Genomic DNA, 57,671 nt, shown 5'->3' with positions numbered 1-57,671 from the left:
GTCCTATCTCTACATGATACTCCTTGAATGCCTCACAGGACAATTTTTAAAGGATTTTATTTTCATACAGTATAACAAAAAACAAAGGGACTGACAAATGATTTTCTTCAAAATCCACATTTTTTTCATTTTTCTTCACTAACGTTCGGTTTTTGATACCAAGAGCCGGTTTGAACTCTTCCAGTTCATTGACTTAAGTGCGTAGAGAAGATAACCAGATAAGATGTAGACTATAAATATAACAACTGCATGTATAGCGACATAACCCCAACCATATTTCGTAACGTTTATAAAGTAATAGGCAAAAGGGCTATCCTTCGCATCTGGAATAGGCCATTTTAAAACTAAACCATTAAAGAGGGCAAAAAGCATATAAAAGACAGGTAAGGCTGTCCAATAAACCGGATCTACCTTGTTATACTGACGCTGACGGTCCACCAATAAGGTATCAAAAAAGAAATACAGTGGGGTGATGTAGTGACAAAGAATGTTTTCCACCCTCCAGAAATTAGTCGCTAAAGGGGCTAGCATCAAATGATAGATGACAAAGGTAATCATGATAGACATGGTAATTGCTGCCTTGATGCGCAAAAACTTTGTCGATTGTAAGTCCTTATTTTGCTGCATAGCTACTACCATATAAATAGCAAATATGCTGACTAAAAGGTTGGATTGTACTGTATAGTACATCATCATCCCAAAACCATGTTTAAATAACTGAATAGTTGTGCCGAGAACTGCCAAAATAGCTAGTAGGCAACGTGAATAAAATAAAAGATTATTTTTGTACATAGATTCCTTCCTAGAAAAAGACTGGTTTGGACCAGCCCTTAGATTTTTTTAACGAATTCTGATTTCAATTTCATAGCACCGAAGCCATCAATTTTACAATCGATATTGTGATCTCCTTCTACGATGCGAATTCCCTTGACACGAGTTCCTTGCTTTAAATCTTTGGGTGCACCTTTGACCTTAAGATCCTTTATGAGAGTGACCGTATCTCCATCTGACAAGCGGTTGCCATTGGCATCGATAGCGACAACACCTTCTTCTTCTACAACTTCCTCTGGATTCCATTCATAGGCACACTCAGGACAGATGAGTAGCACTCCATCTTCATAAACATATTCTGAGCTGCATTTTGGGCAATTTGGTAAAGTTTTCATTTCTAATCTCCATTTATTTTTGATGATTTCAGTATAGCAAATGTTGCTTTATTCTACAAGTTACTGACTAATAGTCCGTTCTATTGCTGTTTACTCCTCAATTTCTGCAAGGTTTCTAAAAAGATAGTTGGTGGTTGGGCGGTAAAACGAACTAGCTCCCCTGTTTTAGGATGGGTAAACCCAAGGGTTTGCGCGTGGAGAAACTGACCATGACCTTTGAGTGTTTTTTTAGGGCCATATACAGGGTCACCTGCCACTGGATGTCCGATATAGGCCATGTGTACACGGATTTGGTGAGTTCGACCAGTCTCTAATGTCAATTCAATTAAGCTATAATCTCCAAAGCGTTCTAAGACCTGAAAACGTGTGACTGCTTCCTTTCCCTTACCTGTTACTGCTTGCTTTTTGCGATCTTTCTCCGAACGACCAATTGGAGCTTCAATAACCCCACGATCATTTGGTAAATGACCATGCACAATGGCAAGATACTTACGAAGAGATTTTTTTGATTTGAGCTCGCCAGCCAAAGTAGCATGCGCCTGGTCATTTTTCGCAATCATGAGGAGTCCTGAGGTATCCTTATCAATGCGATGAACAATACCCGGTCGTAACACTCCGTTGATACCGGATAAATCCTTGATATGATAGAGCAGTGCATTGACCAAGGTACCAGAGGTATGGCCAGCAGAAGGATGAACAACCATCCCTTGTGGCTTATTAACAACGGCTACATCAGCATCTTCATAGACAATATCTAAAGGAATATCTTCAGCTACATAGTGGATTTCTTCCACTTCAGGTATCTGATAAGAGATGATATCACCTGTTTGAACTGTGTACTTAGCTTTCCTGACTTGGCCATTGACCAAAACCTGACCCAGTTTTATTTGTTCACTGGCGACCGTTCGGGACAATTCTGTCAAATCAGCCAAGGCCTTATCTAGACGAAGACCGCCTGTTTCAATTTTTAACTCCATGATCCTCTTCTTTCATGATCCAAATAAACAAAATCAGAACACCCACCGTCAGATAGGAATCCGCTACATTAAAAACAGGAAAATTTATAAAATCTAAGTGAAACATATCCACCACATAGCCTAATCGAACTCGGTCTATAAAGTTTCCCAATCCTCCTGCAATAATCAGGCAAAGACCATTTACTAGTAACAAGCTAGCTTGAAGGTTCTTGATCAAATACCAAATAGCTACAGACAAAACAACTAGTGTCACAATCGTAAACAAGGTTTGCTGATGTTGTAGGAGAGACCAAGCAGCACCGTAATTACGCAAGTAAGCCAAACTCATCACATGAGGAATAAAATCCCGATTTGTATCCAGAGGGATATTCTCCACTGTCCACCACTTGACCAATTGATCAAGGCCAACCATGAGGAAAATGGCAACTGGAACACTATATTTTCTCATTTTTTATTTCACCTTTTTCTTATCAAAATAATCCTGCATCATATCGATAAAGTCATGGGCACACTGGCTCAATTCAGCGTCTTCACGCTTAACATAAACCATCCGATTGCCAGCTTCTTCCTTGAGAGGGATTACTGTGATTCCATGGACACTCTTACTGTCTAAGAATCCAGATCCCGTTGCATAAGCATCTGTCCGCTCCAAAATTCCATTTAAGGTAGCGCGATCTGTTACATCAAAAGTCACAGATGAGTCAGAAGTATCAAAAAAGTTTTCAGAATAGTACAGGTATTCTTCCTTCTCCTGAGTGAATCGAACTGTCGGCAGGCCAACTAAGTCTTCCAACTCAATCTCATCCTTTTTAGCTAGAGGATGGCCTTTTCGGATGTAGAGATGGGTTTGAAACTGAATCATCTCTACAACCTCTAAATGTAGTTTATTCAATTTCTGCATGATTCCCTTAGTATTGCGGTTGTTAAGATATATAATGCCCAACTCGCTGTAGCCTTGTGCCACTTCATCTAATATCTGTACGGTTGTAGACTCAAAAATCCGAAAATTGGCATGCTCTGGATGAGTAGCTGAAAATTCTGTAATCAGAGGTGGTAAAAAATCATAGTGCTGACTCGAAATTGAAAACTCAACACTTTCCTCTTGTGGCTGCAGGTAAAGATTTTCAAAACTATCAAAACCCTTAACCAGATTTTGCGCTTTTTCATAAAATTCCATCCCACGACGAGTCAAAAAAGCACCTGAACTAGTCCGATTAAAAATCTTAAAACCTAGTTCCTTCTCCAAATCTCGTACTGAGATAGAAAGGCTAGGCTGAGAAACGAACATCTTTTCTGCTGCTTCTCGAAAAGTTCCACTATTAGCAATAGCCACTATATAGCGCAATTGTTGAATATTCATAAACTACTTCCTTTTTTTGCTCCCTATATTATACCATAAAAGTAGAAATAGGAAGGGGTAAAGCCCTGCCAGTCTGGCGATTCCACCTCACCTCGACATCTGTCCAATCAGGAGACGAATTGGACAGATAATAGTCTCGATAGAGAAAGGAGAAAACCACTCACTTCATCAATATTCTAATTGCTTACAAAGACAGATATGTCCTTTATTCAGCAACTAAGATTGGGTAAAGGTCAGCTAGTCTTCTCAAAAAATATACTGACATTGAAAAAACAATTAGAGCAGATGGAGTTCTTGGATAACTTAGTTTTTCCAAAAAAATAAAAGGCATTCTGATTTTGCAGAATACCTTATTTCGGCTATTTCTAGCTTTATTTAGCGATTGGGTAAACAGATACCTGTTTTTTATCGCGACCTTTGCGCTCGAAGCGTACAACGCCTTCTACTTTAGCATAAAGTGTATCATCTCCACCACGACCTACATTAGCTCCTGGGTAGATTTTTGTACCACGTTGGCGATAAAGAATAGAGCCACCTGATACAGTTTGGCCGTCAGCAGCTTTTGCGCCAAGGCGTTTTGCTTGTGAATCACGACCGTTTGATGTTGAACCTCCACCTTTTTTGTGGGCAAAGAGGTTTAATTGAGCAAGATTCAAATTTAACATAATGTTATTCCTCCAAAATTTAAGTGATGACAGTTGCTAAGCTGAACACGAATTAAGCGTTAATAGCTGAGATAACAACTTTTGTATATGGTTGACGGTGACCTTGTTTACGGTGAGAACCTTTTTTAGGTTTGTATTTGTAGGTTACAACTTTCTTTTGTTTGCCTTGTTTTTCAACAGTACCAACAACAGTAGCTCCCTCAACAAGTGGAGTTCCGACAACAGTTTTATCGCCACCAACAAGAACAACTTCGTTAAAAGTAACTTCTTGACCTGCTTCTGCGTTCAATTTTTCAACGTAGATAGCTTGACCAGCTTCAACTTTTACTTGTTTACCGCCAGTTTTAATGATTGCATATGTGCTCATTATGCACCTCCTATGATAATTTGGGTATCCCCATTTTGTGTGAAGACTCGCCTAACATCGTGAGCACAAAGCTACTTAAGAACGATGGTCGTGCGGTTGCACAGGTGTGCATAGTCAACATTACTATACTATCATCCTTGGAGTTTTTTTTCAAGTAAAAATAATTATTTTTCTTATTTTTTTATCTGCTCTACTCGAATCTTCATACCAGATAGCTCAATTCGCTTAGCTAAATGCTCAAAATCCTTTATATCAGCAGAAATCCGATTGTTTAAAACCTGATATACTTCCTCATTCTCATAGTAAATGTAGTCTGTCAAATGGTAGCCGTTTTTCTCATAAAAGGCAAGACGTTTTAAACGAAGTGGATAATTATCAGCTGCCTCATCCAGAGGCTCAATCACGAGGAAAATCGGTCTTTTCCCTGCTCGCCTAGCCATTTCTTTTAAAATTTGATGACCATATCCCTTTGAATGATGCTCACTAGGGACAGCCAAAAAGAGGAGATAATACATATTGTGTGATTTTAAGCTATAAGAAAATCCAGCAAAGACCCCCTCATCAAAATAAGCTAAAAAATCTGCCTGTCCAAACAAACTCATCAATACCAACCAAGGCCAAGAAATACGTTCCTGCACCGGAAAGCTAGATTCATAGAGACGTTTCACTTTTTTATAGTATCTAGAAAAGGGAAAAATTGATTTTATATTCATCAGTCACCCCTTTCTAATAAGCTTTTTTCCAACTCCAAACGCTGAACTTTCATAGTAGCAGTCCTTGGTAACGCATCATAAGCCAGAACAATTGGAGTATTCAGATAAGGTAGATCTGAAACAGCCTGCCACCAGGCATCCATGTCCATCTGACAATTCTTTTGCGGAGCAACAAAAGGTTGAGGACGCCCCTCCGGATCTCGTACCAAGACCACTTCTGCTAAGAAAGACAATTTATCTAGCAAATAATCTTCTATAGCTAAATTGCTATGAATGTGCGCAATCAGATCCACCTGTCTATCTTTCAAATACAAGTGACCTTTTTCATCCATACAACCATAGTCACCACTATCCCACCAATCACCATAAACATTGGCTTGAAACCGTTCATCCTCTTGATAGTATGTAAGCGCACGACCTTTGGAATAAAGGTGGATATGTCCATCTTGTCCAACTGGTATAGGATTACCATTTTCATCTGCGATCCTAGCCTTAGTCAAATTTCCTAAACCAACTCCCATATCACGTGCATTTGAGGACTGCAAACTCTCACGTGTATGAGCCTTCAAAATCATGGGGCCACATTCACTTTGTCCATAGATTTGTAGAAAAATGGCTTTCTCATTATCAGAAGCTTCTAAAAATGCCAACATCGTCGCATTATTGATAGCATCAAAGGTTGAATGATAATAATTCGTTTGAGCAAAGACAGCAGGGTTGCGCCTAGCCAACTCCGCCCACTGGATAAAATGATTGGGATGGGTTTCTACAGCTTGAGGAGGATGAGCTAGAAACATTCTTTCCACTGTAAAGGTATCTGCAGTTGATAAAGGCATCAAAGGAAACCCCATCAGCATAAGAGAGGACATTCCGATATTAAAACGGGAATGGACAGGAGAAATATGAAACCCAACAATCCGTCTATCAGGGATATGGTTTAGAATTTCCTTTTGGAATTTTGTTCGCCAGCCCATCGTATTGGCTGAATGGCAGATTAACTTTGGAATGCCTGTTGTTCCAGATGTATGCGTTATATAAGCAATCTCATCATCTTCTAGAGGAGAAAAGTTAGTTTCTTTTGGTTCCACTTGCAACAACTCCTCAATGCGAATCTTGTGGTTTGCATCGACATTTTCAACTGCTTCAACGACTTCATCTGTGACAACATCATACAAAATAAAGGGTTTTCCCAACCTCTTTGCAAAAATCGAAATAACCTGAGTCGGGAAATGGTAGGAGACCATGACAGGTACTGCTCCGAGATAAGTCACAGCGACAGCTAGCATATAGGTATCAAAAGCTTGCCCCTTAAAAATAATAACTTTATCTCCTCGATGAACCCCAAGAGCTGCTAACTGTTGTGATCGCTCTATTATAGCATCATGGCTAGCTGCATAGGTTGTCTCGGTTCCCAATTCAGGAAAGGCTACCAGTTTAGCATCAAAAATAATGGGACAATCAGGGTAGACTTGACTTGCTTCTAGAAAATTTTGATACAAATTCATGGGACGATAGGGAAATTGCTCTTCCATTTTCTCCTCCTTTTTGTTTTAAAAATCACAAAAATAATATCGATTATAGCAAAAAAACGCTGAAATTGTAGTTTCAGCGATAGCATATACAGTTAAAGCTTACAATAAATCCTCAATCAGACTATCCACATCATCTTTTACTTCTTCTTTAGGAGTAATCTCCATCACCATAATCCCTGTAACAGCTCGTTCTACCAATCCTTCCAAGTCCATGAGAGCTTCATACTTCTCTACATTTTTGATTTTCGGATTGGTTTTTGGACGATCAGGTGCAAAGATGGTACAACAATCTTCAAAAGGTTGGATAGAAATAGCGAAAGTATCAATATCCTGCGCAATATCAATAATTTCCAATTTGTCCATGGTCACAACAGGTCGGATGACTGGTGTATTGGTAACAGCATTAATAGCTTGCATGGACTCCAAGGTTTGACTGGCTACCTGTCCTAAACTCTCACCATTGATAATAACCATAGCATCACGTTTCTCTCGAATACGGTCAGTAATTCTCATCATGAAGCGACGGGTCAATGTCATCAAATAGGCCTCTGGAGCCTTTTCCTTTATTTCTTCCTGAATCTCAGTAAAGGGAACTTCTATAAACGTAATATTCCCCCCAAAAACGGTCAACTTCCGAGTTAAATCATGCGCCTTCTTGAGCGCACCTGGACTGGTGTAAGGTGGACTAGCAAAGTGTACGACCTCGATCTCAACACCACGTTTCAATGCCAGATAACCTGCAACAGGCGAATCAATACCGCCAGACAGCATCAGAACACCCCTACCGGAGGTACCAACCGGTAAACCACCAGCACCTTTTATCTCCTCATGTGAAATATAGGCTGCATCTGTTCGGATTTCCACTCGTAAGGTAATATCTGGTTTCTTCATCTGCACTTGAATAGTTGGAATAGCTGTAAATACGGCATCTCCCAGTACATGATTGAGGTCACGACTATCCAACTCAAAAGAATGGTCACTCCGGCGTGCGGCAATTTTGAAAGTCATTCCCTCTTGATAGATATTCTTCATGATAGCCTGTACTGCTTCTTTTAGGGCTGGAACAGATTTTTCAATCTTATAAGATGGAGCAAAACTCTGAATTCCAAAAATCTTCTTCAAAGAGGTGGAAACAGCCTGATAATCCGTTCCATTGAGATAAACATGTCCTCGGTCACGGTCACAATAAATCTGTACATCGGGATAGATAGATAGAGCCTCCTTGATATTTTGGCTGAGTTTCTTGACAAATCGCATTTTATTTTTTCCCTTGGTTGATAACTCGCCATAACGAATCATAATTTCTGAATAGTTCATTTATCTCACTTTCTGTGTTTGGTTATAAATTTGCTTAAAAATGGTTAAAAATTGCTCTACCTGCCCCATATCATTGTCCTCATCCAAACTTATTCGAACTGCTGTTTGGGCAAGTTTTGGGTGTACTCCCATAGAAATCAAAGTACCAGCAGGTTTACCAGCTTTTGAAGAGCAGGCCGAGGTAGTGGAAATATAAATCTGATGGTTCTCAAAGGCATGGACAGTGACTTCTCCGCGGACATTTTTGATACCGAAAGTCAGGATATTAGGCAAAAAATCCTCTATTTGAGAGAAAATAGTCACATCAGGATAACTCGCTAGTTCATCATGAATGATTTGTTTCATAGCCAATAGCTGCTTTTGTCCTGCATCAAACTTATCCATAACAAGGCGTAAGGCTTTGGCTGTCGCTGCAATACCTGCTACATTTTCTGTTGTGGAGCGCTTGTCTGATTCCTGACCACCACCTGTCAAAAGCTGGCTGATTTTCTTTCCTTCCTTAGCATAGATAAAACCGACACCTCGGACAGAATGAAACTTATGACCAGAAAACGTTGCAAAATCCACGCGTTCTGTCAGATAATCAGTAATAGGCATTTTTCCAAGAGCCTGAACAGCATCTACATGGAAACTAATAGTTGGACGGTCTGCCAATAGCTGAGAAATCTCTCTAATAGGTTGAATAGAACCAATTTCATTATTGGCTGCCATAATCGAAACTAAAATAGTATCCGGACGAAGCAGACTAGCTAGTTTTTCCATGTCTACAAAGCCAGTCTTGGTTACTGGAGCTAAATCTATCTCAAACCCTTGGCTTTGAAGCCAAAGAGCTGATTCCTTGACAGCTGGATGTTCAATGGAAGACACAATGATATGTCTACCTAAGTGTGCCCGTTCAAAAGCCACCCCTTTCATCACCCAGTTATCCCCTTCTGTCCCACCGGATGTAAAAAATATTTCAGTTGTTTTTTTTCCCAGTAAATCCGCAATCTGCTTACGAGATGCTTCCAAAATACGGCTAGCTTGACTTCCCAAGTTATGTAAACTGGATGGGTTGCCCCAAACCTTGGTTGCTACCTCAGTATAAGTCCTCAAAACTTCTGGATAGACCTGAGTCGTCGCTGCATTATCAAAATAAATCATACTTATCTCTTCCTCACTCACAACAATAGTCCTATTCTACCATGTTTTGAAATTGAATACCAATACTTTGAAATACTTTTCTCCCTCAAATAAAAAGCAGGGTTATCCTGCTTCATCTATAATATATCTCTTAGAGCTAGCAAATCATCCCTGCTAGTTGACCAAGAAGTGGCTAGACGAATCACTGTGTGGTTCGTATCATATTTTTCCCAAAAACTATAGACTAAACCAGCTTGTGACAGTATCTCCAATTGGCTATTTTCAAGAATGATAAATTGTTGATTAGTGGGAGACTCCAAGTAAAAACGATAGTTTTTTTCTCTTAAAATAGCCTTCAATTCTTTTGCTAACTCTATTGCATGCTTACCCAAATCGAAATAAAGATTATCCGTAAACAATCGATCAAACTGAACTCCAATCAAACGTCCTTTGGCCAAGAGAGCACCATGTTGTTTAACGATTGATGAAAAATGCTTGGGCTGATTATTTTTTGTAAAAACTACTGCTTCTCCAATCAGAGCCCCCATCTTGGTTCCACCGATATAAAAAACATCTGTCAATTCAGCAATAGTGGGCAAATCAAGATCTGTATCGGCTGCTAAACCATAACCTAGGCGTGCCCCATCCAAGAAAAGAGGAATGCGGTAGTTATGGCAAATCTGTGAAAGACGCTCTAACTCCTCCCTAGTATACAAAGTTCCGTACTCAGTTGGATGGGAAATATAAACCATACCTGGAAAGACCATGTGCTCATGATTATTATCTGCATAAAAATCTTCTATAAATTGCTGGACATCAACAGGGTTTAGTTTGCCCTCTACATGAGGCAATGTCAAAACCTTATGGCCAGAAAATTCGATTGCACCAGCTTCATGACTGGAAATATGACCTGTTTCTGCTGCTAGCACTCCCTCATAGGATTTCAAGAGAGTATCGATGACCAACTGATTAGTCTGAGTGCCCCCTGCTAAAAAAGTGACTTGAGCATGCAGACATTGACTAACCTGACGAATTTTATCAATCGCACTCAGAGTGTATTTATCCGTTCCATAACCAGATAGGGATTCCAGATTGGTTTGGGATAAGGCTTCTAAAAGTGCTGGATGAGCGCCCTTATTATAATCATTTTCAAAATGCAACATGTATAACTCCCTAAAAAATTGGTTCACAAAATAATAAAAAGCAGAAAAGGTCTAGCCCCTCCTGCCTGTCTACTTGATAAATCCACCCTGAGGGAATCGAACCCCCATCTCAAGAACCGGAATCTTGCGTGATATCCATTACACTAAGGGTGGAAAAGGCAAAAGAAAACAAAGTTCTTCCACCAATCAATGGGAAAGGCTGGGAAATCAATCCAGCCCACCATTTTTTACAATTCGATATCGCCGAATAAATCAGCCATTGAGAAACCAGTTTGAGTTTCTGGCAACTCAAAATCACGTTTTTCTTCACGTTTTGGACGACGTGGACGAGGAGCACGTTTCTCAGATTTTTCTTCACCTTCAGCTGGAGCTGGACGCTCTTCCAAAGCTTTGATAGAAAGAGACACACGTTCATCAGCAGCGTTCACTTCAAGAACTTTAACTGTCACTTCTTGACCAACAGTCAAAGCATCCTTTGGATTTTCAACACGTTTGTGTGAAATTTGTGAAATGTGAACCAAACCATCAATACCTGGCAATACTTCTACGAAAGCACCAAAGTCAGTCAAGCGTTTCACTTTACCCTCAATGACATCACCTTGAGCCAATTTTTGCTCAACGCCATCCCATGGACCAGGCTGTGTTGCTTTAAGGGAAAGAGATACACGACCTTCTTCCTCATCAATAGCCAACACTTTCACTTCAACTTCTTCACCAACTGTTACTACTGATTTCGGTGAAACGTTGCGCTCATGTGATAATTCAGTCAAGTGTACCAAACCATCTACACCACCAAGGTCGATGAAAGCACCAAAGCTAGTGATACGTGCAACTTTACCTGTTACAACTTCACCAACAGCCAACTTGCTAAATACTTCTGCACGTGCTGCAGCTGCTGTTTCTTCAACAACATCACGACGTGACAAGATAAAGCGGTTTTCAGCTGGATCAACTTCCTTGATTTTTGCATCAAATTCTTGACCAACAAAACGCTCAGTATTACGAGTAAAGCGGCTATCAATCATTGAAGCTGGGATAAATCCACGAAGACCTTCAAATTCAACTGAGAGACCACCTTTAACAGCTCGTGTCACTTTGACATTGACAACTTCACCTTCACGGCCAACTAGTTTGTCCCAAGCCTTGCGTGCTTCTAAACGTTTTTTCGATACAAGATAGGTAACAGTGTCAGTATCTTTACCAACAACTTGACGAAGAACAAGTAATTCAAGTGTTTCGCCAACTTTAACAAGCTCGTTGATATCTGCATTGCGGTCGTTTGTCAACTCACGAAGAGTAAGGACACCCTCAACACCAGTTCCTGCAATCGCTACATTCGCTTGACCAGCATCAACGGTCAATACTTCAGCAGTTACTACATCACCAGGTGTAACCTCATTTACACTGTTCAACAAATCTTCAAATTCGTTCATTAAAAAAAACCTCCGACAATCAAGTCTTTCGACTTAACATAAAATATATTTTATTTAAGGCACACGCAAGGACAACAATATTTAGCTTCTTTGACGAATTAGAGGGGACTCTAATACCTTTACTGGGGTAGCTGGATTCGAACCAACGCATGAGGGAGTCAAAGTCCCTTGCCTTACCGCTTGGCTATACCCCAAAACATTTTTCTAAGACAGTATTCTGAAATGAACTCGGGCTAAACGCTGTGTAAAAAAGATAAGTTGCCTAGCAAATCAGGATTTGCTGTCAACTTCCTATTTTTACTGTACGTTTGACACCCTTAGTATCTTAGACATGGAGAGAGAGGGATTCGAACCCCCGAACCCGAAGGAGCGGATTTACAGTCCGCCGCGTTTAGCCTCTTCGCTATCTCTCCATAACACTAACAGTCATTATTTTATCACAAAATACTGACTAAAACAAGTGTTTAATGACTTAAATTGTAATTTTCAATAATATTTCCGACAGCTTTTTCTAAATTTTTATAAAAACTTTCGGCATTTGCATTTTTAAGGACGGCAAAATTATTTTCTGATAGCTCTGCTACTTCGCCGATGACTTTCTTACCAATCGTGAGACGATAACCATTATACTTTTGACCATTAGCCTCAACTATCGCATCCTCAATCTGGATTTCAATTTTTTTATCTTTTCTACTCATAATATACCTCACTTTTTCCATTTTACCGAAAAAGAAAAAAGCTTGCAAGTACAAGCCTCTTCAAGTTAATCAACTATTACAATCCAGCCCTCTGGTGCTTCGATATCACCAAACTGGATACCGGTCAGTTCATCATAGAGTTGTTGGGTGACTGGCCCTACTTCCGTTTCGCTATAGAAAACGTGGAAAGTATCTCCGTTTTGAACACCTCCAATAGGCGAAATAACTGCAGCAGTTCCACAGGCTCCTGCTTCGGTAAATTTTGCTAGATCATCTACAAAAATATCGCTTTCGATAGCCTTTAGACCGAGCCGCTTTTCTGCTAAATAAAGTAGAGAATATTTAGTAATGGATGGCAAGATAGATGGGCTAATTGGGGTGATAAATTCGTTGTTAGCTGTAATACCAAAGAAATTGGCAGATCCGACTTCTTCAATCTTGGTATGGGTTGCTGGATCCAAATAAATAACATCTGAGAAGCCAGCCTTCTTGGCCTGATCGCCAGGGAGCAGACTAGCTGCGTAATTTCCACCTACTTTTGCTGCCCCTGTACCATGAGGTGCAGCGCGATCGTACTCATCTTGAATGAGGAAGTTGGTTGGAACCAGACCGCCCTTGAAATAATTTCCGACAGGCATGGCAAAAACAGTAAAAATATACTCATCTGCTGGTTTGACACCGATGATGTCACCCACACCAATCAAGAGTGGGCGGAGATAAAGGGTACCTCCAGTGCCATAAGGTGGTACATAATCCTCATTAGCCTTGGTCACTTGCTTACAAGCCTTAATAAACATATCTGTTGGAACCTGAGGCATGAGGAGACGGTCAGCTGTGCGCTGGAGGCGCTTAGCATTTTCATCTGGACGAAACAGTTGAATCACACCTGACTTAGTCCGATAGGCCTTTAGACCTTCAAAGGCTTGCTGCCCATAATGAAGAGCTGGTGAACTTTCAGAGATATGAAGAGTCGCATCATCCGTCAATCTTCCCTCTTCCCACTGACCATTTTTATAATAAGCAATGTAACGATAAGGTAATTTCATATAAGAAAATCCGAGGTTTTCCCAATCAAGTTCTACTGGCATAAGCTCACTCCTTTTGATTTGTGACTATTGTACTCCTTTTTGATAAAAAAATCAATTAAATGTTCAGAATATTCAATAAAAATTATTTTTCTTATAAACCAATCTTGATAATCCGATCAATGGAGGTCACTGTGGGATTGATACGATATTTGAAGGAAGAGGACTCAAAGAGTAAGTAGATAGACTGGCCATCCACCACAATTTGTTGCATATAGGGAGGGGCAATTAGCTCAGCCTGTAAATTATCCTTTTCTTCAAAATCTGGCAACTTTTCTAGACCAGGATTTTCAAAAAACAAGAGTTTTGAATCCTTGTTACCATAGGACTGTGAGAAGAGAATCTGATTGCCCGCTATCGCTACCCCCTGAACTTGCTCTGGAGTATCGACTACTTGTTGAGGCTGATAAGTGTCTTTTTCATTATCTTGTCTCACAGGCAGACCATCAGCATCCAACTCAAAAATACCTAAGTGTCCCTGTTCTTCCTTATCAAAATAACCAACCAAGAGACGTCCCTCATGGTAAGCCATATAAGATGATTTTTCAATCTGGGCTAGATTGTATTGGTGTTCAAAAGTTATTTCTTTTTCCGACTTACTGAAATCTTCTTTTTGAAGAGTATCAAGACTCAAGGCTGAAATTTGTGAGGCGCTCTTATCATCTGTCGTTGTAACCCACAAGCGTTTCTGCTGATTATCATAGGCCAAGCCTCCAACATGGCTTGTGGTAGGTAGTACGATAGTTTTCACATAGTCTCCTGTTTGTCGATCCAAAATCCAAAGTACAGAATTGTGCGAATAGCTCATACTATAAGCAGAAATAACCACATAATCTTCTACAAAACTAAGCCCTTGTGGAGTCATATCTTCTGTCTGATCAGCCTCTCCTTCATCTTTTCCTTCAGCTTTTATACTACTTGTCTGAACCAAGCCTGGAATCGTAAAAGTTTCTTTATCAGCAGGGATTTTCTGATAGAGTTTTGGATAATATTCCTCTAATTCTGAAAAGAACTCATCCATCTTTTTACTAGCTGCATTAGTATTTGTTCCAGCTTCTTCCTTATAGCTTGTTCCATTAAACAGCTTCCACCCATAAAAAGATAGAAGGGCTATCCCCACTAAAACTACCCCATATATCCACTTCTTTTTCATCTCCATACCTATCAACATTCCCAAATTAGTTATCAATATAAGAATGTTTCCTTTCCAATAAAACAGTATACAAAAAAGACTGCCTCATGGCAATCTTATTGTCTAGATGAATTGGTACGATTGTCCTTGATTCTAACAACCACCCTAAATTGGCGTTCGGGATGATTATCTGGCCTTACCATTTGAATGCGGGCTTCAAAAATGTCTCCATGTCCAAAATAGAGTAATTTAAAAAGTATAGAGTTATGAACCGATGGGACATAACCAATCTTTACATTATCGAAAAAAACAGCAACTGCTTTTGGATCGTAGCTATTCTCCGGTTCTGCCTTTAGCACTACTGGAGCTCCTAACTTTAAATCATCAATAACATCCAGCCCATCATAATAGGCAAATGCTGCTAAATGAAAATCCAGAAAATGACGACTCGGTTCAAATCCATTGACAACATGTTCCATATCAATCCACCTCACTGTATTCTATTTCTAATTATAAAATTATTATACCATATTTTCTCTTAAAAAATAAAAAAAGACTGCTTTTGCAATCTTTTTCTACTTCACCCTCGCTGCAAAGACACCTTGGTCGGAAATACTATCAGAAATGAAGCTACCATTACTAGTTCTTTCAGATAGACTAAGATGAGTCAAGTTGACTTCTTCGATTTGACCAGTTAGACTTTGAACCTGAAGAATTTGCTGTTTTTCTTCCACTTCGGTTGCAAATAGATCAAGCTCGGCACCACCATTTTCTGCAAAGACTGGTCCTGCTAGGAAAACACGGTGCGGTTTCGCTTTCAATTCACGAAGAACTTGAAGGCCTCGACCGGCCCGCTTAGCCTGAGGTAAGTCAGTGATGGACATGCGCTTAAGACTACCACGCTGGGTCAAGATATACATAGATTTGGTATTGGCTATAAATGCACTCACAAGCACATCATCTCCTTTGAGGTTGATGGCTTTCACACCCGCAGCCTTAGCTCCGATAACAGGCACTTCTTCGATATTAAAGCGAAGAGCATAGCCATTGTGAGTGACGAGTACAACATCGTCTAGAAGAATTGGCGCAACTGCTACAAATATATCCGTATCATCCTTAAGCTTTCCATACTTGAGAGATTTCGATTTGTATGTCCGCCATGGAGCAAATTCCTTACGTTCAAAACGTTTGATTTGTCCCAGTTTAGTCACTGCAAAGTAGGTCTGTCCTGCAAAATCATCCACAACTTCAGCATACAGAATCTGTTCTTCATTGCCATATGTGGTAATCGTTTGTGATAAATGCTCTCCAATATCCTTCCAACGGATGTCAGTTAACTCATGAATAGGACGGTAAATGACGTTACCCAAATTTGTAAAGATGAGCAAATGCTGAGTGGTTTTAGCTTTTTCAAGGAAAATCAACTCATCTTCATCCCGTTTGCCCAATTCATCCAGAGCAGAAGAATTGAAGGAACGAGGACTAGTGCGTTTAATATAGCCGCCTTTGGTCAGGCTAACAAAAGTTTCTTCCTCAACAATCAAGCTAGCAGTATCAATTTCAATAACTACGGCTTCATCCTGCAATTCACTGAGTCGGTCTGATGCAAATTTCTTTTTGACGTCACGCAGTTCACGCTTCATGACATTGTACATAGTTCGCTCATCTCCGATAATGGCTGCAAGGGTCGCAATCAAATCCCTTAGGTTGGCTTCTTCATTTTCCAAGGTAACAATGTCCGTATTGGTTAGACGATACAATTGCAGGGTTACGATAGCTTCAGCCTGTTCTTCTGAAAATTCATAGCTGACTTTCAAGTTTTCCTTTGCATCAGCCTTATTTTCCGATGCTCGAATGAGGGCAATAACATCATCAAGGATGGATATCACTCGAATCAAGCCCTCCACGATATGAAGACGCTTTTCTGCCTTCTCCTTGTCAAACCTAGAACGAGCAAGAATAATGTCCTTACGGTGGGCAATGTAGCTCGACAGCATAGGAATAATCCCTACCTGACGTGGTGTATAGTTGTCAATAGCCACCATGTTAAAGTTGTAATTGATTTGCAAATCAGTGTATTTGAAGAGGTAATTGAGAATGGTCTGCTCATCTGCCTCTTTTTTCAACTCGATGGCAATACGTAGACCATCTCGGTCTGATTCATCACGCACTTCCGCAATACCAGGAACTTTGTTGTTAACACGGACATCGTCAATTTTTTTCACCAGAACAGCCTTATTGACCTCATAAGGAATCTCCGTCACAACAATCTGTTTCTTGCCACCCTTAAGGTTTTCAATTTCAGTTCGGGAACGAACGACTACGCGCCCTTTACCTGTTTCATAGGCCTTACGAATCTCTTCACGCCCCTGAATGATTGCCCCAGTCGGGAAATCTGGTCCAGGTAAAAATTCCATGAGTTTATCCAACTTAGCCGAAGGATGGTCTATCATATAGACAACTGCATCGATGACCTCAGCTAGATTGTGAGGTGGAATATCTGTTGCATAACCAGCTGAAATCCCTGTCGCCCCATTGACGAGAAGATTTGGAAAGGCTGCTGGCAAAACGGTTGGTTCTTTTTCCGTATCATCAAAGTTCCAAGCAAAAGGTACCGTGTTTTTTTCGATGTCTTGTAGGAGAAAACCTGCAACTTCAGAAAGACGAGCCTCCGTGTACCGCATCGCTGCTGCCGGATCTCCATCCATCGAACCATTGTTTCCATGCATCTCAATCAAGGTTTCCCGGTTCTTCCAATCCTGAGACATGCGAACCATGGCATCATAAATCGAAGTATCTCCGTGTGGGTGGAAATTCCCCATCACATTACCGACAGACTTGGCTGATTTACGGAACCCTTTTTCAAAAGTATTGCCATCCTTGTTCATAGAATAAAGGATGCGGCGCTGAACGGGCTTCAGACCGTCACGAATATCTGGCAACGCTCGCTCTTGAATAATGTATTTGGAGTAGCGTCCAAAACGCTCTCCCATGATGTCCTCAAGGGACATATTTTGAATATTACTCATAATATCCTTCTTTATTTTTTCTTTTTTGAAAACTTCTCTCAGTCACATCTTCTAAACTAAGTGCTAGTTGAGTGTTTGTTCTTTCATCTGTTTTTTCCACTGGCGATAGTCTTCAATATCTTTGTTGACCCAATTCCAGCAAGTTGCGATTACTAAGGCATCGTCCACCTGGCCTAAAAAAGGAATCCAGTCTGGAATAACATCGATCGGTGACAGAAAATAAATCAAGGCACTAATGATTGCCAAAATTGTTTTTTTCGGAACCTTTGTGTAGTCTTTTTTCCAATAGCTTCGCACCATACTGATAAGAATAGGGATAGACTTAAATTCTTGCCCAAGAAAAGGAATCCACTTTATTTTCTTTTCTATCTTTTCTAAAAAAGGCTCCATTTTAGAATCATCTTTTAAGAGATTTTCAGCCTTTTTATATCTTTTCTGAATTTCTTCAACCGCTTGCTTTTTACTAAACTTCTGTTTGATTTTTTTCATACAATTTTCTCAAAACTTTCTAAACATAATGAACATTTTTTGCCTTAAAAAATAGTTTGTTCTTCCAAAGTAAACTTTACATTATCCTCAATCCACTTCCGACGAGGTTCGACCTTGTCACCCATAAGGACGTTGACTCTGCGTTCAGCACGGGCTAAGTCTTCAATAGTCACACGGATGAGTGTTCTGGTTTCAGGATTCATAGTGGTTTCCCAAAGTTGATCGGCATTCATTTCACCAAGACCCTTGTAGCGTTGAAGAATAGCTCCCTTACCAAATTCTTTACGCAGGTCTTCCAATTCACCATCTGACCAAGCATAGGCAATCTTTTCAGATTTCCCTTTACCCTTAGACATCTTATAAAGAGGAGGAAGAGCGATATAAACACGTCCTGTCTCAACAAGTGGTCTCATATAGCGGTAAAAGAAGGTCAAAATGAGTGTTTGGATATGAGCTCCATCTGTATCCGCATCAGTCATAATAATAATCTTATCATAATTGGATTCTTCAACATTGAAATCAGCTCCTACTCCTGCTCCGATGGTGTAAATCATGGTGTTGATTTCTTCATTTTTCATGATATCGGCCATTTTGGCCTTTGCAGTATTGAGAACCTTACCTCGTAAGGGGAGGATGGCTTGGAACTTACGGTCACGGCCCTGTTTAGCAGAACCACCGGCAGAGTCACCCTCGACCAAATAAAGCTCATTTCTCTGCGGATTTTTAGACTGGGCTGGAGTTAGCTTCCCTGATAGAAGACCTTTATCCTTCTTATTTTTCTTACCGTTACGGGATTCGTCACGCGCTTTACGGGCAGCCTCACGAGCATCACGGGCCTTGATTGCCTTGCGAATCAGATTAGAGGCAACTTCACCATTTTCCAAGAGAAAATAAGTCAACTTCTCAGAAACAATACTATCGACGATTGGTCGAGCCAAAGGGGAACCCAACTTATCCTTGGTTTGCCCTTCAAATTGCAAGTGTGCTTCGGGGACTAGGAGAGAAATGATGGCGGATAGGCCTTCGCGGTAATCTGATCCATCCAAGTTTTTATCCTTCTCCTTTAGCAAACCCGTTTTTCTAGCGTAGTCATTCATGGCCTTGGTGATTGCTGATTTGAGACCCGTTTCATGAGTACCGCCATCCTTTGTACGGACATTGTTTACAAAGGAGAGAATGTTATCCGAAAAACCATCATTGTACTGAAGAGCTACTTCTACCTGAAAACCTTGATCTTCACCAGTGAAAAAGATAACAGGAGTCAGAGTTTCCTTATCTTCGTTCAAATATTCAACAAAATCCTGAACACCATTTTCATAATGAAATTCTTCTTGCTGAACGTCTTCTGAGCGCTTGTCTGTCAAGGACATAGTAACATTCTTCAGCAAGAAAGCTGATTCTTTGAGTCGTTCAGCAATAGTGTTAAATTTAAAATCAATGGTAGAAAAAATTGTCTCATCTGGCATGAAGGTCACTGTTGTACCAGATTTTGATTTTGGTGCTGTACTGACTTTTTCTAGTCCTGTCACTGGCTTACCACCATTTTCAAAGCGCTGCTTGTAAACCGTGCCATCCCGTGTAATTTCTACCTCAAGCCAGCTGGACAGAGCGTTTACTACTGAGGAACCTACCCCGTGTAGACCTCCAGAGGTCTTGTAGCCTCCCTGACCAAACTTACCACCAGCATGAAGGATGGTAAAAATGACCTCAACCGTTGGAATCCCCATCGCATGCTGGCCGACTGGCATTCCACGACCGTGGTCTGACACAGTCAAGCTACCATCTTTATTAATGATTACATCAATGCGATCGCCAAATCCAGATAGGGCCTCATCAACCGCATTATCAACGATTTCCCAAACTAGGTGGTGAAGTCCTGTACCATCAGTTGAACCAATATACATTCCCGGTCTTTTACGGACAGCATCTAGACCTTCCAACACCTGAATGGCATCATCATTATAATTATTTACGTTAATATCTTTTTTGGACATTCGATCCTCCAAATTTTTCATCCTTACTATCTTACCAAAAAAACACAATAAACGCTATAAATAAAGGCTTTGTCTACTTAATTTTGATAATTGAAATCAACGGCTATCAAGCTATTTCTATCGGATGTATCAATCTACAATAACTATTTTCCTGCAACGTATGTTGCATTTCCCTTCTATGTGGTATAATAGAAAAATGGTCATGAATTTTTTATTTTTAATCATTGCTTATTTACTGGGTTCTATCCCATCTGGCCTCTGGATTGGCCAGGTCTTTTTCAAGAAAAACTTACGAGATTATGGCTCCGGAAATACAGGAACAACTAACACCTTTCGGATTTTAGGTCCTAGCGCTGGCATCCTTGTCTTTGCTATTGATTTCCTCAAAGGAACCTTGGCTGTTTGGCTACCCATTGTTTTTCACGCTAATGGATGGTCGCCTATTGTCTTTGGTTTGGTAGCCGTTCTTGGCCATACCTTTCCACTCTTTGCAGGCTTCAAAGGTGGCAAGGCAGTAGCTACTTCAGCTGGTATGCTCATGGGCTTTTCACCAGTCTACTGTCTCTTTTTATTAGCTATTTTCTCTATCACTCTCTACTTAAGTTCTATGGTTTCTCTATCTAGTGTCGTCTCAGCTGGTTTTGCTATCATCACCGTTATCGTCTTCCCAGCCTTCCACTTTATTTTGCCAGAATATGATTTTCTCTTCACAGTTATCATTGTTTTCCTAGGGGCATTTGTAATATTACGTCATCGGGAAAATATTATTCGTATTCAGCAAAAAACAGAAAACCTAGTACCTTTCGGACTGAACCTAACAAAACAATCACCCATAAAAAAATAAGGAACTCTCAAGAGTTCCTTATTTTTTTGTTTCATTGACTTGATAAACTACCCTGCCTTGGCAAATAGTGTATTTAACCTGGCCTTTGAGCTGGTCCCCGATGAAAGGTGAATTGCTTGCCTTAGAAGCAAAGTTAGCCGATACCGTACGGTCTGCATCTGGATCAAAAATAACCAAATCAGCAGGTCCTTTTTCAACCAGATAACCAGCATTCAGGCCATAAAGCTTGGCTGGATTGATGGTCATTTTTTCCAAAAGTTGCGAAAGTGTCAGGTGACCAGGTTCAACTAAATAGGTCAGTCCCAGTGAGAGCGAGGTTTCCAATCCCGTCATTCCGGATGGTGCTTTGGTCACATCAGCCACATTTTTTTCATCTACATGATGCGGCGCATGATCAGTAGCAATAACTGAGATAACACCAGATTTGAGACCTTCGATGACAACTAAGCGGTCTGATTCCAGACGCAGAGGTGGGTTCATTTTTGCATTGGCACCTTTGGTTAAGAGCAAGTCTTCTGTCCTCGAAAAATGCTGAGGAGCTGCCTCTGCTGTCACCCTAGCACCTAAATTTTGGGCAAATTCTACTACCTTCACAGACTCAGCCTTGGAAAGATGTTGGATGTGGACTTTGGCTCCTGTTTCATAGGCAATCATCACATCACGCGCCACCATGCTGTATTCGGCTACTCCAGTTGCCCCACAAATATGAAAATGTTTTTTCGCTACTTGCTCATTCAATCCCAGAACACCATTCAGATTTGGATCTTCCTCATGGAGACTGAGCAGTACATCGTGTTTCTTAGCCAATTGCATAGCATCCCGTAGGACACCCGCATTGGTCAAAGGAATACCATCATCCGAAAAAGCAACAGCTCCATTTGCTAATAGTCCTTCAAAATCAGTGAGATTTTCCCCATCAAATTCGTTGGTGATAGTCGCCACAGTATGAACATGGATATCTTCCTTAGCAGCTGAAGTCAGAACTTCCTTGAGGGTTTCAACTGTCGAAATAGTCGGTGTGGTGTTAGCCATCATAACCACTGAAGTTACTCCACCTGCTGCAGCTGCCAGAGAACCCGTATGGATATCTTCCTTGTGGGTCTGACCAGGCTCACGAAAATGAACATGAACATCAACCAGACCAGGTGCTACAACCAAGCCAGTTGCATCAATAACCTGAGCATCGGGAACTTCGATACCTTGCCCGATTTGCAGAATCTGATCATCTTTTAGTAACACATCTGCCACTTGATCGAATTGTGATTGTGGGTCGATAACACGACCGTTTTTGATGATGAGCATGTATTTCTCCTTTACACTTTTTCCGATTATACTGGTTATTGAAGCTTATTTTGAATAAAATCAGCTAAGTTCATCGTATGATTGTACTTGATAGAAGCGCGCTTGTCTTTTTCGAGAATAGTCTCCGTTAGATTTAAACCGTTGATAGCTGCTAAAGCCACTGCATAATGGATGATATCTGCAATTTCCGTTGCTAGCTCTTGATCTAAATCATCCTTATCTTGAGCTTTTCGGCCGGAACGCTGATTCAGTACTTCAGCCACTTCACCGACCTCTTCTACTAATTTCATAAAGAGACTCGTTTCTACACCATTGGAGTGAATCGCATAGTGCTGTGCTAAATATTCCTGCAAATCTGTGATGTTAACCTGCATATTAGTCTCCTATTCATAAAATCTGACACTGGACTCAACCAGTCTATCTTTCTGATAACTAAACTTAGCTGAAAAGAATGGTTTGTCTTCCAGTAGCCATTTCATAAAAGTATAATCCCCCTCCCAGGTCGGTTTGTTGGGAATCTCTTCGTAAGGTACCCACTCCAAGGTTCCTTCTTTACAATCAATGAGGTCTCCCTCGAAGTCTGTAATCTTGAAAACATAGGTGTACCAGTCATTATCAGGAGTAAATTCTGGAAAGGTGATGATGCCTTTTAATTTCAACTCCTTAACTGTCAAACCTGTTTCTTCTTTGATTTCTCGGATAGCACAGTCCTCTGGTGTTTCTCCCGCTTCTAGCTTACCACCGACTCCAATCCATTTTCCTGCATGGACATCATTCGGTTTTTTATTGCGGTGGAGCATCAGCCATTCCTTACCATTATCCACATAACAAATCGTTGCTAATTTTACCATGGACACCTCATTTCAACCAATCAATAGGAGCTTCTTGATGTTTCAGCAAAAAATCATTTGTTCTTGAAAATGGTTTGCTTCCGAAAAAGCCACGATAGGAGGACAAAGGACTAGGATGGGGAGACTCAATTATCAAGTGGTGTTTGTTTGTAATCAAAACTTTTTTTCTGCGTGCATAGCCACCCCAGAGAATAAAAACAACTGGCCTATCAAGGTCATTCACCAAGCGGATAATCGCATCTGTAAAAGGCTCCCAAATCATACCTGCGTGACCATTTGCTTGGCCTGCAGGGACCGTCAAACAGGCATTGAGCAGAAGAACACCTTGCTCAGCCCAAGAGGTTAAATCGTGGTGATTGCGTGGTCCGACATCATCTGCCAACTCTTTGAGAATATTTTGCAGTGAAGGCGGAGCTGGTAGGTCATTTGGAACTGAAAAAGACAGCCCTTGAGCCTGTTTGGGACCATGATAGGGATCTTGCCCCAAAATAACTACACGTACATTCTCTAAATTGGTTTTCTGTAAGGCGGCAAAAACCTTATCCTGTGGTGGATAAACTGTCCCTTGCTGGTAAACCTGACCCAAAAAAGCCTTGATGTTTCCATAATAGTTCTCAGGTAAATAGGTCTTGATAGCATCATGCCAGGCTGAGTGTTGCATGAAATCTCCTTCTCATCATCTGTATTAAAATACTTTTTCTCTGGTCATTCTAGACCAATTACTACTATTACTATATCAAAAAACACAACCAATATCTACTGTCCCGTTAAGTAGTAAAGGCGCAGTAACACTGGCTACGAATGACAAGTGGTCGATTATAAGCACTGGTAATATAGCGGAGAAAAAAAGCTAGAACCTCTTAAGACAATTCGTCAGTTCTACACTGTAGTGACAGACAGAACTTACTCTTATTGATATGAAATAAGAAGGGAGAACCCTTCTCTTCTTTAATCTTGCCAAGTTTCCTGGTTTTCCTTAAATTTTTTTAGGAGTTGTAGACCATCTGCATTGATATAGCCCTGCACCTTGGCAACCTTGATGAGTTCGCTATAGTTGGACAGAGTTACCAATTTTACTCCTGCATCACTAAAATTTTTAGTAGCCTTTGGGAGTTCGTATGTGAAAATAGCCACTACACCCAGTACTTCCGCTCCTTCACGTTCGGCTGCAGCAACTGCATCCAGAACTGAACCACCAGTAGAGATTAAATCCTCGATAACCACCATTTTCTGGCCCTTAACAATACGTCCCTCTACTTGATTGCCTGCACCATGGTCTTTTGGTTTACTACGAATATAGGCAAAAGGCAGATTCATACGGTCTGCAATAATAGCGCCATGTGGGATGCCCGCTGTCGCTGTACCCGCAACCACCTCCACATCTGGAAATTCTTCCTTGATTTTTGTCACAAAACCATCTTCAATCAAAGTTCTAGTATCTGGATAAGAAAGGGTTATCCGATTGTCTGTATAAATTGGTGATTGAATACCAGATGCCCAAGTAAATGGATTTTCAGGTTGCAAATAAACAGCCTTGATGTCTAAAAGGTGTGATGCGATTTGTGTAGCTAATGTCATCTTATCTTCCTACTTTCATTCTAAAAATTAAATCCGTGCACTTTCTCTATGGCCATCATAACGAACGACCTTATAGCCCCCAAAAAGGGCAGGTTCCATCCGCGAACCCTTGTTTCCTTTGTAACCTTTAAATAGAACATTTTTTGTAAAATGTTCTGTCTTTCCATCATCAATAACGATAGGTAAAACCATCTAAGAATATGTCTTTTGAAATAACCTTTCCCATAAATACCTCCTATATCTCCACTCTGTGAACCAAAAACTTCATCTAACGATTCCATTCATCTTTAATATCTCGATAGGCTTGAACAGGGTCATGAGCTTGTGTAATGGGTCTCCCCACTACGATATAATCACTACCAATCGCACGGGCTGCTGATGGAGTCATGACACGCTTTTGATCTCCAACCTCTGCTCCACTCGGACGGATGCCTGGTGTCAAACAGACAAAATCTGCAGGTGTGGCTTTTTTTATCAATTCTACTTCCTGAGCGGAACAGACAACTCCATCTAAACCTGCCTCGGCAGTCTTTTGAGCATAATGAACAACAGATTCTACCAGACTGGTTTGGATATTTTGAAATTCCTTCATTTGTTCCTCAGATGTGGAAGTCAACTGGGTGACCGCAATGAGTTTGGTTTCAGCTCCCAAACCATCTCTAGCAGCCTTCATCATCTCGACTCCACCAGCCGCATGAACATTTGTCATATCTACTCCCATTCTGGCTAAAGCTGCCATAGCTGACCGGACCGTATTGGGAATATCGTGGAGCTTCAAGTCCAGAAAAACCGAATGCCCTAGAGATTTGACATAACGAACAATCTCAGGACCTACTGCATAATAGAGCTCCATACCAATCTTGACATAGAGTTTTTCATCCGATGGGAAACGAGCCAGAAAAGACTTAACCTGATCAAAGGATGGAAAATCAAGGGCAATAATAGGACGAGTTTCTCTCATATTTTTCCTTTCAGACTTTCAATTTACATTACGACAACTAACGAACATGCTTCTCCACGTTCAAACTGCATCAATTTCTCTAAACAGCTACTCTGCTTTGGAATGTCAATCCTCAAGACACACAGAAAAGCCCCACCAAAAAGGCAAGGCTACACAAAATTTGGGTACACTGCACCCTTTTTCCTGTAGACCTTTGATGCCTCTCTGGACATGATTAAAGGTTATTTGATTACCACCATTGTAACAAGATGTCCCTCCAATGTCAAGGTAAAACAAAGGGTTAGAGTAATTGCAACAAGTCTTTCTTATGACCCAGACTCGTAAAATACCGAATAGATTTCCCCCATCCTAACAAGCTACAATCCTAATCGTATGATCTAAATAATCCATCATTTTTTCAAAATCAGAATAAGCGATGTTGAGAGTGGTGGAATTGATAAAGGGATGAAAACCAACTGTCAAAGAGCGATCTACATCCTCATCCACAACCACCTGAATCCTTTTATCCTTATCAAACATCAATCCAAAAGGTGTCACGGTACCTGCAGGAACATGGAGAAGCTCCTCTAATTGCTCATCACTGGCGAAAGACAAACGCTTCTCTCCTAAGCGCTCTGCTAAATCAGCTATATTGGCCTGTTTTTCATCGTGGAGAATAACCATGTAAAAGTGTCTGCTTTTCTTTGTTTTTAAAACCAGATTTTTAACCTGCTGGCCAGGAAGCGTAAAATCCAAATCTTGAACTGAAGTGATGGCCCGATGATCCAATCGCTCGTACGAAATATCTAGCTTTTTAAGCAAATCATAGGCTTGCTCTTCTTTTGCAAATACCATAGATTCCTACTTTCTAAGAGAATCCCTGACCTTACGACGCAAGGTCTCCAAATCTACAATGCCATACCTGTCCATGACAGATGGTAAATGTTCAATAATGGTTGGACAAGCATACGGATCTGTAAAATTAGCTGTACCCACACCGATCGCTGAAGCTCCAGCAATCATCATCTCAATAGCTGCTTCCGCCGAATCAACTCCACCCATCCCGATAATGGGCAAATCAGAAGCCAACGCCACCTGACGGATAAGCTTGAGGGCAACCGGAAAGATGGCTGGCCCAGACATACCACCTTGACCATTTGCAATAATCGGCTTTCGAGTCGCCAAATCATAGCGAGTACCAACCAAGGTATTAATCATCGTAAAGCCCTTGGCACCTGCTTCTTCCACAGCCTTAGCAACTGTAGTGATATCAGCCACACTGGGAGTCAATTTGACATAGACCGGAACAGCTGAGTTTTCTACACTAGCTTTTACCGCTGCATAGGCTAACTCCGGCACTTGGCCAATCAAGAGTCCTGCATTTCCATGATCTACATTGGGGCAAGAGATGTTTAGTTCAATAGCCTTGACATTTGGTGCCTGAGAAATCTTCTCAGACACATAAGCATACTCATCATTCGAAAAACCAGCTACATTGGCAATAATGGGCAATTCTGGATAATGCTTCTGAAGCCAAGTCAATTTGTCTGCCAGAACTGCATCAACACCAGGATTCTGTAAACCAATGGCATTGAGCATACCTGAAGGCGTCTCAGCTACCCGTGGTGTCGGATTACCAAAGCGAGCATGTTGCGTGGTAGCCTTAATCATGATAGAGCCCAACTTGTTTAAGTCATAGTACTTGGCATATTCTTGCCCAAAACCAAAGCACCCAGAGGCTGGAATAATAGGATTTTTCAGTTCCAAACCTGGTAATTTGATGGCTAAGCGATTTTTTATCATCATCCACCTCCTTATAAGATGATGCTACCTGTTGCAAATACAGGACCGTCCTCGCAGACTCGCTGATTGGCAGCTTGACCCTGATTGCGTAAAGGTACGACACAAGCATAACATGCTCCCATACCGCAGGCCATACGCGACTCCATGGAAAGGTAAGCATGAGGATGATCTTCAAATTTAAGATCTATATACTTTAGCATACCAGGAGCTCCACATGCATAGATGGCATCTGGATACCAGTTCAATCCCTCAATAACCGTTGAAACATAGCCTTTTTGCCCATAGGAGCCATCATCTGTGGTCACATAGACATCACCATAGGAGCGCAACTTTTCCTCCAAAATAACCGCATCCTTGGTCGCAAAACCGATAACAGAGGTAACGCTCAGCCCCTTCGCATGAAGCTGCTTAGCGGTCTCAACTAGAGGAGGAACTCCAATACCACCACCAATCAAGAGAACCCGCTGCCCCGACTCCAGAAAAGACAGATCAAACCCATTTCCTTGAGGCCCCATGGTATCCACCCTATCCCCTGCAACAAGTGTGGACAAAATGGCCGTTCCAGCCCTTTCTACACGGTATACAATCGTCACCTGCTCCTGTTCTTTATTTATTTCCGAAATAGAAATAGGCCGACGTAAAAGCTTGCTTGGGTCTGGCACACGCAGATGAAGAAATTGCCCTACTTCCATATCCCTCACCATCTCGCCTGCCAAAACCATCTCAAAAATCTTAGGTGCAATTTCCCGCTGACTGATAATTAGCAAATCTTCTTTTAGTAACTGCGGCTTTTCGTGACACTTTGCTTGCATAATCTTTCCTTCCATAAAAAAGAACCTCACCCCAAGGGCAAGGCTCATGAAAAGGGTAGAGTTCAAATAAATCCCAACCTTCAAGAAGACAAGGTCTTCCTGCACACTTCTCACTTTAATCCAGTCCACAGACCATCCACCTTGCCAGCCTCACAGGACTTCGTTAAAGGTACTACTTACCTGAATTATAGCCTAAAAAAGAGGAGAGGTCAAGGGAGGGATGGTTAAGCGAAAAACTTCTTTGACCACCTCCAAACATACAAGAGCGTAGAGGAAGCCGTTTCTGCGTATTTATCTACATCTGCTTATTTTTGTTTAGTTTGATATATTTCATAGGATAGAATACAAAATCAATATACGGTATCCTCTTGAAAATGCAGATTGCGAGTACGCTACCAAACCAACCTAGAGCTACCCCCACTATAATGTGTAACAAGGTACTATATACATTTAGTTTTAAAAGAATAATCCTCGATATAGATACGATAGGACCGTGTAATAAATAAACGATGATACTGTCTTTACCAATTGTTGTAAAATAGTTCCCTAAAAGCTTACAGGCACTTAATCTTGGGTAAATTGCAAAAGCCAGAAATACCGAAACTATAAATATCACACCCCAAAAATCTGGTCTAGTATATGAGATGTAATGTACAGGATTCGAATCGTTCCAAAAAATTAGAAAGACTATAATGAAAAATAATGTTGCAAAACTATATTGTAACCAATAGGTTTTGAGGTGTTTATCTAACTGACTTTGCTTCAAATAATAGCCAAGGATAAAGAACAGGGACCAAAGTGATAATTTTTGTAAAATATAACTATCAAAAGGCATGAATAATGCTAGAAGGAAACCAACAAATGAAATGACCAGTAATGTATGTTGACTTTTGACCTTAATACTAATAAATCCAAATACGATGTAAATCCACCAGAGAGTATATAGGTACCATGATACTCCAAATGGTTTTTGGTAAATATTGAGTAGGTCACTCAGTTTAGCCGCATCACGTACAGCTGATCCACCCAAGGTTTGAAGCGAAAATTGTATGATGGAGTAAAATAAATACGGAATGCCTAAAGTGATTATTTTTTGGAAGAGATAATCCTTGTATTGAACTATATTTTCTACTGGTTTGAAAAAATAACCAGAAAGGGCAAAAAACACTGGTATATGAAACAAATAGAAAATTTGTGTAAAGAACAAGAGTTGATGACTGTCTTGAGGAAATTGATTAGATTCAAATAACCCTAATATTACATGGCCGATTACTACCAATAACACTGTCAATCCCTTACCAAAATCAATCCACTCTATTCGTTCTTTCTTTCTTCCTACCATTATAACCAATCTCCTAAATATACAAAGCCTACAGCTATCTTCCGTAGACTTTTATTTTTAAAATACTTTTATTAGACCACTTGCATACTGTCAGATCGCAGTTTTGCGCCTTTCAATTAGGCATTTCCTATTTAGTTGGAAGTGCAAGAGTACAAAAATCGCCTATTGACCCAGGTCGATAATATCAAATTGATGATAAACAATCTTATCCTTCGGTGGCATTTCCATATACTTTTCGCCATAAAAGGAAACAAGAAACTCATGATACTTTTCAGGTGCATTGACTTGAATTCCTTCAAATTCCAATACGACCCCAGTTCCAAATACATCTGACCGAACCAATTCACCCAGCTTGTAAATACCTGGTAAGGTTCCTGCGTATTCTTCTGTCATATCATACTTCTTAAGAGTCTTGATATAGCGAGCCTGCGCACGCTCGTAGTTAATCATTGACTCGATATTAATCCGATTGGCCAAGCCAATAATAACCCTCTCAATCAACGGTCGATTTTTCTTATTCTGGTTCACAATCTTCTTAAACTGAGAAAGTTGTACCAGCATCCGATTCACCAAGTATCGTTTCTCATGAATAAAGCGTTTGAGACCTTTACCAGGCATCCCATCAATTGGAAAAATATCTAACCAAACGCTGGTCTCTGTTTTTTCATGCCCATAAGTAAATACAATCTTTGTTGTCTTATCTTGGACATTCATAAAAGCCTTCGTATGACTCGGTGTATTTTCATGAGTTACCAATTTGTAGGGAAATTCAAACTCATCTTGGAACAAGGATGCTAGGCGATCATAATCAGATCTAGGCATTCCAATATCAATATCATCATCCCAAGGAATGAAACCACCATGACGAACAGCTCCCAAAAGAGTGCCGGATATGATGAAATAGGTTAAATCATGTTCTTGACAGACCCTAATAAATTCCTTTAGAATCCCAATTCCTTTTTTTTGAATAATCCTTAAATTTTCTTGATTTTGATGTGTCATAGTTATTATTTCCTAGTTAAAATCTCTCTTAATTGACTACTGCTTGTTCCTTTGGTATATGGGAAATAGACTATCTCTACTCCTTTTTCACCTAGGACTTTTTCATAGTGATTAAACCGTTCAGTACCTTTATAATCACTTCCAACAAATAATTTATCAAAATGGAATTTCTCCCAAGACTCACTATCTTCTTTAGTAGACTGAGTTGCATGATCAACATACTTACAAGCCCGTACAATTTCCAACCTCTCTTCAAAGGAAATAAATGTTTCTTTTCCTTTATGAGAGGCATCCGCATGAACTCCGACAATGAGATAGTCACATTGTTGTTTTGCTCGCTTTAGGAGCTTCAAATGCCCAATATGAAAGAGATCAAATGTTCCTGAGAGGTAACCAACAACGATCTTTTTCTTCTCATCTAGCACCCGCCCAGAGCTTTGCAGATAGCGGTAGCTTTCTCGTCCAAACTGTGCTGGATCTGCATGATAGCGTTCAAGAACAGATTGATAAACTTCTTCAAACTCAGGAATAAAGAGGGTCTCATTTTGTTCAAGGTGCTTTAAGATTTCTTGGGCCAGTTTATAAACTAAATGTATATCGGTATGGGACGCTCCATAGTATCGTATTCTCGGGATTTTACCTGAAGATACTTCATCTGGAGATACTTCAAGAATGCGATTGGTTGAGCCGACCATCTCCAATTCAACATTGACACTCTCGATTAGATAATGGAGAGCTGCCTTTGAAGCACCATAGACTGAAAACAGTGGAGAGGAGATATGGCCAGCAATTGAAACCATAACGGCAGTTTTAAAGGACTCTTCTGCCACCATACGATCATAAAAATAATGGAGAATCTGAATGGTTGCCAGACTATTGACCTGAAGAAGGGACTCAATTTCCTTGGAACTGAGAGAGGCAAAATGCGCAACTCGATCAAATCCGGCAGCAATAGCAAGAATATCCACAGAGGGATTTTGTTTTAAATGGGAAAGCTCTGATAATCTGAGCTCCATCAAATCAATATATTGGTGACGATACTTGGTTTTATCCACCAGGTATTCCTCATCAGGAACTTGCATATCTAAAATATGGACGTAATAACCTTTTTCAATCAAAGAATTTGTAATTCCTAGACCAATTCCATTACTGCCGCCTATAACTACTGCTTCTTTCATACTTTTATACTTTCTTTTTCTTACAGCTCTACCAAGCTTCTTTAATGTCGGAAAACCTTCAAATTAAAAAGTTGGAATTCCGTTCGGGTAAATCAATTTAATGATTGGGTAGATAAAATAATTTGTTTTTCGACACATGTTAATAAAGAACCCAACCTTTTTAACTGTAGGATGTTTGACAAAAAGATGGTAGAGATCCGGTGACAGCTCCTTTATTGAATCATCAAATTCTTTCAAGGCAGTCGCATTTTTTCTATTTATCGGTAAGAGCATAAAGGTCTTAATAGTGCCGTTGTAAATAGTCAGGGCTCGCATATTCAAATAGGCAATGTTATTATTGTTTTTTTGGTTTGATACAAATTGAATGATATCCTTACAAATCGAAACCATCATAGCCATATTTTTAATCCGAGATTCTTTGCTGACACTCTGGCCATCACGACCAATGCGGTACTGGTAAAGTGGCAGGTCTAAGAATTGAATCGTATCAACTTCTGAGAAGGGCATGGTGGAATAATAAATATCCGTATAAAATATTTTCTCAGGCAAGACTAGTTTAGACTTCTTCAAAACCTCAGTTCTATAAGCCATAGCCCACATACCAATTGGACGATTTAAATACAGCTCATTTAACTGATGCTCACCTGGTTGAAACATATCTCCATATGAGATTGTTTTAACACCTGCTCCCTCAACACATCTGTTGTAAGGGGTAATGAGAACATCACTTGAAATGGTTTCAATTTTTTCAAGGAAAGTATCCAGTGCTTGAGTATCGAACCAATCATCCCCATCCAGCAATTTAAAATATTTCCCAGTGGCATGCTCCATACTGTAGTTGACAGTGCTACCATATCCTCCATTCTCCTTATGTACAGGAATAACACTTTGAGGAAATCTTTCTTGATATTCTTTTGCGATTTCTAAGGTCCTATCCTGACCGCCATCATCGATTACAAAAATCTCCAATTTATCTATATTCTTTGCAGAAACTAAACTTTCTAATGTTTTCCCAATATACTTTTCCACATTGTATGCAGCAATTGATATTGTCAGGATTTTTTCGTCCAATTTTTATTTCTCCTATAAATATAATTGTGAATTACTCCCATTAAATTTTAAGAATCTGGGAACTTAATTTCCAAAATAATATGGGACTCCCTATCTTCAACATTTGGTATTTGCATGTAATCACCGTACATAATTTCCAAATATTTTTCAACATTGACAGGAACATTCCAATTGTAACCTTCAAACTCTGCTTTTCTTGTAAAAGTTAAATCTTTTCTATGAAATAGTTCCCCAAAATAATGTTTTCTACCTGATGGAACTGTTACAAATTTTGTATCATTGTTTTTACAAAGAGAATAGACTGCTTCTGTAATCTCTGTTGACTTTTTTAATGACAAAAAACTAATAAGAAAACCAAGAAATATTTTTATACGGAATGTCGTTCGCACTTCTCTATGTTCCCTCATTATTTCACGCATCAAAATCCTATTTTTATAGAAATTTCTACATGAGAGCATGAGACCCACACCCATGCACATTGTACCATGAATAAATCTCAATATCTTAGAATCAGGAGCGTTTTCAATCCAAAAAATATCAATAAAAAAACCTGATTCTTCAGTATCCATATCTTCTCTACCTCGAAGAATAGTTCCTTTTTTACGAATACGACCAATCGCCATACCGTATCCATGGGTATGAGCAGAATGTATCCAGTATCTATCCCCAAACTTTTTTTCGAAGCTTTGCAAGAATAATTCTCTTTGTCTCCCAAGAATAAAAATATCCATATCATCATCCCAAGGAATAAACCCTTTATGTCGAATTGCTCCAAGAGCACTCCCACCAGATAATGAATAGTAGATGTTTTCTTCTTCACAAACAGAAACAATATCCTCCATAATTGTTAGAAGCGATTGCTGATATCTTCTCAGTAAATCACCTTCTAAACGTATATACTTTTCATCACTAAATTTGATTTTTTTAAAAAGTGATACAGTTGATAATCCCATTGTCTCTCCTTAAACTATACTTAACAAAAACTACTATTACAAAACTTTTATACGAACTCGGCTAAATGTAACTGATTTTTCAAAAATTAGCGATGAAAATAGGAAAATAGTTGCAAAGATCAATACATTTGAAAAATTAAGTACACTTTCATAAAATCTATTTGAAAAGAACAACATTATCAAATCATTAAACAAGAAAGCAAATATCAATAGTCTGTAGTCTACAGCTGACTCCGAAATCGTCTCTCTTACTTTAGTATAGGTCCCAGTATAATACCAAGCAATGATTGAAATCAAAGGTACAATGCCCGAGTACCCAAAATCATACAAAAATTGGTAGAAGGTTGTATACACATTACCTAATCCATATTCCAGGCTATACCTTACAAAAGGTAAATCCAAGAAGTACCTTGGTAATCCAATCCTTGGTAAAATGAAATTATATGCACCAAAGAATGTTTGTTGTCCAAAATAGAGTTGATTAATTGGTAACTTATGTGTTTGAATAAAGACATCCAAATTATATAGTGGAGCACCTGTATAGATAAACAAATAATGAAACAGATTAGTAGTTGTTGATCTACCAAATATTTCTAAGGTTGCAATAAATAAAATCAAAACGATAAATCCCCAAAAGATTAACTTTCCTTGAATTCTCCTATTGATTTTAAAATTATTTCCCTTTCTTAATGTTAAAACATAATACAATACAGCTATAAAAGTAATCAACCTAAAGATAGTCGACCTACTTCCGCCTAAATACATATTCAACATTAAAAGAAAAATGGTGATAATTTGAGAAAAACTTATCTTTTTGCACACAATAAAATTATTAACAACTATATAAGTCGTTAAATAGCCATAAGCTACCGCTAAAATATTTAGCAAGTTGTGGTAACCTGGTAAAAACAGCCCTATTGCTTGATACCTTACTTGATTAAATTTTACTAGATTATCGTACAATGAAATTCTATCAGAAAGAGGTATTCCTGCTTGTCCTACGGCAGCAGAAAGCTGTGTTAGATAGCGATATTTTAAAACTAGAATAAAAAGAAATATAATAATAAAACCAATAGTTAATATCTGAGGTAGTTTGATATATCTGAGTTTTCTAGAACACTTTTTTATATTCTTAGATTCATTTAAAATATTTCTTTGTCTTTTGGCATAATACCAAAATGTAAAAGCAGTAAAAATAAAACAAGATGAAAGTAAAATAATAAAAGTTTCAAGATGAAATGTTAAATCAAGGTAATTCCCTACTAAAATACACATGATGCTCTGTGCTAGAAAGATTAAAGGAAAGACGACTGATGGATTTATTAAATCATTACCAGAAATTTTATAGTTTAATAATGTAAAAATCAGGCATGATGCCATTATTAAGTAAATCATAATTACCCCAATAATACTCCAGAGAGTGAAGCAGAGTATTAAAAACTGCTTCCATATTTTTTGCCAAGAAATTTTGCTTCAAGGAATGATTTCCCTTTTTTAAAAAAATTGACCTTTTCCATATACATGAATGGTACTTCTATTGTTTTTAGTTGTTGATGTGACAACCAAACATTAAACAGACATTCACTTACTCGGCCAAAAAGTCGAGCATCAAATGATGAATATCCATCAACATCTATTCTATTAAACAATTCATCAATGATAGGGAATAGCCACTCACAATATGTATCAGACAGAGGTTTGCTCATAATAAACATATTAAACATGTAGCCACTACGCTGACGCATAACTGCATCATAACTATCTAGATAATCAGGTTGTTGCTCTGCTAGAATCGTCCTAGTTATCTCCAAATGCCGTTTATCATGAGTATGTGCATAGTGAGAATATAAAGTTTCAATATAGTATTTTCTTTTTTTAGGAACAATAACCTCTGCTTGTTCTAATAAGTGTTCTATATCATTTTGATCCAGAATAACATCGTCAATGTCTAAGCCTTCAGTGAATCTTTGTGTTTTTTTTGAAAAATAGCGACGATAGTGTACTAGGCCAAGGTAATCGCAATCTAGGTTTTTCCAAGCCCAATAAAGACCCGTTAGTTCACTATAATAAGGGTTTCGCAACGAAATGTTTTCTCCTGTATTATCTGTTTGATACCCCAGTTCGGCCTTTCCTTCACTACCTACTTGAATAGGAAGATATAGTTTCTTATTTCGGGGCATCTGAAACTTCTTATGTGTTGCTATAATTAGCTTAATATTTTTCAATGAACTCCCCTCTATTTCACTTCATTTCTTACACACTGCAACGCTGCTGCAATGACTTGGTGCATATCATAATAGCGATAATGACCAAGTCGCCCACCGAAGATAACATTCCCTTGTTCTTCTGCCAATTGCTTATATTTCTTGTATAGATGATTGTTGCGCTCATTATTAATTGGGTAATAAGGCTCATCACCTTTAGACCATGTTTTTGAATATTCCTTAGTAATTATTGTTTTGGGTTGAGTCCCAAATTCAAAATGTTTATGCTCAATAATACGCGTATAAGGTGTGTCAGCATCTGTATAGTTCACAACCGCATTTCCTTGGTAGTTTTCTATGTCCAAGGTCTCTGTCTCAAAACGAAGGCTACGGTATTCTAGTTCACCAAGCTGATAGTCAAAAAACTGATCAATCATCCCAGTAAAGACAATTTTAGGATAGTTAGCAAGATATTCTTCCTTATGAGAAAAAAATCAGTTCCTGTCTCTACATCTATATTTTCATGATCTAACATTTTTTCAACAATTTGGGTATATCCTCCGATTGGTATTCCTTGATAAGTATCGTTAAAGTAATTGTTATCGTATGTTAGACGTACTGGGAGTCGGCGGATGATAAAGGCCGGTAACTCAGTTGTCTTCTTGCCCCATTGTTTTTCCGTATAATCCTTAATCAATTTTTGATAAATATCTGTCCCAACTAATGAAATAGCCTGTTCTTCCAAATTTTCAGGTACCTTACCATTCAAAACTGCGCGCTGTGCTTCAATTTTTTCTTGTGCTTCAGCTGGAGTCACCACGCCCCATAACTTATTAAACGTGTTCATATTGAAAGGCAGATTGTAAATCTCACCCTTATAGTTAGCAACTGGAGAATTTGTGTAGCGATTGAACTCTGCAAATTGATTAATATATTCCCAAATTTCTTTGTCAGAAGTATGAAAAATATGTGCACCGTATTCATGCACCTGAATTCCTTCAACTTCTTTTGTATATACATTACCTGCAATATGTTCGCGCTTCTCAATGACCTTAATCATTTTCCCTTTTTTGGCAGCCTCATGCGCAAAAATAGCACCAAAGAGTCCCGCACCAACTACCAAATAATCATACTTTGACATGTTTATCTCCTATTTTTAACAAAATGAATTAAATACATTGAAAAATCTTCTTTTAGGGCTATGCTCGTTGTTAAATACACAATCCCAAAGATACTTGTAGAAACAACTAGGGTAAAGAACAAAGATAATGTTCTAGTGAAAAATACTGTTACCACAACAGATGAAGCAGAGGCGACAATGGTCGCAAGCACATTTTTCTGAACTTTAACCTGTCCAACAATTTCTTTTAAAAAATTTCTAAGTACATATACTTGATAAATTGTCACAAACAACTCTGCAATTAAAGTTCCTAGGGCTGCACCCGTCGCTCCGAAACTTGGAATGGTGATGATATTAATCATTAAATTGACAACTGCACCAAGCAAAACTGAATTTAGAACATCTTTCTCTCTATCCATTGGAACTAAAATTTGAATACCTAGCAAGTTCGATATTCCAATGAAGAATAATGTGGGCATTATAATTTGCATGGGAACAATGGAGCCAGCATATGCTTCACCTGATAAAAAATAGACTCCTTCCTTAGCATACAAAGTAAAAAAGACCCACAAAGGAACGGATAAAAAGCAGACAAATTGAAGCGACCTGATTGTTAACTGCTTAAACTCTTTCTCTCGCCCTTCCTTAATGTAGAAAGACAGTCTAGGCAATAACACAGCTCCCATGGAAGTGACAAGACTGACCAATATAGTTTTTATTTTTACAGCAGCATTATAATATCCTACCGCTTCATCGCCCTTCAAAAATCCTAACATGACGGAGTCCAAGTTCGTGTAAACTGTGGTTGCAATGGTCATGATGAAGAAGCTAAAGATTGGCTTGATATGCTGTCTTAAATTCATGTTGGGGAACCAAGTCATATTGAGGTACTTTCTCAAGTTTATAAAATTAAACAGATTGGATCCAACGCCTGCAAGAATGGTAATGCCACCATAAATGACATAATCACTTTTCTGATGAACCATCAGAAACATGAGAATTAGTGAAACTAGTTTTAGTATAATGGAACGAATTGTAATATAAGTGTATTGTTCCATTGCTTTATAAAGCCACTCACATCCAATAAGATTAAATACCAAGGTAGCAATATTTATCACAAATAATGTCTTATCTTCAGCCATTCGAGGGACTAGAAAGATGGCTAATACATAGAGCAACAAAGATATTGACATCGCAATGGAATTGATAATCATTATTTCCTGAACAGTCTTAGAGAGTTCATCGCGATTATCTCGAACCTTTGCACATGCTCGAATACCGTATGTTGGTATCCCTAACATCCCAATCATAGAAAAATAAGACACAATTGAAGTAGCAAAAGCAACCTTTCCTGTTCCAATGGGTAAAAGCACACGTGAAACATAGGGAAATGTAATCAATGGGAAAATAAAATTAGACATCGTCAGGATAAAATTCATGATGATATTTAATTTTACTGATTTTTGTCTGACTGTCTTAATTCTTTTTCCCACCTTATCTACTTCCTTCTCTTTTTAAAACAACCGCAAAAGTTTTTAAAATTATCTTTATATCTTGACCAATTGACCAATTTTGGATGTATTGATTATCTAATGAAACAACCTCTTCAAAATTTTTTATATTACTGCGTCCACTTACTTGCCATAATCCGGTAATTCCAGGTTTTGTTGCTAATCGTTTAAAATGATGAAGTTCATATTGTTGATATTCTTCAAGAGTCGGCGGCCTAGTCCCAACCACGGACATATCCCCCTTAAGAACATTCAAAAATTGTGGTAATTCATCAATCGACCAGTCTCTCAGCTTTTGTCCAAACGGAAAAATCCGAGGATCATTTTCCATTTTAAACATCAACTCTGTTTCTAATTCATTTTGTACTAGTAGTTCTTTTTTTCGTTCTTCAGCATCCATATACATGCTTCGAAACTTGTACATCTCAAAAATTTTACCATTTTTACCAACACGTTTCTGTTTAAATAATAGTGGACCAGGCGACTGTCTCTTGACAACTGATCTAATCAGTATAGCTACTATCCCAGTTAAAACAAGTCCAATCAATGCAATAGAAATATCCATTATCCTTTTTAGAACGACTTGTCTAAATTTTACAATGGTAATTGCAGATGTCACAAAAGTGAAATCTGATATTCTTTTTATGACACTTTTTCCGAGATAGTAATCAGAATAGCTATTAATATTTATGGTAATTGGAATTCCAAGTATTCTTAAATAGCGCATGGTTTCAACAAAATCTGATTTTATATCCGTGTCTACAAAAATTTCATCAACTTGATTTTTTGCAATAAAATCCCTAATCTCATCTATATCGGAAATGACAGGTATGTGCAAATTGAAATACTTAGAATTACTACAATATGCAACAATGTCAAAATGTTCATTTACTAGTAATTTTTCGAGTTTCCTATCATCTGCAAAATTAGTTACTAATAATACTTTCTTTTTACTAGGTTTTTGATTTTTAAGTAGTTGTTTTACAAGAAGTCGACCACAGTAGACAAGTATAATGGATAGTAAATAGATTTGTATAATAAAAACGTAAGAAATTGTCGCGATATCCGATAAAAAACGAAATTTTCCAACAAGCAAGACGAAAGCAAACAAAACAATTGCTTTCATTCCATAAATGATAGCTCCTTTAGCTTCCTTAAGGTACCCTCTATCTGTGATATCAGAATATTCATCAGACATAATTCCAACCGTAGTCATCAGTAAAATGAATACTAAAGAAAAAAATTTGCTATTGAAAAAATCATAATCATAAAACATAGCTAGAGTCCAGTACGTAATGGTCATAGCAATTATATCAGATAGTAAATAAAATAATTTCTTTTTCGAATCCTCGCTATACATCGTCTCCCTCTATAACTATCTTTTATTTTCTATTTTGTTTGTTTTCCATAGTTTCCATAGGCTCCATACGATCCATAAGAACCATATTTATCCTTTGTGGTATCTACTTTATTTAAAATAACTCCCAAAAATTGGGCTCCACTTTGCTCCATCTGATCAACAGCTTTTTTAACGAACCGACGGCTAATAGCTCCGGATTCTGTTACCAAGATACTGCCATCCGTTTTTTGAGCAACGATAGCTGCATCTACTACTAAACCGATTGGTGGAGTGTCGACAATAACATAGTCATAGTTTTGTCGAACTACTTCAATCATCGACTCAAAACGTGGATTCTGCAACAGCGTTGTTGGATTGGGTGGGACCTGTCCAGCAGGGATAATATGCAGATTTTCCTCACTAGTGCTATGGATGATATCTCTTAAATGAACATGACCTGATAGATAACTTGTTAATCCATGATAGGCCTCGTCAGCCTTGAATGTTCCAGTCATCACCGAATTACGGATATCCGCATCAATTAAAAGGGTTCGATAACCTGCATTGGCAAATGAAATAGCTAAATTAGTCGAAGTTGTTGATTTCCCCTCACTAGGGTGAACGGAAGTCACTGTAATCACTTTGAGATCACTTCCGCTAAATTGAATATTGACCTGAATAGCGTTGTAATATTCCTCCATGGCTTTCACCATTTGAGCTTTAGCTCTTCCAAGTACAAATTGTGACATATCTCTCTCCTTATATCTTTTCTGTATCTGGTACAACCCCAATCAGAACTAGTCCAAGAACTTCTTCAATATCTTCCGGACGACGAACACGATCATCCACTAATTCCAGAAGTAAGATCATAACGACTGTAAGAAATCCACCGACTAATGCTCCCAATAAAACATTCCGACTGATGTTTGGTGAGGATGGTGTTTCAGGTATCTTAGCCTCTTCAATGGTAGTCACATCTTCAACTTTAGTCACCTCTTTGATTTTTTCTGAAGCGATCATTCGAAGTGTATTTGCCAATTGCTGAGCTTCTTCTGGCGATTGACTATTCACTGAAATTGTAATAATACGTGTATTAACTGGTATCACAACCTCAATATCAGAAATCAAGTCTTTGGGAGTAGTGGTCAACCCCTCACGCGCAATGACATCCAACAAGACCGAATCAGAAGTGATGATTTCTTTATAGTCATTTACCAAATAAGAACCAGCTTGTAAATCTTGGGCTGTTAAATTATTTGCTTCTGTTGCTTGATTTGCAACATAAATTCGAGTTGAGGAAGTATAGGTGGGTTTTAAGATAAAAATGCTAATCAACAATGCAATCAAGCCAAACAAAACTGTGCTAAAAACAATTAGCACCTTTTTCTGCCATAGCTTTCTCAACAAATAAAGCACATCTATTTCAATACTATTTTGTTCCGATGTATTCATAATATCTCCTATAAATAATCATTATCTAATAATGTTGCGGGATTTAGGTAAAACAGCTCATTTGCCCGTTTCGCTCCAAAATCCTTATGGATAATTTGGTAGGCTTCTTGCATAAATGGCTTCCTACTATCTAAGTTGTGCATATCACTAGCAACACAGTGAACCAAGTCTTCTTCTAAAAAGAAGCGTGCACGCTTTTTAAAGATTTTGTATTTGTCTCCAAACAGTTTAGCTTTGAGGACGTGGGAGCTGTTGATTTGAGTGTAACACCCCATATCAATCAGCTCTCGTACCCTTCTTGCATCAAACTCCAAGGCATTGTATCGTTCAATATGAGCAATGATGGGGGTGACCCCGATAGCCAAGAGATTTTTGAGAGCTACATGTATCTCTCTCCAAGGAGTGGTCATACTAAACTCAACCAAATAGAAGCGTGTATTGGCCATGCTAGGGACCATCTTATTTTCGATTTTTCCAAGCAAGGAATTGGTAAAATATAATTCCCCACCAAAATGAAGTTCTAAATCTGGATAGAGTTTTGTAACTTCTTCTTTCACAATCTGAAAATTTGCAAAGATTTTTTCTTCTGGTTCTTCAAACATCCCTTTTCGTCTGTGAGATGTTGAAACAATAGTACGTACACCTTGAGCGTAACTCTCTCCAATCAAATCCAAACTCTCCTGAAGAGTTCTTGGGCCATCATCAACGTCAAATACGATATGTGAATGAATATCAATCATGGTGCTGACTAATTTCCTTCCATGGTATTTTTTATAGCTTGCTTAGCTGTTTCTACACTTGTTTCATCCAAACTGAGCATATAAAGTGCTGCACTTGGCATAGCGTACGATGGCAGTTGACCAGTAGAACCCGAACCAGTAACATCCTGCGATGAAACAACAAATGAGCCACCCGATGATAACTGTTTATTAGCCAAATGCATCATCGTTTCATATGGCATATTTGTTTGAATCGATTGTTGTAGACTATTGATTATATTTGCGAAGTTGGCAATAGAATTAACAGAAGCTAGTTTATTGATAATGGCAGAGATAACCTTTTGTTGGTTACGTCCACGATCAGCATCTCCTGCCTGCAATGAGTAACGCTCACGGACAAAGGCCAAAGCATGTTCCGAATTTAACATCACATTTCCGGCTGGAAATGTATAGCCACCAACATGACTGACAAATTCTTGATCGTTGTATACTTCAATTCCACCGATTACATCAATCAACTGTAGGAAGCTAGTAAAGTTAATTCGGGCATAGTAGTCAATGTTGATATCATAGAGTCTTTCTAAGGTCTTCATGGATGTTTCAACACCGTAAATCCCTGCATGGGTTAGCTTATCATATTGATCACCACCACCGTCTGGAATCTGAACATAAGCATCCCTAGGTGTTGTGGTCAAGAGAATCTTATGAGTATTCATATTGATGGTCATGATAATGTTCACATCAGAGCGAGATACTGTCGATATACTTCCGTAGGTATCAATGCCACTAATATAAATATTAACAACGTTGGAATCTTGTTCTGCTTGATTTTCGGCTGGACTTACGTTTATCTCTTTGGTGATTTTAAAGGTGTAGAGTGTCCGGATTTTTGATGCATAGTCTGGATCACTCAATTCTAAGAGACTGACATAAGCACTGTTTAAGATCATACCTTGAGTCGTACCTGATAACAGATTATCGTAAGCTTGTTGGTAAGAATCAACTACTTCTGGCGCCAAATCAAGATTTTTATTCACCTTTAAGTCATTGATTAGCGCCTGAATATTTTCTGAGTCATTATGGACAGGTGCCTGTACTTGTCCCAATTCAGCAATATCTTGAATGGAACTTCCAGTCGGAACAACCACACTCATTTCAATCTCAGAATAAGAGGCAGTATGGTTTAATTTTTCAGCAACTTCGACGGTTGATTGTACAAGATAGAGTCCCGCAGTTGCAACTAGTGCAAAAAGCAATAAAAAAATGGTTGTTCCAATCTTAGCACGTCTACGTAGAAGGAAAATCAATGAGAACACAAAAACAGCAATCAGAACAACCGTTAAAATAATGTTAACGTATCTGAATGCAAGAAACTGATGTGAATACATTTTGAAGATAAAGAAGCCTGCAAGAATGGTATAAAGTGCTAAAAAGCCAGAATTAATAACCAACCATGTCTTACTTACTGATTTACTTGTTTTTTCATTCCGTAAATGTCTAGACATAAAATCTCCTAATCTTAGTCAAGTTTGAGCCTGTATTTGTTTATAATAGCACAATCCAGCTATTTTTTCAAGTGCCATTCATGTTTATTCTTACAAATAATTGACCCTCATCTAGTAGCATTAGTTTATGTTTTCTTTTACTATCAACAACTTTTTCTAACGATATTATCGTTTGTGTTTTGCATAAAATAACAATTGTAAATTTCCAACAATCTCCGTTAAAATATGGTAAACTAAACCTATGAGAATCCAACAATTATACTACATCATCAAAATTGCTGAAACTGGTTCCATGAACGAGGCAGCCAAACAACTGTTCATCACTCAGCCTAGCCTATCGAATGCTGTCAAAGACTTGGAAAAGGAGATGGGCATTGAAATCTTCCATCGCAATCCAAAAGGGATTACATTGACCAAGGACGGCATCGAGTTTCTTTCCTATGCCAGACAGATAGTGGAACAAACAGAACTTTTGGAAGAACGCTACAAAAAACCAGATGGAAACAGAGAGCTCTTTAGCGTCTCCTCACAGCACTATGCTTTTGTTGTCAATGCTTTTGTCAGTCTCCTTAAAAAGACAGATATGGAGCGTTATCAGCTCTTCCTACGAGAAACAAGGACATGGGAAATCATTGATGATGTGAAAAATTTTCGTTCTGAAATTGGTGTTCTTTTCCTGAACGATTTCAACAGAGATGTTCTTGTGAAGCTTTTAGATGATAATCGTCTAACCTACACACCTCTCTTTACCGCAAAGCCCCATGTCTTTGTCAGCAAATCGAATCCTTTGGCTCAAAAAGAGAGTGTACGTTTGGAAGATTTGGTAGATTTTCCTTATCTGAGTTATGAACAAGGGATTCACAACTCCTTCTATTTCTCTGAGGAAATTCTTTCTCAGGAACATCACAAAAAGTCCATCATCGTATCCGATCGAGCGACTCTTTTCAACCTCTTAATCGGTTTGGATGGTTACACGATTGCTACAGGAATATTAAACAGTAACCTAAATGGTGACAACATCGTAGCTATTCCCCTAGATTACGATGACAGCATTGAATTGGTTTTTATCCAGCATGAAAAGACGATTCTATCCAAAATGGGTGAAAAATTTATTCAATATCTTTTAGAAGAAGTTCCTCGATAATATAAATAACATTATATATAAGAAAGTATCTATTTATCTAGATATTTTTTCTAAGAAGCAAAAAATAATGAAAAAAGTTGAAAACTTCCCTGTTAAAAATTGAAATTATTTCTTATTTCAACAGGGAAACGCTTTCACTTTTTTTCTTTTTATAGTATAATTGAATTGTATTAAAAAAAAGGAGTGATTATTTTGGCACATAATAAATTATTGGCGATGATTCTTGCCGGTGGACGTGGTACACGTCTCGAGGGCTTAACTAAAAAAGTCGCAAAACCAGCTGTCGCTTTCGGTGGTAAGTACCGTATCATCGATTTCCCTTTGAGTAATTGTGCAAACTCTGGCATTGACGTGGTCGGCGTCTTAACCCAATATGAGTCTGTTCAGCTCAATTCCTATGTTGCCCAATCTCAACGTTGGGGGCTTGATGTTCAAGGCTCCGGGATTTTCGTCCTTCCTCCACGAGAAAAAATTGAAGGTTTCGGCCTCTACAAAGGGACCGCCGATGCTATCACACAAAATATCGACTTCATCGATTTGCATGAACCTGAATATGTCCTTATTCTATCAGGTGACCATATTTACAAGATGAACTATGATAAACTGTTAGATTCTCATATTCAAAACAATGCTGATGCTACAATCGCAGTTATTGAAGTGCCTATTAAAGAAGCTTCTCGCTTTGGTATCATGAATACTGATGAAAACTATCGCATTGAAGAATTTGAAGAAAAACCAGCAAATCCAAAGAGTAATCTGGCTTCAATGGGAATCTATATTTTTACTTGGAAATCACTCAAAAAATATTTGCAAGAAGATGATAAATCTGAGGATTCTACTCACGACTTCGGTCATGATATCATTCCAAAATATCTTGCAGATAACAAACGACTTTTCGCACATCCTTTCCGTGGCTATTGGAAAGATGTTGGTACTGTGAATAGTCTGTGGGAGTCCAATATGGACTTGATTGACCATTCAGCAGATTTGGATCTCTCTGATTCATCTTGGAAAATTTACTCAGAAGACTCTGGCTCTCCTGCTCAGATGATTGGTAGCTCAGCTAAAGTACAAAATGCCTATATTGACAAAGGGACTATCATTGATGGAACTGTTGAACATTCTGTAGTTTCTACAGATGCACAAATTGGAAGCGGCGCACTTGTCAAAAACTCCGTTATCCTTCCTGGTGCATCCGTAGGAGAAAATGCTTCATTGGAATATGTCATTGTGGCAGAAAATATCAAAATTGGAGAGGGTGTGTCCTTATCTGGCACAGCTGACAATATCTTGTTAATTGACAAGAATACAACCAAGTAGGAGAGGATTGCTATGTTAAGAAATACATTAGGAATAGTCAACATTGAAGGCACCAATGTTCAATTTGGCGACATCATGGATCACCGTGGTGTACAAGCCTACGGTTTCCTTGGACGTTACCGTATTATTGACTTCGTACTGTCAAATATGTCAAATTCTGGGATTACAGAATTTCAAGTATACATGCCAGCAAAAATGCGTTCTACCATTCAGCACGTAGGTACTGGAAAACATTATAATATTAACAGCAAGCGTGGAAAACTGCGCCTGCTAAATAGCACAACCAACCCAAACTCAATTTATCAGCATGACATTAAGGCATTTTCCGATAATTTCCACTACATCGAAAATTCACAAAAGGAATATGTCCTTATCGCACCTTCCTACTTTATCTACAGTCAGGATTATACAAAACTGCAAGAAGAGCATGTTCAGTCTGGTGCTGATATTACTGTGTTGTACAAAAATGTAACAAATGCCAAAGAAAACTTCATCGGTTGCCAAACTTTGAAATTTGGGGAAGACAAACGAATTGTAGAATTCGATGACAATCACGGAAAGTATAAGAACCGCCCTATTTCTCTTGAGGCCTACTTCATGAAGCGTACTGTTTTTCTTGAATTGATCAAACGCGCCAAGAGTGTTTCTGCCCTCTATTGGCTAAAAGATATCCTACGCGATGTCGTTGACCAATACAAGATTATGGGATATGCACACCGTGACTATGTAGCCTGCATTAATAATGTAAACGCCTACTACCACACTCAGTTAGAGTTGCTTGACCGTGATATCCGTAAACTCCTCTTCAAGAATAACTGGCCAATCTATACGCAAACCAGCGATAGTTCGCCATGTCTCTATGGACCATTAGCTGATATTAAGGGTAGCCTGATTTCAAATGGTACCAACATCAATGGTCAGGTTGAAAATTCTGTCATCGATCGTGATGTGGTCATTGAGGAAGGGGTTGTTGTGAAAAACTCTATCATCATGAACGGAGTTGTAATCAAGAACGGAGCTAATATTGAGAATGCCATTATCGATAAGGCAACCAAGATTGTTCACCCAGTAGATATAAAAGGAAGCGAAGACGCCCCTGCTTATATTAAGTCCTACCACATCATCTAGGAGATAATATGACTAAAAAATCTGTCCTATTCGTGGCCTCTGAAGGCCTTCCCTTTATCAAAACCGGTGGTTTGGCGGATGTCATTGGCTCACTTCCAAAGGAGCTAGCTCGTCAAGGGCTGGATGTCCGTGTGGTTATGCCACTTTACCTTAAAATGGCTATAAACAATCACAACGATTTCGACTATGTTTCTAGCTATGATGTCCGTGCTGGAGATATCCAGTCGATGGCTAATGTCTACAGCCAAGTAGTAGATGGAGTGACTTTCTACTTTATTGAGCACCGTGACTTCTTTGAGCGTGATGAGCTCTATGGCTATGATGACGATGCAATGCGTTTTGGTTTTTTCCAACATGCTACCTGTCGTTTGTTAGAAGCCCTTAACTTTTTCCCGGATGTTATTCATACCCATGATTGGCATACTGCTGCTATTCCATTTCTTTGCCGAACCTTCTACAGCTATCGTGAAGAGTTTCGTGCTATCAAACAGGTCTTTACTATCCACAACTTAGCTTTCCAAGGTATCTTTCATGAGCATTATCTCTGGGCTGCTTTAGGGATGGATCATGGTTATTACCGTGATGGAGTGGCACGTTTCCATGACGATTGCATCAGCTTTATGAAGTTAGGCGTTCTCTATGCAGATAAGGTTACAACCGTTTCTGAAACCTATGCCAAGGAAATCTTGACAGAAGAGTTTGGTGAAAATATGCAACATGTCCTGGAGCTCCGACGCCATGACTTAGTTGGTATTGTCAACGGTATTGATTATGATACTTGGAACAGCAAAACTGATCAATACTTGGTGAAAAACTATGATTTATCTACTATTGCTGATAAAAAAGCAAACAAGTTGGCTCTTCAAGCCCAGTTTGGGCTTCCACAAGATGAACATGTCATCTTGGTTGGTATCGTATCACGCCTGACTTGGCAAAAAGGCTTCTATCTAATGACAGAAGTCCTAAGCCACCTTTTACAAGCTCATGTTCAGTTTGTTATTCTAGGGAATGGTGAATCAGACATCGAAAATGCCTTTCATCATTTCAAGTCAGCCTACCCTGAAAAGTTTGCCTTCTATCGTGGCTATAATGAACCTTTGGCGCATCAAATTTATGCAGCTAGCGATCTTTTCCTCATGCCTTCTATGTTTGAGCCATGCGGTATTAGCCAGTTGATTTCGATGCACTACGGAACCCTACCACTGGTTCGCGAAACAGGTGGTTTGGTCGATACGGTAACTCCATATGATATTGAGAATAAATCTGGAACTGGCTTTAGCTTTGGTGGTCGTGATGCATACAGCATGAAGCAAGTCTATGACTTAGCCCTACAAACCTACTACGACCGTCCTGAAGATTGGCAAGCTATGATTCAACAAGCTATGGAACGCGATTTCAGCTGGACTGCTTCTGCGGAGAAATATATTTGGCTCTACCGCGAGATTTCTGGTTAGAATTGTTTGTTGGTGTCTTACAGATAAGCAAAAACAAACAAGTGATGAGGGAGTGTGACCATGGTCCACTTCCTTTCAAAAAGGGAGAACTCAATGACAACATTTACTGAACTTGATTTATACTATATGAATACCGGTGAGCATACCTCACTCTATGAAAAAATGGGAGCTCACCTGATAAAAGAGAGAAATAAAATTCTTGGCACTCATTTTCGTGTCTATGCCCCAAATGCCAGCCAAGTTTTTCTGGTGGGGGATTTCAATGACTGGTCCAAAAACCACCCAATGACCCAGGAGCAAGAGGGGGTTTTTGGCCTTTATGTAGACGGACTAAAGTCTTTGGAGAATTATAAATATCTGATAGTGACACATGATGGACGAGAAATTTACAAGGCTGATCCCTATGCCTATTTCAGCCAAATGCGTCCCGATACTGCTTCCACAACCTACAACCCGCGCTACAAGTTTAAGGATGACTTATGGATGTACCACAGAGTCAATTATGATTTTAAATCCCAGCCTTTCTCTGTCTATGAAGTCCATTTAGGTTCCTGGAAGCAAAAACATATCAACAAAAGTGAATCAGGCGCTCCAGTTAACTCTTTTTACTCTTACAAAGAAATCGCTCCTTTGCTTATCGAGCATGTCAAGGAAAACAATTATACACATATCGAACTCATGCCCTTGGCAGAACATCCGCTAGATGCCTCTTGGGGTTATCAGGTAACAGGTTATTATAGTCCAACCAGTCGGTATGGTAAGCCTGATGAACTAAAATATCTTGTAGATCAATGCCACCAAGCAGGTATCGGGGTTATTTTGGATTGGGTACCGCTTCATTTCTGTAAAGATGCCCATGGACTCTACCAGTTTGATGGCAGCTGGCTCTATGAGTATCCTCATGAACATGACCGTGAGAACCGCCAATGGGGTACAGCTAATTTTGACCTTGGCAAAGGCGTAACTCGCTCTTTCTTGCTTTCTAATCTCAAATATTGGCTAGAAGAGTTTCATTTTGACGGTATCCGAGTGGATGCTCTATCCTACCTGATCTACTGGCGAGGTGAGACCGAGGAAGATAAGCTTAATCATGCTGCAATTGACTTTATCAAGCGGGTCAATGCCATGGTTCATCAGGAATACAAAGGGGTTGTCATGATTGCTGAGGACTCCTCTAGCTATCCAAAAGTCACACATCCACTGGAATATGGTGGCCTTGGCTTTGACATGAAGTGGGATCTCGGCTGGATGAACGATACTCTCAAATATATGAGTCGCCCATCCATCTATCGCCCTTATCATGGCAACGAAATTACCTTTGGCATGTTTTACAATCCAAATGAGCACTTCCTTTTACCACTTTCTCATGATGAGGTCGTTCATGGCAAACTCTCTATTGTCAATAAAATGAATGGCGATTACGAAGATAAATTCCACTTAGCACGTGCCTACTATAGTTTCTTCTTTGCTCATCCCGGAAAAAAACTTCTTTTCATGGGTAATGAATGGGGTCATATCCGAGAATGGCATGAACATACCGAAATGGATTGGGATCTCCAACTCTATCCTATCCATGAAGCGTTCTATCAAATGATGAAAACTCTATCTACGTTCTACAAAGAAAATGATGCCTTTTGGAAATATGACTACCAGGCTCATGAGAAAGGGTTTAAATGGGTCAGAATTGATGAACAAGCCAATTTGTATGCTTTCACTCGTCACAGTGATGACCAAGAAATCTTGGTAGTCAACAACTTTAACGACCAAGATCACTATGATGTTCATCTGGATTTGCCAGCTGGTACAGAATACAAACTGGTCTTTTCATCCAACACGCTGCCAATAGAGCCCTTCAGTCTCTATGTTCAGGAAGATGGTGTGAAATTAACCATTCCACGTTTAACAACTTATTATTTGCAACGAGTTGAAAAGCAAGAGAAGAAAAAATAAGAAAAACCTTCCAATAGGAAGGTTTTTCTTATTCAACTACGGTATATTTGGCTGCTTCTTCTAGATACTGGTTGTAGGTACCATTTTTTACCACTTCATCGATGATTTTATCAATTTCCTTTTTCAAATCACCACTGTCCTTCGTCATGGCAATAGCTTTGGCATTTTCTTCCTCTGCCTCAAAGGATAGTTTTGCAATGGCCAAATCAGGGTTTTGGCTGATATAGCCTTCTGCAACTGCAGAATCAAGAAGAATGGCTTTAACTTGTCCATTCTTTAATTCATTGACAGCTTCTCCCATCTGGACTAAGGATACAATATTGGCATTTGACAAACTTTCCTTAGCATAGGTTTCTTGGGTAGTTCCCTTTTGCACTGCCAAATCTGCCTTATCTAAATCTGCTACAGTAGCATATTTTTCCACATCTGACTTTTGAACCAGAAGGACATTTCCAACCTGATAGTAGGGTTTGGAGAAATCAAACACTTTCAAACGCTCAGGTGACACGCTCAGGCCAGCAATCGCAAGGTCTGCTTTTCCATTTTGTACGCTATTTAATACGTTATCAAAGTTCATACTAGAAACTTCCAACGTAACGCCTAGCTCATCTGCAATCTGTTGTGCAAGTAAGATATCCGAACCTACAACCTTATTCTTCCCATCTACTAGAGTTTGAAACTCAAATGGAGCATAGTCCGGACTTGTCGCAACAACTAAGGTGCCTTTTTCCTTGATTTTTTCAAGTGGGGTTTGATTTGTTGACTTGCTAGAGGAGCAGGCTGACAAACTCAAAACAACAAGTAAAGCAACTGCTACTAATAGTGTATTTTTTAATTTCATGATGCACCTCGATTTATTTTTATTCTATCTCGGATGAAGATAAGCCTATATTATCTTATTTTTATGCACTTGTCAAGGATAATATCTTTTAATTATTCATCTTTGTTGAATAATATCAATATTTTTTAAATCCTTCTCCCCTTCTATTTGTGATATAATTGTAAAAAGGAGAATCGTATGTTATACCAAACAAAAGTGACGAATCAAGAAGGCATTCGAGGTCAGCTTACCTTTTCCGATAACGAGGCTTTGCTTACCAAACATCCCTTGAAAGATGGTTCTGGCTACAACCCAGAGCAACTCATTGCGAGTGCTTGGGCAACCTGCCTCAATGCTACTATCCAATCTATCTTGGAAAGCAAGAGGATCCAGACAGCCTCCAGAGTAGACATTCTGGTCACATTGTGCAAAGAAGAAAAGGGAACAGGCGGCTACTATTTCCAAATAGATGCGGAGGCTGCCATTGAGAATTTTTCCAGCACCCATGCCCAGCAAATCATCGAGCAAGCACACCTACGCTGTCCTGTTTCAAAGCTACTGTCTGGCGCGAAGACACTTACGCTCAAAACAGTTGATTATTAAAAGAAAGCTTTAGAGTTCCTAACTCCAAAGCTTTTTCTTTTACCAAAATTCACGGATAAAATCTTCTCCTAGGCGTTGAGCATAGAAAAGCTCAGAAAGTTCCTCTTCCTCAAAAACTCTCAAAAGATTGAGCATATCATAAGCTAAATCTAGCTTTACCAAGTCCTTTCGTGGCACCCACTTGATTTCACCTTCTTCTGTCGATTGGATTTCTCCTGTGAAATCCTTAGTACGATAGAGAAAGACGAGATAGCGAATCCCCTCTTTAGTATGCCAATGCTTCATACCTACTAGACGCGGATTGGAAATGGTTAGACCTGTTTCTTCGTAAACTTCACGGACAACTGCTTCATGGAGGGACTCTCCTGCCTCGATGTGCCCGCCAGGCATTGCAATTCCAGGCCAGTCTTGTTTGAGCCGGTCCATAACGACAACCTTATCGCCCTTACGAATCAGGCAGAGGTGGGTAAAGATGGCTTGTTCGGGCATATTCAGCTCCTTTAAGACCACAAAGGCCAACTATTCGATTTTTACTCTATCACTATAAACTCGCTCTGCTTGTCTAATAATTTCTTGATATGTTTTTAATTCAATATTACTATTTTTAAGGTCAGTTAAATCTAAATCTCCTAGCTTTTCTTTAGATTTCTCACCACAAATAAAGTATGCTTTTATATCATTAGCGTTTGTTATTCTCAAAGGAGTGTCTGAACGGTTAATCTCCTCACTGATAAATCGTCTATATTTATAAATTTGGGTACTTATATCAGAAATATTAGGCGCAGAGTAGACAGTAGCTTTCTCTCTTTTTAACTCACAGATAATTGGGTAGGGTTCATCCGCAACTTTTGTAATAATATCGGTTCTTCCGTGCACCTCATTTTCTTGAATAATTGCCTTATACTTATTTTGTGTTTCAATTACAATTTCATTACTAGGTTTATCCCAATATTGATTAATTAACCATGGATTTTTTGCCAAGTGCTCTTCAAATACTGCTTCAATTTCCTCGTCATCAATAATCTGTTTTAATTTATTAATTACGCTAATTCTGTCTTCAATATTAGACTTGATACGCAATGCAGCATTAAGCTCCGTTTTCTCAAATAAACTATAGAATTTTTTTAGAATATCTCCAAAATCATCTGTACCCGTATCAATAGTAATTTCATTAATAATCTTATTATTTACAAGTGCAAAAATAGCTTGACCATAAACTCTGTACTCAGCTTCTGAGTATTTTTCATCATTATCAAATATTTTTTGTGACAACTTTGCAATTTGTTTTTGCTGTTTATCATTATAAACAGTGAATGCAGTACTTAATCCACGATCTGCACTTAACATTTTATCAAGATAGTCCAATTTTTCTCTAACTCTACTTGCTCTCAAATCATTCCAGTTAGCATTTAATTTGTTACTTACTCTTGAAAGTTTTTCAATTAATGTTTTTACATTAGGTATTTCTTTGTTTAGACCTTCTCTACTACTAAGTACTGGGTCTTCTTCTTCATTTTGAAGAAAGTCAGCATTAACTTCACCTAAAAAGTATGAATTAGTAATTCGATTCTTTAATTTATCTCGTAAAATATCCTCATCAGCTAATTTTCCATGAATATAAACAATAACCCCAGATACACTAATATTTTCTTCAGCTAACAAATGACTAGGTGTTTCAACTGTACCAAGCCAACCATTGATGGAGTTTTCAATAAAAAACTCATCCTCCTCCTTATAAAAATTTTCTTCAGGAATCCTAGGAAACCTTCCTCTGATGTCTTCTAATTCCATTCCAAAATAATAAATAAATTCCAGATTTTCATCATAGAAATGCTGGGCTAGATTTATTTCTGTTGTATTTATTTTTAACGAAAAATCATGTTGTCCGATTACTCCTACAGAAAAACGTCGAGAAAGCAGGTTCTTTAATCCTTCAACACTCGTTGAAATAATCTTTCTCCTCATCTCAGGAATATAAATTGCTGTCCCAGTATCAGGTACTACCATGCCCGAAAATATTGTTTCTAGTTCTGTCAAGTCGTCAATATACTCAACACTTACTGGGACTGTTGCCCTATCTTCAAGTAACAATTCATATTCAAAGGTAATTTTTTTCCATTGAATATCATCAATACTTTTTGTATAAAGAATATAACTATTACCTAAACTAAACGCTGAAAATTTTCCAATACCTTTACGTCCCATATATGGCCTCAAAGTCATATCTTCAGGTTTTCGAACTAAATTAACATTTTTTTCAGTTCCAGAGACCGCATACCTTTTAACCAATTCCTCGTCTGTCATTCCTATGCCATTATCCAAGATTAATAATGATGTTTTTTTAGAAGTATCGGAATCTGTCTCACTATAAAAAATATCACATTTCGTACAATAGGCATCCCATGAATTTGCAATTAGCTCAGCAATAGCTGGAGGATTAGAAGTATATAAATTTCTTCCAAAATGCTTCACTGCACCGTATGCTATTTGTAAGTCAATTTTATCAATACTCATTTATATATTCTCCAAATGTTCTAAAATACTATTTCCAATAACTTCCCCTAATTTGGGCGGAACAGCATTCCCAATTTGTAGTGCAACCTGTGCAATAGGATAATTTCCTCCCAAATCCGGTTCTGTAAACAAATAATCCTTCGGAAAAGTTTGTAACATTGCACCTTCACGCAAACTCAATGCTCTATCTTGTTCTGGATGACCAAAACGACCATTCCCAATACCAGGAAACTGTGTTGTTATTGTATTAGAAGGTTTATCCCATTCTAAACGACCATAAACAGAACCAAATGATGCTCCACTCTTTTTCTTATAGGCTTCAAGTAAAAGCTCTTCATCCCAATCTTTCCAACTTCCACCTGGTTTTGATTGTTTTATCCTTCTCATATTTAATTCGGAAAGTTTGCGACTTCTATGTAGAGGGTCCTTCAAATTAGTCTCTCCCGCCTTTAGTTTTGGTAAATTTCCAATTGTCTCCCTCAGTGTTGGGTAACTATCTTTAGCAAATTGAGGAGGCAGTAATTTTATCTCTCCTAATTTTGAAGCTAAAAGTAATAGGCGTTTTCTTTTTTGTGGAACACCATACTCCGGGGCGTAAACTACTTTATAATCAATTGAATAATCATTATCTTTCAAAATTTGGATAAAGTTATCAAAGACCTTCTCTTTAACCATCTGAGGAACATTTTCCATAGAAACAATATCCGGCTGAACATATTCAATTTGTTGACCAAAATAATCTAAAAGATCCATCTTCTGAAGTGTGTTTTCATTGTTCTTATACTTATGACTATATGTCGAAAAGGGTTGGCATGGAGCACAACCCATTAAAATTTTTATATCAGTATCGTCAGGATAAAGATTGCTAATTTCCTGATTATCAATTTCTTTAACGTCTTTCAATATGAATTTCGCATTATTATTAAATTCATAGGCAAATTGACTACGAGGATCTATATCATAACCTGCAACAACGTTTATACCCGCTTGTTGAACACCACAAGTCAATCCTCCAACACCGCAAAATAAATCTACAGCATTAATTTTCATGGTAACATCCTCCACTTTAAATTATATCACTCTTTTGGATCTTTTTACAGTATTTATATTTTGTAGAACGCTCAAATCCTTGATTTATCAGCGTTTTAAGCACCTGTCATTATTATGACACAATCCCCACCCGGTAAGGCTACACCTGACCAGGCATAGCGCTTAGGATCTCGCTTCTGAATGACAATATTACCCTGATTATCCTCGATCAGGCACATGTTGGTTAAGATAACATTTTCTGTACGGGTCATGGAAGTTCCTTTCGTATCTGGTGATAAACCTACTGGTCATTTGTTTTCTCAATAAAGGCTCGAATTTGATTGACCACTATATCTTCTTGCTCACTTGAGTTGATAGTCGGTTTTCCATCTCCATCTTGCTGACCATAAGCACCAAATCCACTATGATTACCACCTTCAATATGAAAATATTCAGCCTTCTTTGGTAAGCGTTGTTTTGTTTCTTGATACTTCTCCCAGTCCAACACTTGGTCCTTGCTAGCTGTGATAGAAAGTGTTGGCAAGTTCAGTTTGCTCAAATCATTTTTTTCTGAAGGATAGGAAGCTAAGAAGATAATACCTGCAAGTTGTTCATTTTGATAAAGCTGATCTACTGATTGTGCAAAAGAAACACCTCCGAGGGAATGACCTGCCAAAAAAACCTGTTCTAGATTTTCAGATTCTATAATGCTCGACACCTTGTTAGATGCAAGAATCGGTAAGTTCAACGGGGCCTGCACAAGGTAAACTGTAATACCTGCATCAGATAGTTGTTTAGAAAGAGGGGCATATGCTTCTTCCTCGACCAACCCACCACCAAATAAAATAAGATGAGCCAGTGGCTTGTCAGCTTGAAAGATGACATAGCCAGATTTTTTAATAGCATCTGCTTGCCACACTTGTCGGGCTTGCTCAGTGGGTTTGTATGTTTTTAGATGGAGCCAGCCCCACCCTGCTAAGACGAGGGTAAGCAGAATTCCTAGGGTAATGATGAGCTTCTTTCGTATTTAAAATCTCTTTTCATTCATTTTTCTTCTTAAGACTTTGAGTTTCTATATCCTATTCTGACGGAAAAGTGGGTAGATAGGCTTCTCTTGCTATTGTCCCCGGCTAGATGAACAATCAGTAGATGCTCGTATAAAAAGATATACATGGAAAAATCATTCTTATTTTCTGTACCTTTGAAAGACATTAGGAAAGCAAGTAGATCTACCTCCCCTAATCCATAGCCTTCAATTCCAAGACCATATCCCTAATTTCAGCAGCCAACTCAAAATCAAGTAATTCGGCAGCTTCCTGCATTTGTTTTTGAAGTTTTTTGATGACTTCTGTACGTTCTTTCTTGTTCATGCTACTGTAATCAGTAGTCATATCTGCCACTTCAGTATCAGATGACTTGGTAATAGCGATGAGGTCTCGGATTTCTTTTTTGATTGTTTGCGGAATGATACCATGTTCCTCATTGTAAGCTATTTGGATTTCCCGACGACGAGCCGTCTCTTTCATAGCACGTTGCATGGAGTCGGTGATTTTATCTGCATACATGATCACATGACCTTCTGCATTACGGGCAGCCCGTCCAATAGTCTGGATTAAACCTCTTTCATTGCGGAGGAATCCTTCCTTATCCGCATCTAAAATAGCGACTAAACTGACTTCCGGTACATCAATGCCTTCGCGTAGCAAATTGATTCCCACTAAAACATCAAATACACCCAGTCGCAAATCACGGATAATTTCTGTCCGCTCTAAGGTCTTAATATCTGAGTGCATATATTTGACCTTGACACCCATTTCTTTGAGGTAATCTGTCAAATCTTCCGCCATTTTTTTGGTCAGAGTTGTTACAAAAACACGCTCTCCCTTATCTGTGCGGGCATTGATTTCACCAAGAAGGTCGTCCATTTGCCCCATGGTTGGC

Annotated in this window: 56 protein-coding genes, 3 tRNA genes, 2 pseudogenes and 1 other annotated feature (1 of these 62 only partly in view); of the genes and pseudogenes, 7 read left to right on the top strand and 54 right to left on the bottom strand. The window is 38.8% G+C overall.

Going from position 1 to position 57,671, the window contains the following annotated elements:
* Positions 1-138: 138 nt before the first annotated feature.
* From F602_RS0107190 to parE, 23 genes are all read right to left on the bottom strand, one after another.
* Positions 139-792: a Pr6Pr family membrane protein gene (locus F602_RS0107190; protein ID WP_018167292.1), complete on the bottom strand. Its 654-nt coding sequence runs from the start codon at positions 790-792 to the stop codon at positions 139-141.
* Between the two features lie 38 nt (positions 793-830).
* Positions 831-1,166, bottom strand: coding sequence for a zinc ribbon domain-containing protein YjdM (locus F602_RS0107185; RefSeq protein WP_018167291.1), 336 nt, complete (start codon positions 1,164-1,166; stop codon positions 831-833).
* Positions 1,167-1,246: 80 nt separating this feature from the next.
* Positions 1,247-2,143 carry an RluA family pseudouridine synthase gene (locus F602_RS0107180; protein ID WP_018167290.1) on the bottom strand — a complete coding sequence of 299 codons (897 nt, stop codon included), beginning with the start codon at positions 2,141-2,143 and terminating at the stop codon, positions 1,247-1,249.
* Entirely contained in the window at positions 2,127-2,591 is a 465-nt protein-coding gene (gene lspA, locus F602_RS0107175; RefSeq protein ID WP_018167289.1) for a signal peptidase II, read from the bottom strand. Before lspA ends, F602_RS0107180 begins: the two co-directional genes overlap by 17 nt.
* Positions 2,592-2,594: 3 nt before the next feature.
* Entirely contained in the window at positions 2,595-3,503 is a 909-nt protein-coding gene (locus F602_RS0107170; RefSeq protein WP_018167288.1) for a LysR family transcriptional regulator, read from the bottom strand.
* Between the two features lie 371 nt (positions 3,504-3,874).
* A complete protein-coding gene (rpmA, locus tag F602_RS0107160) occupies positions 3,875-4,168 on the bottom strand; it encodes a 50S ribosomal protein L27 (RefSeq protein ID WP_018167286.1) in 294 nt (97 codons plus the stop codon).
* Positions 4,169-4,220: 52 nt separating this feature from the next.
* The gene (gene rplU, locus F602_RS0107155) at positions 4,221-4,535 is read right to left on the bottom strand and encodes a 50S ribosomal protein L21 (RefSeq protein WP_018167285.1); all 315 of its coding nucleotides are present in this window, start codon (positions 4,533-4,535) and stop codon (positions 4,221-4,223) included.
* A 33-nt stretch (positions 4,536-4,568) separates the two neighbouring features.
* Positions 4,569-4,643: a sequence feature (ribosomal protein L21 leader region), on the bottom strand.
* A gap of 65 nt (positions 4,644-4,708) precedes the next feature.
* On the bottom strand, positions 4,709-5,203 hold the full coding sequence (locus tag F602_RS0107150; protein ID WP_245537565.1) for a GNAT family N-acetyltransferase: 495 nt from the start codon (positions 5,201-5,203) through the stop codon (positions 4,709-4,711).
* A gap of 44 nt (positions 5,204-5,247) precedes the next feature.
* Positions 5,248-6,780: an AMP-binding protein gene (locus F602_RS0107145; protein WP_018167283.1), complete on the bottom strand. Its 1,533-nt coding sequence runs from the start codon at positions 6,778-6,780 to the stop codon at positions 5,248-5,250.
* Between the two features lie 99 nt (positions 6,781-6,879).
* Complete coding sequence (gene thiI / locus F602_RS0107140; protein ID WP_018167282.1) at positions 6,880-8,097, bottom strand: tRNA uracil 4-sulfurtransferase ThiI; 1,218 nt, start codon at positions 8,095-8,097, stop codon at positions 6,880-6,882.
* Positions 8,098-9,240: a cysteine desulfurase family protein gene (locus tag F602_RS0107135; protein ID WP_018167281.1), complete on the bottom strand. Its 1,143-nt coding sequence runs from the start codon at positions 9,238-9,240 to the stop codon at positions 8,098-8,100. It lies immediately after the preceding gene.
* 116 nt (positions 9,241-9,356) lie between these two features.
* The gene (locus F602_RS0107130) at positions 9,357-10,382 is read right to left on the bottom strand and encodes a threonine aldolase family protein (protein ID WP_018167280.1); all 1,026 of its coding nucleotides are present in this window, start codon (positions 10,380-10,382) and stop codon (positions 9,357-9,359) included.
* 81 nt (positions 10,383-10,463) lie between these two features.
* Positions 10,464-10,535, bottom strand: a tRNA-Arg gene (locus F602_RS0107125).
* Positions 10,536-10,609: 74 nt separating this feature from the next.
* Positions 10,610-11,815, bottom strand: coding sequence for a 30S ribosomal protein S1 (rpsA, locus tag F602_RS0107120; RefSeq protein ID WP_018167279.1), 1,206 nt, complete (start codon positions 11,813-11,815; stop codon positions 10,610-10,612).
* A 122-nt stretch (positions 11,816-11,937) separates the two neighbouring features.
* Positions 11,938-12,009: transfer RNA gene (locus F602_RS0107115), tRNA-Gln, on the bottom strand.
* Between the two features lie 138 nt (positions 12,010-12,147).
* Positions 12,148-12,228 (bottom strand) — tRNA-Tyr (locus F602_RS0107110).
* 51 nt (positions 12,229-12,279) lie between these two features.
* Positions 12,280-12,513, bottom strand: a complete 234-nt coding sequence (locus F602_RS0107105) for a DUF2969 domain-containing protein (RefSeq protein ID WP_026183357.1) — start codon at positions 12,511-12,513, stop codon at positions 12,280-12,282.
* A gap of 65 nt (positions 12,514-12,578) precedes the next feature.
* Positions 12,579-13,601, bottom strand: coding sequence for a branched-chain amino acid aminotransferase (locus F602_RS0107100; protein WP_018167277.1), 1,023 nt, complete (start codon positions 13,599-13,601; stop codon positions 12,579-12,581).
* Positions 13,602-13,692: 91 nt separating this feature from the next.
* Entirely contained in the window at positions 13,693-14,751 is a 1,059-nt protein-coding gene (locus F602_RS10445) for a YncE family protein (protein ID WP_156801877.1), read from the bottom strand.
* A 95-nt stretch (positions 14,752-14,846) separates the two neighbouring features.
* Positions 14,847-15,209, bottom strand: coding sequence for an HIRAN domain-containing protein (locus F602_RS0107090; RefSeq protein WP_018167275.1), 363 nt, complete (start codon positions 15,207-15,209; stop codon positions 14,847-14,849).
* A gap of 96 nt (positions 15,210-15,305) precedes the next feature.
* Complete coding sequence (gene parC, locus F602_RS0107085; protein ID WP_018167274.1) at positions 15,306-17,759, bottom strand: DNA topoisomerase IV subunit A; 2,454 nt, start codon at positions 17,757-17,759, stop codon at positions 15,306-15,308.
* 63 nt (positions 17,760-17,822) lie between these two features.
* Positions 17,823-18,248, bottom strand: coding sequence for a YkvA family protein (locus F602_RS0107080; protein WP_018167273.1), 426 nt, complete (start codon positions 18,246-18,248; stop codon positions 17,823-17,825).
* A gap of 44 nt (positions 18,249-18,292) precedes the next feature.
* On the bottom strand, positions 18,293-20,242 hold the full coding sequence (gene parE / locus F602_RS0107075) for a DNA topoisomerase IV subunit B (RefSeq protein ID WP_018167272.1): 1,950 nt from the start codon (positions 20,240-20,242) through the stop codon (positions 18,293-18,295).
* A 202-nt stretch (positions 20,243-20,444) separates the two neighbouring features.
* Here parE and plsY point away from each other — a divergent pair, with 202 nt between their 5' ends.
* Positions 20,445-21,086: a glycerol-3-phosphate 1-O-acyltransferase PlsY gene (gene plsY / locus F602_RS0107070; RefSeq protein WP_018167271.1), complete on the top strand. Its 642-nt coding sequence runs from the start codon at positions 20,445-20,447 to the stop codon at positions 21,084-21,086.
* 18 nt (positions 21,087-21,104) lie between these two features.
* Here plsY and F602_RS0107065 read toward each other — a convergent pair whose 3' ends face one another.
* From F602_RS0107065 to cpsA, 24 genes and pseudogenes are all read right to left on the bottom strand, one after another.
* Positions 21,105-22,388, bottom strand: coding sequence for a dihydroorotase (locus tag F602_RS0107065; RefSeq protein ID WP_018167270.1), 1,284 nt, complete (start codon positions 22,386-22,388; stop codon positions 21,105-21,107).
* Positions 22,389-22,423: 35 nt separating this feature from the next.
* Entirely contained in the window at positions 22,424-22,762 is a 339-nt protein-coding gene (locus F602_RS0107060) for a MazG nucleotide pyrophosphohydrolase domain-containing protein (RefSeq protein ID WP_018167269.1), read from the bottom strand.
* A gap of 9 nt (positions 22,763-22,771) precedes the next feature.
* Positions 22,772-23,239: an NUDIX hydrolase gene (locus tag F602_RS0107055; RefSeq protein ID WP_018167268.1), complete on the bottom strand. Its 468-nt coding sequence runs from the start codon at positions 23,237-23,239 to the stop codon at positions 22,772-22,774.
* A 7-nt stretch (positions 23,240-23,246) separates the two neighbouring features.
* Positions 23,247-23,900, bottom strand: coding sequence for a uracil-DNA glycosylase (locus F602_RS0107050; RefSeq protein ID WP_018167267.1), 654 nt, complete (start codon positions 23,898-23,900; stop codon positions 23,247-23,249).
* Between the two features lie 287 nt (positions 23,901-24,187).
* The gene (gene pyrE / locus F602_RS0107045) at positions 24,188-24,817 is read right to left on the bottom strand and encodes an orotate phosphoribosyltransferase (RefSeq protein ID WP_018167266.1); all 630 of its coding nucleotides are present in this window, start codon (positions 24,815-24,817) and stop codon (positions 24,188-24,190) included.
* 27 nt (positions 24,818-24,844) lie between these two features.
* Complete coding sequence (locus F602_RS10925; protein ID WP_018167265.1) at positions 24,845-25,009, bottom strand: hypothetical protein; 165 nt, start codon at positions 25,007-25,009, stop codon at positions 24,845-24,847.
* Positions 25,010-25,085: 76 nt separating this feature from the next.
* Positions 25,086-25,778, bottom strand: a complete 693-nt coding sequence (pyrF, locus tag F602_RS0107035; RefSeq protein WP_018167264.1) for an orotidine-5'-phosphate decarboxylase — start codon at positions 25,776-25,778, stop codon at positions 25,086-25,088.
* 348 nt (positions 25,779-26,126) lie between these two features.
* Positions 26,127-26,612 carry a YbaK/EbsC family protein gene (locus tag F602_RS0107030; protein ID WP_018167263.1) on the bottom strand — a complete coding sequence of 162 codons (486 nt, stop codon included), beginning with the start codon at positions 26,610-26,612 and terminating at the stop codon, positions 26,127-26,129.
* A 6-nt stretch (positions 26,613-26,618) separates the two neighbouring features.
* Positions 26,619-27,560, bottom strand: a complete 942-nt coding sequence (locus F602_RS0107025) for a dihydroorotate dehydrogenase (RefSeq protein WP_018167262.1) — start codon at positions 27,558-27,560, stop codon at positions 26,619-26,621.
* 11 nt (positions 27,561-27,571) lie between these two features.
* Positions 27,572-28,372, bottom strand: coding sequence for a dihydroorotate dehydrogenase electron transfer subunit (locus tag F602_RS0107020; RefSeq protein ID WP_026183354.1), 801 nt, complete (start codon positions 28,370-28,372; stop codon positions 27,572-27,574).
* 295 nt (positions 28,373-28,667) lie between these two features.
* Complete coding sequence (locus F602_RS0107015; protein WP_018167260.1) at positions 28,668-29,714, bottom strand: acyltransferase family protein; 1,047 nt, start codon at positions 29,712-29,714, stop codon at positions 28,668-28,670.
* A 162-nt stretch (positions 29,715-29,876) separates the two neighbouring features.
* Positions 29,877-30,716, bottom strand: a complete 840-nt coding sequence (locus F602_RS0107010; protein WP_018167259.1) for a LicD family protein — start codon at positions 30,714-30,716, stop codon at positions 29,877-29,879.
* A gap of 5 nt (positions 30,717-30,721) precedes the next feature.
* Positions 30,722-31,894, bottom strand: a complete 1,173-nt coding sequence (locus F602_RS0107005) for an SDR family NAD(P)-dependent oxidoreductase (RefSeq protein ID WP_018167258.1) — start codon at positions 31,892-31,894, stop codon at positions 30,722-30,724.
* A 63-nt stretch (positions 31,895-31,957) separates the two neighbouring features.
* Positions 31,958-32,965 (bottom strand): glycosyltransferase family 2 protein, encoded by a 1,008-nt coding sequence (locus F602_RS0107000; protein WP_018167257.1) that lies wholly within the window; start codon positions 32,963-32,965, stop codon positions 31,958-31,960.
* 47 nt (positions 32,966-33,012) lie between these two features.
* Positions 33,013-33,918: a LicD family protein gene (locus F602_RS0106995; protein WP_018167256.1), complete on the bottom strand. Its 906-nt coding sequence runs from the start codon at positions 33,916-33,918 to the stop codon at positions 33,013-33,015.
* A 36-nt stretch (positions 33,919-33,954) separates the two neighbouring features.
* Positions 33,955-35,313 (bottom strand): O-antigen polymerase, encoded by a 1,359-nt coding sequence (locus tag F602_RS10440; protein ID WP_018167255.1) that lies wholly within the window; start codon positions 35,311-35,313, stop codon positions 33,955-33,957.
* Between the two features lie 38 nt (positions 35,314-35,351).
* Positions 35,352-36,143, bottom strand: coding sequence for a DUF4422 domain-containing protein (locus tag F602_RS0106985; RefSeq protein WP_018167254.1), 792 nt, complete (start codon positions 36,141-36,143; stop codon positions 35,352-35,354).
* Positions 36,144-36,154: 11 nt separating this feature from the next.
* A pseudogene (gene glf, locus F602_RS10435) lies at positions 36,155-37,263 on the bottom strand (UDP-galactopyranose mutase).
* 2 nt (positions 37,264-37,265) lie between these two features.
* Complete coding sequence (locus tag F602_RS0106975) at positions 37,266-38,681, bottom strand: flippase (protein ID WP_051070668.1); 1,416 nt, start codon at positions 38,679-38,681, stop codon at positions 37,266-37,268.
* A 55-nt stretch (positions 38,682-38,736) separates the two neighbouring features.
* Positions 38,737-40,113 (bottom strand): sugar transferase, encoded by a 1,377-nt coding sequence (locus F602_RS0106970; protein WP_018167252.1) that lies wholly within the window; start codon positions 40,111-40,113, stop codon positions 38,737-38,739.
* Positions 40,114-40,142: 29 nt separating this feature from the next.
* Complete coding sequence (locus tag F602_RS0106965; RefSeq protein WP_018167251.1) at positions 40,143-40,841, bottom strand: tyrosine-protein kinase; 699 nt, start codon at positions 40,839-40,841, stop codon at positions 40,143-40,145.
* A 10-nt stretch (positions 40,842-40,851) separates the two neighbouring features.
* Positions 40,852-41,544: a Wzz/FepE/Etk N-terminal domain-containing protein gene (locus tag F602_RS0106960; protein WP_018167250.1), complete on the bottom strand. Its 693-nt coding sequence runs from the start codon at positions 41,542-41,544 to the stop codon at positions 40,852-40,854.
* Positions 41,545-41,552: 8 nt separating this feature from the next.
* Positions 41,553-42,284 carry a capsular polysaccharide biosynthesis protein Cps4B gene (cps4B, locus tag F602_RS0106955; RefSeq protein ID WP_018167249.1) on the bottom strand — a complete coding sequence of 244 codons (732 nt, stop codon included), beginning with the start codon at positions 42,282-42,284 and terminating at the stop codon, positions 41,553-41,555.
* An 8-nt stretch (positions 42,285-42,292) separates the two neighbouring features.
* Positions 42,293-43,768 (bottom strand): LCP family glycopolymer transferase CpsA, encoded by a 1,476-nt coding sequence (cpsA, locus tag F602_RS0106950; RefSeq protein ID WP_018167248.1) that lies wholly within the window; start codon positions 43,766-43,768, stop codon positions 42,293-42,295.
* Positions 43,769-44,009: 241 nt separating this feature from the next.
* On the opposite strand from cpsA, the gene F602_RS0106945 reads away from it, so the two are divergent.
* The 5 genes from F602_RS0106945 (at position 44,010) to glgB (ending at position 50,764) form a co-directional block, all read left to right on the top strand.
* Entirely contained in the window at positions 44,010-44,912 is a 903-nt protein-coding gene (locus F602_RS0106945) for a LysR family transcriptional regulator (RefSeq protein ID WP_018167247.1), read from the top strand.
* 192 nt (positions 44,913-45,104) lie between these two features.
* The gene (locus F602_RS0106940) at positions 45,105-46,232 is read left to right on the top strand and encodes a glucose-1-phosphate adenylyltransferase (protein WP_026183353.1); all 1,128 of its coding nucleotides are present in this window, start codon (positions 45,105-45,107) and stop codon (positions 46,230-46,232) included.
* Positions 46,233-46,244: 12 nt separating this feature from the next.
* Positions 46,245-47,360 (top strand): glucose-1-phosphate adenylyltransferase subunit GlgD, encoded by a 1,116-nt coding sequence (gene glgD / locus F602_RS0106935; RefSeq protein WP_018167245.1) that lies wholly within the window; start codon positions 46,245-46,247, stop codon positions 47,358-47,360.
* A gap of 8 nt (positions 47,361-47,368) precedes the next feature.
* Positions 47,369-48,814 (top strand): glycogen synthase GlgA, encoded by a 1,446-nt coding sequence (glgA, locus tag F602_RS0106930; protein ID WP_018167244.1) that lies wholly within the window; start codon positions 47,369-47,371, stop codon positions 48,812-48,814.
* Positions 48,815-48,907: 93 nt separating this feature from the next.
* Positions 48,908-50,764: a 1,4-alpha-glucan branching protein GlgB gene (gene glgB, locus F602_RS0106925; RefSeq protein WP_018167243.1), complete on the top strand. Its 1,857-nt coding sequence runs from the start codon at positions 48,908-48,910 to the stop codon at positions 50,762-50,764.
* Positions 50,765-50,792: 28 nt separating this feature from the next.
* Here the strand turns inward: glgB and F602_RS0106920 are convergent, their stop codons facing one another.
* Positions 50,793-51,605, bottom strand: coding sequence for a transporter substrate-binding domain-containing protein (locus F602_RS0106920; protein WP_018167242.1), 813 nt, complete (start codon positions 51,603-51,605; stop codon positions 50,793-50,795).
* Positions 51,606-51,782: 177 nt separating this feature from the next.
* Between F602_RS0106920 and F602_RS0106915 the strand changes: the two genes are divergently transcribed.
* Positions 51,783-52,187, top strand: a complete 405-nt coding sequence (locus F602_RS0106915) for an OsmC family protein (RefSeq protein ID WP_018167241.1) — start codon at positions 51,783-51,785, stop codon at positions 52,185-52,187.
* A 39-nt stretch (positions 52,188-52,226) separates the two neighbouring features.
* Here the strand turns inward: F602_RS0106915 and F602_RS0106910 are convergent, their stop codons facing one another.
* The 6 genes and pseudogenes from F602_RS0106910 to uvrB form a co-directional block, all read right to left on the bottom strand.
* Entirely contained in the window at positions 52,227-52,682 is a 456-nt protein-coding gene (locus tag F602_RS0106910; protein WP_026183352.1) for an 8-oxo-dGTP diphosphatase, read from the bottom strand.
* A 24-nt stretch (positions 52,683-52,706) separates the two neighbouring features.
* On the bottom strand, positions 52,707-54,701 hold the full coding sequence (locus F602_RS0106905; protein ID WP_018167239.1) for an ATP-binding protein: 1,995 nt from the start codon (positions 54,699-54,701) through the stop codon (positions 52,707-52,709).
* Positions 54,702-55,751 carry a DNA cytosine methyltransferase gene (locus F602_RS0106900; RefSeq protein WP_018167238.1) on the bottom strand — a complete coding sequence of 350 codons (1,050 nt, stop codon included), beginning with the start codon at positions 55,749-55,751 and terminating at the stop codon, positions 54,702-54,704.
* 125 nt (positions 55,752-55,876) lie between these two features.
* Positions 55,877-56,002 (bottom strand): annotated as a pseudogene (locus F602_RS0106895) (DNA mismatch repair protein MutT); the annotation flags it as partial.
* A gap of 29 nt (positions 56,003-56,031) precedes the next feature.
* The gene (locus F602_RS0106890) at positions 56,032-56,649 is read right to left on the bottom strand and encodes an alpha/beta hydrolase (protein WP_018167236.1); all 618 of its coding nucleotides are present in this window, start codon (positions 56,647-56,649) and stop codon (positions 56,032-56,034) included.
* Positions 56,650-56,968: 319 nt separating this feature from the next.
* On the bottom strand, positions 56,969-57,671 hold the 3' portion of the coding sequence (gene uvrB / locus F602_RS0106885; protein WP_026183350.1) for an excinuclease ABC subunit UvrB. It continues 1,289 nt past the right edge of the window; 703 of the gene's 1,992 nt are visible here — the last part of the coding sequence; the start codon falls outside the window, past its right edge; it ends in the stop codon at positions 56,969-56,971.

This window comes from Streptococcus minor DSM 17118, from assembly GCF_000377005.1.
Taxonomy (GTDB): domain Bacteria; phylum Bacillota; class Bacilli; order Lactobacillales; family Streptococcaceae; genus Streptococcus; species Streptococcus minor.
This window is presented reverse-complemented; position numbering and strand designations above follow the sequence as displayed.

Coding starts and splice junctions, on each gene's coding strand:
- F602_RS0107050 (WP_018167267.1), bottom strand. CDS start 23,900: ATGCAACACTCAGCCTGGCATGATGCTATCAAGACCTATTTACCTGAG.
- F602_RS0107090 (WP_018167275.1), bottom strand. CDS start 15,209: ATGGAACATGTTGTCAATGGATTTGAACCGAGTCGTCATTTTCTGGAT.
- F602_RS0107055 (WP_018167268.1), bottom strand. CDS start 23,239: ATGGTAAAATTAGCAACGATTTGTTATGTGGATAATGGTAAGGAATGG.
- F602_RS0107180 (WP_018167290.1), bottom strand. CDS start 2,143: ATGGAGTTAAAAATTGAAACAGGCGGTCTTCGTCTAGATAAGGCCTTG.
- F602_RS0107010 (WP_018167259.1), bottom strand. CDS start 30,716: ATGACACATCAAAATCAAGAAAATTTAAGGATTATTCAAAAAAAAGGA.
- F602_RS10440 (WP_018167255.1), bottom strand. CDS start 35,313: ATGATTTACTTAATAATGGCATCATGCCTGATTTTTACATTATTAAAC.
- F602_RS0106905 (WP_018167239.1), bottom strand. CDS start 54,701: ATGAGTATTGATAAAATTGACTTACAAATAGCATACGGTGCAGTGAAG.
- F602_RS0107015 (WP_018167260.1), bottom strand. CDS start 29,714: ATGGTAGGAAGAAAGAAAGAACGAATAGAGTGGATTGATTTTGGTAAG.
- F602_RS0106945 (WP_018167247.1), top strand. CDS start 44,010: ATGAGAATCCAACAATTATACTACATCATCAAAATTGCTGAAACTGGT.
- pyrE (WP_018167266.1), bottom strand. CDS start 24,817: ATGACATTAGCTACACAAATCGCATCACACCTTTTAGACATCAAGGCT.
- F602_RS0107185 (WP_018167291.1), bottom strand. CDS start 1,166: ATGAAAACTTTACCAAATTGCCCAAAATGCAGCTCAGAATATGTTTAT.
- F602_RS0106960 (WP_018167250.1), bottom strand. CDS start 41,544: ATGAATACATCGGAACAAAATAGTATTGAAATAGATGTGCTTTATTTG.
- F602_RS0107170 (WP_018167288.1), bottom strand. CDS start 3,503: ATGAATATTCAACAATTGCGCTATATAGTGGCTATTGCTAATAGTGGA.
- rpmA (WP_018167286.1), bottom strand. CDS start 4,168: ATGTTAAATTTGAATCTTGCTCAATTAAACCTCTTTGCCCACAAAAAA.
- F602_RS0106915 (WP_018167241.1), top strand. CDS start 51,783: ATGTTATACCAAACAAAAGTGACGAATCAAGAAGGCATTCGAGGTCAG.
- F602_RS10445 (WP_156801877.1), bottom strand. CDS start 14,751: ATGAAAAAGAAGTGGATATATGGGGTAGTTTTAGTGGGGATAGCCCTT.
- rpsA (WP_018167279.1), bottom strand. CDS start 11,815: ATGAACGAATTTGAAGATTTGTTGAACAGTGTAAATGAGGTTACACCT.
- F602_RS0107065 (WP_018167270.1), bottom strand. CDS start 22,388: ATGCTCATCATCAAAAACGGTCGTGTTATCGACCCACAATCACAATTC.
- F602_RS0106995 (WP_018167256.1), bottom strand. CDS start 33,918: ATGGGATTATCAACTGTATCACTTTTTAAAAAAATCAAATTTAGTGAT.
- lspA (WP_018167289.1), bottom strand. CDS start 2,591: ATGAGAAAATATAGTGTTCCAGTTGCCATTTTCCTCATGGTTGGCCTT.
- parE (WP_018167272.1), bottom strand. CDS start 20,242: ATGTCCAAAAAAGATATTAACGTAAATAATTATAATGATGATGCCATT.
- glgB (WP_018167243.1), top strand. CDS start 48,908: ATGACAACATTTACTGAACTTGATTTATACTATATGAATACCGGTGAG.
- F602_RS0106965 (WP_018167251.1), bottom strand. CDS start 40,841: ATGTCACAATTTGTACTTGGAAGAGCTAAAGCTCAAATGGTGAAAGCC.
- rplU (WP_018167285.1), bottom strand. CDS start 4,535: ATGAGCACATATGCAATCATTAAAACTGGCGGTAAACAAGTAAAAGTT.
- F602_RS0107030 (WP_018167263.1), bottom strand. CDS start 26,612: ATGGTATTTGCAAAAGAAGAGCAAGCCTATGATTTGCTTAAAAAGCTA.
- plsY (WP_018167271.1), top strand. CDS start 20,445: ATGAATTTTTTATTTTTAATCATTGCTTATTTACTGGGTTCTATCCCA.
- F602_RS0107145 (WP_018167283.1), bottom strand. CDS start 6,780: ATGGAAGAGCAATTTCCCTATCGTCCCATGAATTTGTATCAAAATTTT.
- cpsA (WP_018167248.1), bottom strand. CDS start 43,768: ATGTCTAGACATTTACGGAATGAAAAAACAAGTAAATCAGTAAGTAAG.
- F602_RS0107135 (WP_018167281.1), bottom strand. CDS start 9,240: ATGATTTATTTTGATAATGCAGCGACGACTCAGGTCTATCCAGAAGTT.
- F602_RS0107080 (WP_018167273.1), bottom strand. CDS start 18,248: ATGAAAAAAATCAAACAGAAGTTTAGTAAAAAGCAAGCGGTTGAAGAA.
- pyrF (WP_018167264.1), bottom strand. CDS start 25,778: ATGAGAGAAACTCGTCCTATTATTGCCCTTGATTTTCCATCCTTTGAT.
- F602_RS0107130 (WP_018167280.1), bottom strand. CDS start 10,382: ATGTTGCATTTTGAAAATGATTATAATAAGGGCGCTCATCCAGCACTT.
- F602_RS0107005 (WP_018167258.1), bottom strand. CDS start 31,894: ATGAAAGAAGCAGTAGTTATAGGCGGCAGTAATGGAATTGGTCTAGGA.
- F602_RS0106900 (WP_018167238.1), bottom strand. CDS start 55,751: ATGAAAATTAATGCTGTAGATTTATTTTGCGGTGTTGGAGGATTGACT.
- F602_RS0107100 (WP_018167277.1), bottom strand. CDS start 13,601: ATGCCAGTAGAACTTGATTGGGAAAACCTCGGATTTTCTTATATGAAA.
- F602_RS0106975 (WP_051070668.1), bottom strand. CDS start 38,681: ATGAATTTTATCCTGACGATGTCTAATTTTATTTTCCCATTGATTACA.
- thiI (WP_018167282.1), bottom strand. CDS start 8,097: ATGAACTATTCAGAAATTATGATTCGTTATGGCGAGTTATCAACCAAG.
- F602_RS0107020 (WP_026183354.1), bottom strand. CDS start 28,372: ATGCAAGCAAAGTGTCACGAAAAGCCGCAGTTACTAAAAGAAGATTTG.
- F602_RS0106970 (WP_018167252.1), bottom strand. CDS start 40,113: ATGTATAGCGAGGATTCGAAAAAGAAATTATTTTATTTACTATCTGAT.
- cps4B (WP_018167249.1), bottom strand. CDS start 42,284: ATGATTGATATTCATTCACATATCGTATTTGACGTTGATGATGGCCCA.
- parC (WP_018167274.1), bottom strand. CDS start 17,759: ATGAGTAATATTCAAAATATGTCCCTTGAGGACATCATGGGAGAGCGT.
- F602_RS0107025 (WP_018167262.1), bottom strand. CDS start 27,560: ATGATAAAAAATCGCTTAGCCATCAAATTACCAGGTTTGGAACTGAAA.
- glgD (WP_018167245.1), top strand. CDS start 46,245: ATGTTAAGAAATACATTAGGAATAGTCAACATTGAAGGCACCAATGTT.
- F602_RS0106920 (WP_018167242.1), bottom strand. CDS start 51,605: ATGAAATTAAAAAATACACTATTAGTAGCAGTTGCTTTACTTGTTGTT.
- F602_RS10925 (WP_018167265.1), bottom strand. CDS start 25,009: ATGGTTTTACCTATCGTTATTGATGATGGAAAGACAGAACATTTTACA.
- glgA (WP_018167244.1), top strand. CDS start 47,369: ATGACTAAAAAATCTGTCCTATTCGTGGCCTCTGAAGGCCTTCCCTTT.
- F602_RS0107190 (WP_018167292.1), bottom strand. CDS start 792: ATGTACAAAAATAATCTTTTATTTTATTCACGTTGCCTACTAGCTATT.
- F602_RS0107105 (WP_026183357.1), bottom strand. CDS start 12,513: ATGAGTAGAAAAGATAAAAAAATTGAAATCCAGATTGAGGATGCGATA.
- F602_RS0107060 (WP_018167269.1), bottom strand. CDS start 22,762: ATGCAGGTTAACATCACAGATTTGCAGGAATATTTAGCACAGCACTAT.